The 55837-nt window shown below is 66.6% G+C and carries 54 protein-coding genes (2 of these 54 cut by a window edge); 25 read left to right on the top strand and 29 right to left on the bottom strand.

The features are described from left to right. The 3 genes in view from PV781_RS07065 to PV781_RS07055 are tightly spaced (at most 11 nt apart) and all read right to left on the bottom strand, a layout consistent with a single transcriptional unit that may run on beyond the window. Positions 1–1776 carry the 5' portion of a DUF4159 domain-containing protein gene (locus PV781_RS07065; protein ID WP_274774928.1) on the bottom strand. It extends 1035 nt beyond the left edge of the window, so 1776 of the gene's 2811 nt are visible here — the first part of the coding sequence; its start codon is at positions 1774–1776; its stop codon lies off the left edge, out of view. Beyond that, entirely contained in the window at positions 1773–2702 is a 930-nt protein-coding gene (locus PV781_RS07060) for a DUF58 domain-containing protein (RefSeq protein ID WP_274774927.1), read from the bottom strand. Before PV781_RS07060 ends, PV781_RS07065 begins: the two co-directional genes overlap by 4 nt. 11 nt (positions 2703–2713) lie before the next feature. Next, positions 2714–3715 carry an AAA family ATPase gene (locus tag PV781_RS07055; RefSeq protein WP_274774926.1) on the bottom strand — a complete coding sequence of 334 codons (1002 nt, stop codon included), beginning with the start codon at positions 3713–3715 and terminating at the stop codon, positions 2714–2716. 185 nt (positions 3716–3900) lie between these two features. Between PV781_RS07055 and PV781_RS07050 the strand changes: the two genes are divergently transcribed. From PV781_RS07050 to PV781_RS07035, 4 genes are read left to right on the top strand one after another with little or no spacing between them, the layout of a single operon-like run. Then, the gene (locus tag PV781_RS07050; protein WP_274774925.1) at positions 3901–4521 is read left to right on the top strand and encodes a DUF1285 domain-containing protein; all 621 of its coding nucleotides are present in this window, start codon (positions 3901–3903) and stop codon (positions 4519–4521) included. Continuing rightward, positions 4518–5177 carry a CoA pyrophosphatase gene (locus PV781_RS07045; RefSeq protein WP_274774924.1) on the top strand — a complete coding sequence of 220 codons (660 nt, stop codon included), beginning with the start codon at positions 4518–4520 and terminating at the stop codon, positions 5175–5177. The genes PV781_RS07050 and PV781_RS07045 overlap by 4 nt, the downstream gene beginning before the upstream one ends. Then, positions 5177–5437, top strand: coding sequence for a DUF6111 family protein (locus PV781_RS07040; protein WP_274774923.1), 261 nt, complete (start codon positions 5177–5179; stop codon positions 5435–5437). The genes PV781_RS07045 and PV781_RS07040 overlap by 1 nt, the downstream gene beginning before the upstream one ends. Beyond that, complete coding sequence (locus PV781_RS07035; protein WP_274774922.1) at positions 5434–6663, top strand: CCA tRNA nucleotidyltransferase; 1230 nt, start codon at positions 5434–5436, stop codon at positions 6661–6663. The genes PV781_RS07040 and PV781_RS07035 overlap by 4 nt, the downstream gene beginning before the upstream one ends. A gap of 33 nt (positions 6664–6696) precedes the next feature. Here PV781_RS07035 and PV781_RS07030 read toward each other — a convergent pair whose 3' ends face one another. The 3 genes from PV781_RS07030 to PV781_RS07020 all read right to left on the bottom strand — a co-directional run bounded on the left by PV781_RS07030 (position 6697) and on the right by PV781_RS07020 (position 8508). Then, positions 6697–6918 carry a DUF2158 domain-containing protein gene (locus PV781_RS07030; protein WP_274774921.1) on the bottom strand — a complete coding sequence of 74 codons (222 nt, stop codon included), beginning with the start codon at positions 6916–6918 and terminating at the stop codon, positions 6697–6699. Positions 6919–7035: 117 nt separating this feature from the next. Next, entirely contained in the window at positions 7036–7920 is an 885-nt protein-coding gene (gene hemF, locus PV781_RS07025; protein ID WP_274774920.1) for an oxygen-dependent coproporphyrinogen oxidase, read from the bottom strand. A gap of 114 nt (positions 7921–8034) precedes the next feature. Next, positions 8035–8508, bottom strand: a complete 474-nt coding sequence (locus PV781_RS07020; protein WP_274774919.1) for a tRNA (cytidine(34)-2'-O)-methyltransferase — start codon at positions 8506–8508, stop codon at positions 8035–8037. A gap of 608 nt (positions 8509–9116) precedes the next feature. On the opposite strand from PV781_RS07020, the gene petA reads away from it, so the two are divergent. From petA to PV781_RS07005, 3 genes are read left to right on the top strand one after another with little or no spacing between them, the layout of a single operon-like run. Next, positions 9117–9641, top strand: coding sequence for a ubiquinol-cytochrome c reductase iron-sulfur subunit (petA, locus tag PV781_RS07015; protein ID WP_274774918.1), 525 nt, complete (start codon positions 9117–9119; stop codon positions 9639–9641). A gap of 33 nt (positions 9642–9674) precedes the next feature. Further along, entirely contained in the window at positions 9675–10946 is a 1272-nt protein-coding gene (locus tag PV781_RS07010) for a cytochrome b (protein WP_274774917.1), read from the top strand. Between the two features lie 18 nt (positions 10947–10964). Beyond that, a complete protein-coding gene (locus tag PV781_RS07005) occupies positions 10965–11801 on the top strand; it encodes a cytochrome c1 (protein WP_274774916.1) in 837 nt (278 codons plus the stop codon). Between the two features lie 59 nt (positions 11802–11860). Here the strand turns inward: PV781_RS07005 and PV781_RS07000 are convergent, their stop codons facing one another. Together PV781_RS07000 and PV781_RS06995 are read right to left on the bottom strand one after the other, a co-directional pair. Then, positions 11861–12568, bottom strand: coding sequence for a cytochrome c biogenesis CcdA family protein (locus PV781_RS07000; protein ID WP_274774915.1), 708 nt, complete (start codon positions 12566–12568; stop codon positions 11861–11863). A gap of 9 nt (positions 12569–12577) precedes the next feature. After that, positions 12578–13009 (bottom strand): thioredoxin family protein, encoded by a 432-nt coding sequence (locus PV781_RS06995; protein WP_274774914.1) that lies wholly within the window; start codon positions 13007–13009, stop codon positions 12578–12580. Positions 13010–13282: 273 nt separating this feature from the next. Here PV781_RS06995 and PV781_RS06990 point away from each other — a divergent pair, with 273 nt between their 5' ends. Further along, positions 13283–13828 carry an adenine phosphoribosyltransferase gene (locus tag PV781_RS06990; protein WP_274774913.1) on the top strand — a complete coding sequence of 182 codons (546 nt, stop codon included), beginning with the start codon at positions 13283–13285 and terminating at the stop codon, positions 13826–13828. 72 nt (positions 13829–13900) lie between these two features. On the opposite strand, the gene PV781_RS06985 is transcribed toward PV781_RS06990, so the two are convergent. Then, positions 13901–15571 (bottom strand): electron transfer flavoprotein-ubiquinone oxidoreductase, encoded by a 1671-nt coding sequence (locus tag PV781_RS06985; RefSeq protein WP_274774912.1) that lies wholly within the window; start codon positions 15569–15571, stop codon positions 13901–13903. A gap of 162 nt (positions 15572–15733) precedes the next feature. On the opposite strand from PV781_RS06985, the gene PV781_RS06980 reads away from it, so the two are divergent. Beyond that, positions 15734–16615 (top strand): uracil-DNA glycosylase, encoded by an 882-nt coding sequence (locus PV781_RS06980; RefSeq protein WP_274774911.1) that lies wholly within the window; start codon positions 15734–15736, stop codon positions 16613–16615. A 6-nt stretch (positions 16616–16621) separates the two neighbouring features. On the opposite strand, the gene PV781_RS06975 is transcribed toward PV781_RS06980, so the two are convergent. The 6 genes from PV781_RS06975 to PV781_RS06950 form a co-directional block, all read right to left on the bottom strand. Next, the gene (locus tag PV781_RS06975) at positions 16622–17128 is read right to left on the bottom strand and encodes a CYTH domain-containing protein (RefSeq protein WP_274774910.1); all 507 of its coding nucleotides are present in this window, start codon (positions 17126–17128) and stop codon (positions 16622–16624) included. Between the two features lie 141 nt (positions 17129–17269). Continuing rightward, positions 17270–18727, bottom strand: coding sequence for a pyruvate kinase (gene pyk, locus PV781_RS06970; protein ID WP_274774909.1), 1458 nt, complete (start codon positions 18725–18727; stop codon positions 17270–17272). A 134-nt stretch (positions 18728–18861) separates the two neighbouring features. Then, the gene (locus PV781_RS06965; RefSeq protein ID WP_274774908.1) at positions 18862–19740 is read right to left on the bottom strand and encodes a 2-hydroxy-3-oxopropionate reductase; all 879 of its coding nucleotides are present in this window, start codon (positions 19738–19740) and stop codon (positions 18862–18864) included. A gap of 95 nt (positions 19741–19835) precedes the next feature. Further along, on the bottom strand, positions 19836–20609 hold the full coding sequence (gene hyi / locus PV781_RS06960; RefSeq protein ID WP_274774907.1) for a hydroxypyruvate isomerase: 774 nt from the start codon (positions 20607–20609) through the stop codon (positions 19836–19838). 128 nt (positions 20610–20737) lie between these two features. Next, positions 20738–22513, bottom strand: a complete 1776-nt coding sequence (gene gcl, locus PV781_RS06955) for a glyoxylate carboligase (protein WP_274774906.1) — start codon at positions 22511–22513, stop codon at positions 20738–20740. 149 nt (positions 22514–22662) lie between these two features. After that, positions 22663–24129 (bottom strand): GGDEF domain-containing protein, encoded by a 1467-nt coding sequence (locus tag PV781_RS06950; RefSeq protein WP_274774905.1) that lies wholly within the window; start codon positions 24127–24129, stop codon positions 22663–22665. A gap of 318 nt (positions 24130–24447) precedes the next feature. On the opposite strand from PV781_RS06950, the gene pncB reads away from it, so the two are divergent. Next, the gene (pncB, locus tag PV781_RS06945; RefSeq protein ID WP_274774904.1) at positions 24448–25740 is read left to right on the top strand and encodes a nicotinate phosphoribosyltransferase; all 1293 of its coding nucleotides are present in this window, start codon (positions 24448–24450) and stop codon (positions 25738–25740) included. An 82-nt stretch (positions 25741–25822) separates the two neighbouring features. Here the strand turns inward: pncB and wrbA are convergent, their stop codons facing one another. Then, positions 25823–26422, bottom strand: a complete 600-nt coding sequence (gene wrbA / locus PV781_RS06940) for an NAD(P)H:quinone oxidoreductase (RefSeq protein ID WP_274774903.1) — start codon at positions 26420–26422, stop codon at positions 25823–25825. 321 nt (positions 26423–26743) lie between these two features. Between wrbA and PV781_RS06935 the strand changes: the two genes are divergently transcribed. Continuing rightward, entirely contained in the window at positions 26744–27235 is a 492-nt protein-coding gene (locus PV781_RS06935) for a hypothetical protein (RefSeq protein WP_274774902.1), read from the top strand. 12 nt (positions 27236–27247) lie between these two features. Here the strand turns inward: PV781_RS06935 and PV781_RS06930 are convergent, their stop codons facing one another. Continuing rightward, complete coding sequence (locus tag PV781_RS06930; RefSeq protein ID WP_274774901.1) at positions 27248–27604, bottom strand: hypothetical protein; 357 nt, start codon at positions 27602–27604, stop codon at positions 27248–27250. A 151-nt stretch (positions 27605–27755) separates the two neighbouring features. Here PV781_RS06930 and PV781_RS06925 point away from each other — a divergent pair, with 151 nt between their 5' ends. The 4 genes from PV781_RS06925 to PV781_RS06910 all read left to right on the top strand — a co-directional run bounded on the left by PV781_RS06925 (position 27756) and on the right by PV781_RS06910 (position 31466). Continuing rightward, entirely contained in the window at positions 27756–28574 is an 819-nt protein-coding gene (locus PV781_RS06925; RefSeq protein WP_274774900.1) for a chorismate mutase, read from the top strand. A 135-nt stretch (positions 28575–28709) separates the two neighbouring features. Further along, entirely contained in the window at positions 28710–29459 is a 750-nt protein-coding gene (locus PV781_RS06920) for a transaldolase family protein (RefSeq protein WP_274774899.1), read from the top strand. A 166-nt stretch (positions 29460–29625) separates the two neighbouring features. Beyond that, positions 29626–30744 (top strand): Ppx/GppA phosphatase family protein, encoded by a 1119-nt coding sequence (locus PV781_RS06915; protein WP_274774898.1) that lies wholly within the window; start codon positions 29626–29628, stop codon positions 30742–30744. Further along, the gene (locus PV781_RS06910; RefSeq protein WP_274774897.1) at positions 30741–31466 is read left to right on the top strand and encodes an RlmE family RNA methyltransferase; all 726 of its coding nucleotides are present in this window, start codon (positions 30741–30743) and stop codon (positions 31464–31466) included. Before PV781_RS06915 ends, PV781_RS06910 begins: the two co-directional genes overlap by 4 nt. 51 nt (positions 31467–31517) lie before the next feature. Here PV781_RS06910 and PV781_RS06905 read toward each other — a convergent pair whose 3' ends face one another. Further along, the gene (locus PV781_RS06905) at positions 31518–31961 is read right to left on the bottom strand and encodes a protease inhibitor Inh/omp19 family protein (RefSeq protein WP_247657756.1); all 444 of its coding nucleotides are present in this window, start codon (positions 31959–31961) and stop codon (positions 31518–31520) included. 526 nt (positions 31962–32487) lie between these two features. Between PV781_RS06905 and PV781_RS06900 the strand changes: the two genes are divergently transcribed. The 7 genes from PV781_RS06900 to PV781_RS06870 all read left to right on the top strand — a co-directional run bounded on the left by PV781_RS06900 (position 32488) and on the right by PV781_RS06870 (position 41741). Continuing rightward, positions 32488–33258, top strand: a complete 771-nt coding sequence (locus PV781_RS06900; RefSeq protein WP_274774896.1) for an SDR family NAD(P)-dependent oxidoreductase — start codon at positions 32488–32490, stop codon at positions 33256–33258. A 15-nt stretch (positions 33259–33273) separates the two neighbouring features. Continuing rightward, positions 33274–33804, top strand: a complete 531-nt coding sequence (locus PV781_RS06895; protein ID WP_274774895.1) for a CDP-alcohol phosphatidyltransferase family protein — start codon at positions 33274–33276, stop codon at positions 33802–33804. A gap of 63 nt (positions 33805–33867) precedes the next feature. After that, complete coding sequence (locus PV781_RS06890; RefSeq protein WP_274774894.1) at positions 33868–34950, top strand: AI-2E family transporter; 1083 nt, start codon at positions 33868–33870, stop codon at positions 34948–34950. A 21-nt stretch (positions 34951–34971) separates the two neighbouring features. Next, positions 34972–35664, top strand: a complete 693-nt coding sequence (locus tag PV781_RS06885) for an HdaA/DnaA family protein (RefSeq protein WP_274774893.1) — start codon at positions 34972–34974, stop codon at positions 35662–35664. Between the two features lie 65 nt (positions 35665–35729). Next, complete coding sequence (locus PV781_RS06880) at positions 35730–37925, top strand: RNA degradosome polyphosphate kinase (RefSeq protein ID WP_274774892.1); 2196 nt, start codon at positions 35730–35732, stop codon at positions 37923–37925. Between the two features lie 34 nt (positions 37926–37959). Further along, positions 37960–39450 carry an exopolyphosphatase gene (gene ppx / locus PV781_RS06875; RefSeq protein ID WP_274774891.1) on the top strand — a complete coding sequence of 497 codons (1491 nt, stop codon included), beginning with the start codon at positions 37960–37962 and terminating at the stop codon, positions 39448–39450. Between the two features lie 440 nt (positions 39451–39890). Then, a complete protein-coding gene (locus PV781_RS06870) occupies positions 39891–41741 on the top strand; it encodes a DEAD/DEAH box helicase (protein WP_274774890.1) in 1851 nt (616 codons plus the stop codon). Between the two features lie 177 nt (positions 41742–41918). Here the strand turns inward: PV781_RS06870 and PV781_RS06865 are convergent, their stop codons facing one another. Together PV781_RS06865 and PV781_RS06860 are read right to left on the bottom strand one after the other, a co-directional pair. Next, positions 41919–42902 carry a TerC family protein gene (locus PV781_RS06865; RefSeq protein ID WP_274774889.1) on the bottom strand — a complete coding sequence of 328 codons (984 nt, stop codon included), beginning with the start codon at positions 42900–42902 and terminating at the stop codon, positions 41919–41921. A gap of 190 nt (positions 42903–43092) precedes the next feature. After that, the gene (locus PV781_RS06860; RefSeq protein WP_274774888.1) at positions 43093–43323 is read right to left on the bottom strand and encodes a hypothetical protein; all 231 of its coding nucleotides are present in this window, start codon (positions 43321–43323) and stop codon (positions 43093–43095) included. Positions 43324–43416: 93 nt separating this feature from the next. Between PV781_RS06860 and PV781_RS06855 the strand changes: the two genes are divergently transcribed. Next, complete coding sequence (locus PV781_RS06855) at positions 43417–44337, top strand: hydrogen peroxide-inducible genes activator (protein WP_274774887.1); 921 nt, start codon at positions 43417–43419, stop codon at positions 44335–44337. Positions 44338–44389: 52 nt separating this feature from the next. Here PV781_RS06855 and PV781_RS06850 read toward each other — a convergent pair whose 3' ends face one another. Further along, positions 44390–44800: a winged helix-turn-helix transcriptional regulator gene (locus PV781_RS06850; RefSeq protein WP_274774886.1), complete on the bottom strand. Its 411-nt coding sequence runs from the start codon at positions 44798–44800 to the stop codon at positions 44390–44392. Positions 44801–44890: 90 nt separating this feature from the next. Here PV781_RS06850 and PV781_RS06845 point away from each other — a divergent pair, with 90 nt between their 5' ends. After that, complete coding sequence (locus PV781_RS06845; protein ID WP_274774885.1) at positions 44891–45625, top strand: SDR family NAD(P)-dependent oxidoreductase; 735 nt, start codon at positions 44891–44893, stop codon at positions 45623–45625. An 18-nt stretch (positions 45626–45643) separates the two neighbouring features. Here PV781_RS06845 and PV781_RS06840 read toward each other — a convergent pair whose 3' ends face one another. The 7 genes from PV781_RS06840 to PV781_RS06810 all read right to left on the bottom strand — a co-directional run bounded on the left by PV781_RS06840 (position 45644) and on the right by PV781_RS06810 (position 54610). After that, positions 45644–46036, bottom strand: coding sequence for a Na+/H+ antiporter subunit G (locus tag PV781_RS06840; RefSeq protein WP_274774884.1), 393 nt, complete (start codon positions 46034–46036; stop codon positions 45644–45646). Positions 46037–46045: 9 nt separating this feature from the next. Continuing rightward, complete coding sequence (locus PV781_RS06835) at positions 46046–46315, bottom strand: K+/H+ antiporter subunit F (RefSeq protein WP_274774883.1); 270 nt, start codon at positions 46313–46315, stop codon at positions 46046–46048. Then, positions 46312–46803 (bottom strand): Na+/H+ antiporter subunit E, encoded by a 492-nt coding sequence (locus PV781_RS06830; protein ID WP_274774882.1) that lies wholly within the window; start codon positions 46801–46803, stop codon positions 46312–46314. Before PV781_RS06830 ends, PV781_RS06835 begins: the two co-directional genes overlap by 4 nt. Before the next feature lies 1 nt (position 46804). Beyond that, entirely contained in the window at positions 46805–48325 is a 1521-nt protein-coding gene (locus tag PV781_RS06825) for a monovalent cation/H+ antiporter subunit D (protein ID WP_274775176.1), read from the bottom strand. A 20-nt stretch (positions 48326–48345) separates the two neighbouring features. After that, complete coding sequence (locus PV781_RS06820; RefSeq protein WP_274774881.1) at positions 48346–48696, bottom strand: Na+/H+ antiporter subunit C; 351 nt, start codon at positions 48694–48696, stop codon at positions 48346–48348. 3 nt (positions 48697–48699) lie between these two features. Continuing rightward, entirely contained in the window at positions 48700–51549 is a 2850-nt protein-coding gene (locus PV781_RS06815) for a monovalent cation/H+ antiporter subunit A (protein WP_274774880.1), read from the bottom strand. Positions 51550–52018: 469 nt separating this feature from the next. Beyond that, on the bottom strand, positions 52019–54610 hold the full coding sequence (locus PV781_RS06810; protein ID WP_274774879.1) for a response regulator: 2592 nt from the start codon (positions 54608–54610) through the stop codon (positions 52019–52021). Positions 54611–55124: 514 nt separating this feature from the next. On the opposite strand from PV781_RS06810, the gene PV781_RS06805 reads away from it, so the two are divergent. After that, positions 55125–55796, top strand: coding sequence for a VIT1/CCC1 transporter family protein (locus PV781_RS06805; protein ID WP_274774878.1), 672 nt, complete (start codon positions 55125–55127; stop codon positions 55794–55796). A gap of 19 nt (positions 55797–55815) precedes the next feature. Here PV781_RS06805 and PV781_RS06800 read toward each other — a convergent pair whose 3' ends face one another. Next, positions 55816–55837, bottom strand: partial view of a hypothetical protein gene (locus PV781_RS06800; RefSeq protein WP_274774877.1) — the end only. Its footprint extends 185 nt past the window's final position; only the last 22 of its 207 coding nucleotides appear in the window; the start codon falls outside the window, past its right edge; the stop codon is at positions 55816–55818.

The following is a 55837-nucleotide window of genomic DNA, read 5'->3' as shown; positions in this document are numbered from 1 at the left end:
CACAAGGCCGTCGGACGGGCCATAGAAGCCGGGCGGATGTTCGGCGCTGGCGCGGCCGGTGAACGAAGCGGGAAGCGGACGCACCAGCGGGCCGGGGGGCTGGAAGGCGCCGAATCCGTCCAGCACGCGGCCCGGCCGGATGGAGGCCGGCGCGGCGCGTGTGAGCGGGCTGGCGGCCGGTGCCTCCTCGGCGACGGCCGACGTGTCGGCGAGAGCGATCACGTGGCGCAACATCTCTACGAATGTGCCCGACAAAGGCAGGTTGGACCAGGACGTATCCGCGGTCACATGGAAGAGGACCAAGGTGCCCTTGCCCCGGCGCACGCCAGTGACCAGGGGGGTCCCGTCCTTCAAGCTCGCCCAGGTGCGCTCGCCCAGAGCGCCGTCCGGCTCGGCCAGGACCTGGCGGGTAACCGTGACATCATTGGGCAAGGGCAGATCGCGGAAGGGGCCGTCCGGCGTCAGGTTGCCCAGCGCCTGAGGCGTTTCCCAGGACAGGGAGCCGCCCAGCACGCGCCCGCCGCGCCGCAGGCGGACGGGCAGAAGGTCGTCCTGCGCATTGGCAAGGCGCGGCCCCGCAAAGCGCACCAAGACGCCGCCATCCTCCACGAAGCGCAGGAGGCGCGTGCGGGTCGCGGGGGGAATGGTACCCACGTCCGTCAGCACCAGCACCGGGACGCGCTGGTCGAGGAGGCGATTGATGGCTTCTGCAGGCGCGCCGGCATCGGCGATGCGCACATCGGCGAAGGGCCCAAGCGCGCGAGAGAGGTAGTAGGTCGGTGCCAGCAGGGGCTGGCCGGTATCGGAACTGGCGCCTGACACCACGCCAACGGTTCGGCGGCGCCAACGCTTATCCAGCAATTGCACCGCCCCGGCGGAATGCTCGCCGACAATTTCAAGCCGGGCGATATCGTTGCGCACTTCCACCGGAATGTCGAAACGGGCTTCCGCTTCCTTGGCGTCCGCGGCGAAGGAGAAGGGGGCTTCGCCGAGGCTGAGGCCCTTTTGGTCCTTGGCCTCCACCCGCCCCGCGCGAGCGGCGCCAGCCTCTGCCCGCAGCACCTTTACGCTGAGCGCACCAGCCGCGTTTTCCGGTGCCGCCAGGGCGAGAGGGGCGGAAAGGCCGCCGCTGATGACCAAGGCGGGCTGGGCGAGCTTCATCTGCGGAATGACCGTGCCCTCCGCCTCCCTCTGGAGCTCCACCCCGTCGGAAATGAAGACAAGACCCGCCTGAGGCTCGGCGGCCACATGGCGTGCGGCGAGAGCGAAGGCGTCCTTGCGGTCCGCCAGATAGGGAACGGGCGCCAGCGAGCGTAGCTTTTCTCGCGCCTGCACGGGCAGAAGAAGCGACACCTCCTTCGGCACCTCGGCGGTCGGAATGAGCGCAATGCCGCGCCCTTCCGCTTCGGCCTGGTCGATGAGGCCGGACGCCGTCGCGATCCGCTGGTCCCAGGTCGGCGCCGAGGGCCAGCCCTGGTCGAGGACGAGGATCATCGGTCCGGCGGCGCTTGGGGTTGCTGCGGGCGGATTCCAGATCGGTCCCGCCGCGGCAATGATGACGAGGGCCGCCAGCAACAGGCGCAGCGCCGTCAGCCACCAGGGGGTGCGGGCAGGGGTCTCTTCCTTCGGCTTGATTTCCAGCAGCAGGCGGGTGGGGGGAAAGACCAGTTCGCGCGGCTTGGGAGGCACCACACGCAGCAGGAACCAGAGGAGGGGCAAGGCGACAAAGGCAGCCAGAACCAGCGGTGTCGCGAAGGCGAGCGGCAATCCCATCATGCGGGCGCATCCTCCTGCCGCATGTCCGGAACGCCGGCTCCCGGAGCAGTGGCACCGGCTCCCATGCGAGCGTGCAACGCCAGGAGGAGTTCGCTGGCAGGGCGATCGGTGCGGTGAACCACAAAGCCCCAGCCAAGCCGCAGGCAGGTGTCGCGCAGGGCCGCGCGGTGGGCGGCAAGCCTTGCCTCATAATCCGGGCGCCACGTCTCGGCGCGGCCCACCGTCAGGCTCTCGCCGCCCTCTGGGGCATGAAAGGCGATGCGGCCGGAAAACGGAAAGGTCTCCTCCGAGGGATCGACAATCTGCACCACATGGCCGTGAGCACCACTGCCGGCCAGTTGCTCGATGCGCGTGCAAACGGTCTGCGTGGGGCTCCAGAAGTCGCCCAGCAGCACCAGTTCCGCGAGCGGGGACGGCCCGAAGGCGGGCGGCAAGGCAGGCCCGGTGCCCGCATGCAAGACCGCCTCGGCCATGCGCTCCACGATGCGGCGGCTGGCGGAGGGGCGCAGAAGATCCGGCACACCCACCCGCTCGCCGCCCTTCACCAGAAGGTCGGCCAGGGCGAAAGCGATGACGAGCGCCCGGTCGCGCTTGGGCGCGAGGCGGGCGGAGGCATAGATCATGGAGGGGGAGAGGTTCGGCCAGATCCACACCGTGTGGGCTGCCTCCCATTCCCTTTCGCGCACATAAAGATGGTCGTCGCGTGCCGAGCGGCGCCAGTCCACGCGCGCAGCCGGCTCCCCGTCGAGAAAGCGGCGATACTGCCAGAAATTCTCGCCGCTCCCCGGCCGCCGCCGCCCGTGCAGGCCATGCTGAACGGAGGACGCAATACGGCGGGCCTCCAGAACGAGGCGGGGCATGGAAGCGGACAGGGCCGAGGAGGCTTCCTTGGCCTGGTCGACGGACGCTTGGATCTCGGCCGTCACGGAGCGCTCCTTCACCCGAGCCGCTCAGTCAGCCGGCGCACGATGCCTGTCACCGATTGCCCGTCGGCGCGGGCGGCGAAAGTGAGGGCCATCCGGTGCTTCAGGACCGGCTCGGCGAGGGCTGCCACATCGTCCACCGACGGCGCGAAGCGCCCGTCCAGGAGGGCGCGGGCGCGCACGGCCAGCATCAAGGCCTGGCTGGCGCGGGGACCCGGGCCCCAGGCGATGTATTTGGCTTCCGGCCCCTCGGCGCCGGGACGAGCGGAGCGTACCAGAGTCAGGATGGCCTCCACCACCGATTCGCCCACGGGCAGGCGGCGCACCAGGCGCTGGGCGGAGAGGAGGTCTTCCACCGCCATGGCCGCACGTGGCTTGGTGTCTTCGGCACCCGTGGTGTCGAACAGGATGCGCCGCTCGGCATCGCGGTCGGGATAGTCGACGTCGATTTCCATCAGGAAACGGTCGAGCTGAGCTTCGGGCAGGGGATAGGTGCCCTCCTGCTCCAGCGGGTTCTGGGTGGCAAGCACGTGGAACGGCTTTGGCAGGTCGTGGCGCTCGCCGGCGACCGTGACGTGGTATTCCTGCATGGCCTGGAGCAAAGCGGACTGGGTGCGGGGGCTGGCGCGGTTGATCTCGTCTGCCATCAGCAACTGGGCGAAGATCGGCCCGCGGATGAAGCGGAACGCCCGCTTGCCGCCCATGCCCTCTTCCAGAACCTCGGCGCCGAGAATGTCCGATGGCATGAGGTCGGGCGTGAATTGCACGCGCCGGGCATCGAGGCCCAGCACCGTGCCCATTGTTTCCACCAGCTTGGTCTTGGCCAGGCCCGGTACGCCCACGAGCAAGGCATGGCCGCCCGCGAGAATGGTGATGAGTGCCCGGTCGATGACCGCTTCCTGGCCGAAGATGACGGAGGCAATGGCGGTGCGGGCGGCCCGCACGCTGGCGGCGGCCGTCTCCGCGTTGCGGATGATCATCTGGTCCAGGTCGAAGGTCTCGCTCGGTGCCGACATGCCATCACTCCCGTTCGCCGGCCATCCTCTCGCCGAAAGTAGGCGAGAGAAAGCCCGATCCGCTCCCGGCGAAATGATCCGATCGCGGAGGGCAGAAGGGCGAGCTTACGATAAGTTGGGGCCACGTCGACACGCCGCATTGCTCGTTCCACGCATGCGGCCCTCAACTCCTTGAGAGGTGTTCCATGGGAGAACCTGCCGGCGGCCCGCCGCCGTCTCATTCCAGGGCCTCGCGCCTCGATGGCCTGATCGCCGCCGCGTCCGCGGCCGGAGGGCGGGGACCGGCGCCAGTCGAGATGTGGAACCCGCCCGATTGCGGCGACATGGACATGCGAATCGCAGCCGACGGCACCTGGTTCTATGCCGGTACGCCCATCGGCAGGCCGGCCCTGGTGCGTCTGTTCGCGTCTGTGCTCACCCGGGAGGGGGAGCGCTTCGTCCTGAAGACGCCGGCCGAAAAGATCGGCCTGACCGTTGAAGACGCGCCTTTCCTGGCGGTGGATGTGGCGCGGGAGGAAACCGGTGCGGGCCGGGTGCTGGTCTTCCGCACCAATCTCGACGATATCGTCCGGTGCGGGGAGGGGCACGATTTGCGCTTCGTGCCCGGCGCCGAGGATGGGGAGTTGCGTCCCTATGTGCATGTGCGGCGAGGACTGGAGGCGCGCCTGACGCGGTCCGTCTTCATCGAGCTTGTGGAGATGGGAGAGGTGCGCGAAGTGGAAGGTGTGGCCATGTTCGGCGTCGCTTCGGGCGGGCGCTTCTATCCCATGATGGCGGCAGCCGATCTCGACCGGGCCTCCGCATGAGCGAGGTCTCGCTCGATCCGCTGGAGGATTTCCTCGCGCGCGCCCGTCATCGCCTTCTGCCAGCGCCACCCCCGCCTATGGCCGAGGGCGTGCAAGTGAATGGCACGCAAGTGAATGGCGACCATTCCCTGTCCGATGATCCCAGCCTTCACATGCCACAGCGCGCGCTTCGGCATGCGGCGGTGCTGGTGCCCGTGGTGGCCCGGCCCGAGCCCACCGTGCTCCTGACCTTGCGCTCGGAGAAACTGTCGCACCATCCCGGCCAAATCGCCTTTCCCGGCGGCCGCATCGATCCCGGCGACCGGGACGAGGTGGCGGCCGCGCTCCGGGAGGCGTGGGAAGAGGTGGGCCTGGAGGCCGGCTTCATCACACCGCTCGGTTTCCTTGACGGCTATCTCTCCAGCACTGGATTCTGGATCGTGCCGGTGGTGGCGCGGGTCGCGCCGGACTATCATCTGAAGATCAATCCGGCAGAAGTGCAGGACGCGTTCGAGGTGCCGCTCGCCTTCCTGATGGCGCCATCCAACCACCAGCGCCAATCGGGCCTGCGCAATGGCGTGCTGCGTCATTTCTATGCCATGCCCTACCAGGATCATTTCATCTGGGGAGCGACCGCCGGGATGCTGAGAAACCTCTACGAACGGGTCTATGCCTGATGCTGCGCGCGTTGCTGATCGAAGGAAGCCTGTTCCTCCTGCCGTTCGCCGCCTATGCGGCGTTCATGTATTTCTCCCACCGGACCTTGATCCTGGCGCATTGGACGCCCAAGGCGATCATGCTGCTTTCCCTCGTGGCCCTGGTGCTGGTGGCGGGGGGGCTGCTGGTGTTCGAGCAGGAGCGCGGCGCTCGCCCCGGGGCGCACTATACGCCCGCGCAGGTAGAGGACGGCGTCTTCAAGCCGGGCCAGTTGAAGTGACGGTTCGGACCCTCGCCGGTTCACCATGGCTGGACAGCGCTCCGCTGCGACGGGTGCTGGCGGTGCTGGATGGCGAGGGGGAGGAGGTGCGGCTCGTGGGCGGGGCCGTGCGGGATGCGCTCCTTGGCCGTCCGGCCGGGGAAGTGGATCTGGCGACGACTGCGCTACCGTCCGAAGTGATGCGACGAGCGCAGGCCGCCGGGCTGAAGGCCGTTCCGACGGGCATCGACCATGGCACCGTGACCGTGGTCAGCGAAGGCATCGGCTTCGAGGTCACGACGCTGCGCGAGGACGTGGAGACGGACGGGCGCCATGCGGTGGTGCGGTTCGGGCGCGACTGGCTGGCGGATGCGCTGAGGCGCGACTTTACCATGAACGCCCTCTATGCGCGACCCGACGGGCAGGTGATCGATCTCATCGGCGGCATTGCGGACCTGGAAGCGGGGCGGGTGCGCTTCATCGGCGACGCCGAGACCCGTATCCGCGAGGACCATCTGCGCATTCTGCGCCTGTTCCGCTTCCATGCGGGCTATGGCCGGGGGCCCGTGGATCCCGAGGCGTTGCACGCGGCCCTGCGCCAGCGGGAGGGCATCGAGCGATTGTCTCGGGAACGGGTCGGGCGCGAAACCATCAAGCTGCTCAAGGCCTTGGGAGCCGCGGAGACAGTTGCGCTGATGAGCGAGACCGGTTTCCTCGGCCGGGTGCTGGGGAGCATCGGCCATCTCGGGGCACTGGAGCGACTGGTGACTCTTGAAGCGCACCTCCAGCGGCAGGCTTGCGCGATCCGACGGCTTGCCGCTCTGGCGGTGCGCATTGTCGAGGATGCGGAGCGGCTGCGGGAACGCCTGCGCCTGTCCAACACCGAATATCGCCGGTTGGTCACGTGCGCGGGCGCCTGCCCCGTCCCGCTGTCTCCACGAGATGTGCGCCGACTCATCTATGATCGAGGAGAGCAGGGGGCCGAGGATCTGATCTTCCACGCGGCCGCGCGAGACGCAGCCACCTTGCCGGAAGTGGAGGCAGCCCTGGCGGTGGTCGGCGCGTGGCCGGTGCCCCGGTCGCCTTTCTCGGCAGCTGACCTTCAGGCCCGAGGTCTTTCTTCAGGCCCTCGCCTGGGCGCGGCCTTGCGGCGCGCCGAGCAGTTGTGGCGTGAGGCGGATTTCCCGGACAGCAAGGAAACGGCGGAGAGCATCCTCTCCACCGTAGTGGCCCTCAGCGAGCACTGACTTTGCCAGAGGGTCGCGGCAAGCGGCCCGCCGTCAATCGTTGTCGGATTCGTCTTCCTCGTCTTCTTCTTCGTCGAGCTCGAATTCTTCGACCTCGAGTTCGTCCAGGGCGACGAGCGGAAGCGTCTGGGACCGGAACTCGCCGGTCTCTTCCGAGAACCACACCACGTCGACCTTATCCCCATCGACCGCCACAACGGTCAGGGCCGGGCTGCCGGACTTCAACTGGACGATTTCACCGGGGGCGATGGCCATGGAAGCAACTCCGCTAAGATAACGATGGGATAGCGGGCTTCCATGACAGTGCGATCACATCGCCCCGGCACGGCGGACGGAGGCGACGAAACCCTCATCAGGGCGCTATCCGAACGCTCAGGGCCACTTCACCACGGGCGGCATTGAGGAGAGGATGGAAGCGATGTTACCGCCGGTCTTGAGGCCGAAAATGGTGCCTCGATCATAAAGCAGGTTGAATTCCACATAGCGTCCGCGGCGAACCAATTGCTCCTCGCGATCCGCCTCGGTCCAGGGGGTCGCGAAATTCGCGCGGACCAGGGTGGGGTATATGTCGAGGAAGGCGCGGCCCACGTCCTGCGTGAAGGCAAAATCGGCGTCGAACGACCCGCTGTCGAGCCAATCGTAGAAAATGCCGCCAATGCCGCGCGGCTCGTTGCGATGCTTGAGGAAGAAATACTCGTCGCACCATGCCTTGAGCCGCTGATAGTCGGCGACCTCATGGCTGGCACAGGCGCCCTCCAGAGCCGCGTGAAACGCCTTCGTATCCGGATCGTCTTGCGTCCGGCGGCGGTCCAGCACGGGGGTGAGGTCTGCTCCACCGCCGAACCAGCACTTCGTGGTCGCCACGAAACGGGTGTTCATGTGCACGGCAGGCACGTGGGGATTGGTCATGTGAGCAATGAGCGAGATGCCGGAGGCCCAAAAGCGGGGATCCTCCGACGCGCCGGGAATCTGCGCCCGGAACTCCGGGGCAAATTCGCCATGAACCGTGGAAGTATGCACGCCCACTTTCTCGAACAGCCGCCCATGCATCATCGCCATGGTGCCGCCGCCTCCGGGGGCGCCCGTATGGTCCGTGCGCGACCAGGGGGTGCGCACGAAGGCGGAGGGGGCCTCGGGGTAAAGCGTCGCGGGCGCCTCATGTTCCAGAGTCTCGAAGGCCGCGATGATCCGGCCTTGAAGCTCCTCGAACCAGGCGCGGGCACGGGCTTTGCGATCTTCGATGTCGGGCGGCAGCATGGGGCGTCCTGGTGGGTTCGGTCTTAAGGCAATGGGCGGTGCCGCGTGGGCAAGCTCCCGCATGTGTGGCGGCTTTCGGACACGCCGGCAATCATCGTCAAGGTTCGGGCCGGCTCACGACGACACAGGCAAGGCTGGGAGCTGCCCCGTCTGGCGCAGCCCTTCGGACAGCGCGATCCCGGCTGAGACCGCGACGTTCAGCGAGCGAAGGCCGGGACGCAGGGGAATCACCAGGCGGGCGTCGGCGCACGCATGCACCTCATCGGGAACGCCCGCCGACTCGCGGCCGAACAGCAGCACATCGCCCGGCCGGTAGGTGAAGCCGGCATAGGAGGAGGCGCCACGGGTGGTGAACAGAAGAAGACGCCGCCCTTCGCTCCGTCGCCAAGCCTCGAAGGCCGCGAAGGAGGCGTGGCGCACCCATTCCACCGCATCCACATAATCCATGCCGGCACGCCGGAAGGCGGCATTGCCAACGGGAAAGCCGGCTGGCTCGATGATGTGGACGGGCACGCCGAGGCAGGCCCCCGTGCGCAGGCACGTGCCGGCATTCTGGGCGATGTCCGGGCAATAGAGGGCGAGGATCAAAGGACTGTCTTCCCGTGCAGGATCGTGGGAACGGTCAACACCGACCGGGCGGGGCGGACGGCCAGTGGCGAGGCCGCGGAACGCATATGCGTGGCACCGTCCGTCACAGGCCAGGGTGGGGCATGAAAATCAAGCCCTCAGACGCCCCGACTCGCGGACCCAAATTCGGGCTCTGGGCCACTTCTGCGGCCTCTGGCAGGCGATGAGCGACGGTTGGGAGCGAACCGACGGGGCAATCGGCGCTGCGGCGATCGCGCACATGGGTGTTCTCCCAAAGAGGGCTAGATTTGATCCTCTCTCCTCCCGCGCGGACGGTGCGGATGGCGTGACGGAATGGCCCTGGATGCTTGTGTGCGGCGCACCATTGTCGCCCCTGCGTCAAAGCCGCGCATTTGCTGGCGCCGGACGGGACGGCGTGCCGCACAGTCCTGATCTGGACAAGGAAAAAAGAGGGTGCAATTAGAGACTCTCGAAGGTGGCGCTCGGCGTCATGCGGAGCTGTTGCACTCGGCCTCGCCGCGCGCTGAACCGGGGCATTCGGCGCAAGCTGGCCCCCAAGATGAGCTGCGCCGGCAGGGTCCGAGGGTCGGACAGGGAGGACAAGCACCGTGGCACATACGGAGACGACGGGAACCAACCGCCGGGACTTCCTCTACATCGCGACCGGCGCCGTGGGCGCCGTCGGTGTGGCGGGAATGGCCTGGCCTTTCATCGCCCAGCTCCAGCCCGACCGTTCGGTGCTCGCCCTTTCGACCACGGAAGTCGATCTTTCCCCCATCACTGAAGGCCAGATCGTGACCGTTCAGTGGCGCGGCAAGCCGATCTTCATCTTCAACCGCGCCCCCAAAGACGTGGAACTGGCGCGCGCCGTGCCGCTGAGCCAGCTCATCGATCCCCAGACCGACCAGGACCGGGTGAAGTCGGGCCACGACAATTGGCTGGTGGTGGTGGGCATCTGCACCCACCTTGGCTGCGTGCCGCTGGGCCACCAGGGCAATTATGACGGCTGGTTCTGCCCCTGCCATGGCTCCCAATATGACTCGTCCGGCCGCGTGCGCGTCGGGCCGGCGCCGCTCAACCTGCCGGTTCCGCCCTATCAGTTCCTCTCCGACACCAAGATCGTGATCGGCTGACGCCGCGTCGCCCCCAACAAAGGTTGGCTCCCCATGGAAGGACATTCCACCTACCAGCCCAAGGGCAAGGTGGCGCGCTGGTTTGAAAGCCGCCTGCCGCTCATCGGGCTCGCCCATTCCTCCGCCGTCGCCTACCCGACCCCCAAGAACCTCAATTACATGTGGACGTTCGGAGCGATCCTGACGTTCATGCTGATCTGCCAGATCGTGTCCGGCGTGGTGCTGGCCATGCACTACACGGCCTATGCGCCGATCTCGTTCGCCCGGGTCGAGCACATCATGCGCGACGTGGACTACGGATGGCTCATCCGCTACATTCACGCCAACGGCGCCTCCATGTTCTTCGTCGCCGTCTACATCCACATCTTCCGCGGCCTTTATTACGGCTCCTACAAGGCGCCCCGCGAAGTGCTGTGGATCCTCGGCGTGATCATCTACCTGCTGATGATGGCGACCGCCTTCATGGGCTACGTGCTGCCGTGGGGCCAGATGTCCTATTGGGGCGCCACCGTCATCACCAACCTCTTCTCTGCCATTCCGTGGGTCGGCGAGACCATCGTCCAGTGGCTGTGGGGCGGATACTCGGTGGGCGACCCCACCCTCAACCGCTTCTTTGCGCTGCACTATCTGCTGCCCTTCATGATTGCCGGCGTCGTCGGCCTGCACATCTGGGCGCTGCACCATGTGGGCCAGAACAATCCGGCCGGCGTTGACGTGAAGAGCGTCGCCAAGGACACGGTGCCCTTCACCCCCTATGCGACGGTCAAGGACATCTTCGCCACGGTGGTGTTCCTGATCTTCTTCGCCTGGTTCATCTTCTACATCCCGAACTATCTCGGCCATTCGGACAACTACATCCCGGCCAATCCGCTCTCGACCCCTGCGCACATCGTCCCGGAATGGTACTTCCTGCCCTTCTACGCGATCCTGCGCTCGGTGCCGGACAAGCTGGGCGGCGTGCTGGCCATGTTCGGCGCCATCGCGGTGCTGGCCTTCCTGCCCTGGCTGGATACGTCCAAGGTGCGCTCGGCCCGCTATCGTCCGCTGTTCCGCCAGTTCTTCTGGATCTTCCTGGTGGTGTCGGTGGGCCTGGGCTATCTCGGCTCCCAGCCGGCCGAAGGCGGCTACGTGATCGCCTCGCGTATTCTCACCGTCTACTATTTCGTCCACTTCCTGGTGATCCTCCCGCTGCTCGGCTTGTTCGAGAAGCCGAAGCCGCTGCCGGCCTCCATTGCCGATGCGGTTCTCGCCAAGGGTGGGGCGACCGTCGTGGCCGGGGCCTCCGCCCCCCACACCAAGGGCTGATCGGGAGCGCACAGAGCAATGATCAAGCGCAGCATTCTCTTCGGCGCGGTCGCGGCGGCCCTCGTGTTCGGATCGCCCGCCCGGGCGGCCGAAGGGGGTCATGATGACCGCCCCCACCGCGAATCCTGGTCGTTCGCTGGCCCGTTCGGCCTTTACGACACGGCCCAGCTCCAGCGTGGCTTCAAGGTGTTCCGCGAAGTGTGCGCGGCGTGCCACTCGGCCAACTATCTCTATTTCCGCAACCTCGCCCAGCCGGGTGGACCCTCCTTCTCGGAGGCGCAGGCCAAGGCGGTGGCCGCGGAGTATCAGATCACCGATGGTCCCAACGAACAGGGCGACATGTTCCAGCGCCCTGGGCGCCTGTCCGACCATTGGCCGGCTCCCTTCCCCAATGACCAGGCCGCCCGCGCCTCCAACGGGGGCGCCTTGCCACCGGACTTCTCGGTGCTGGCCAAGGCCCGCTCCTACCATGTGGGCTTTCCCGGCTTCGTCACCGATGCCTTTATTCAGTACCAGGAGCATGGCGTGGACTATATCCACGCGCTCCTGATGGGCTATGTGGACCCTCCGGAAGGCACCACTGTCCAGCCGGGCTTGCACTACAACAAGTATTTCCCCGGTCATCAGATCGCCATGCCCAAGCCGCTGAGCGATGGGCAGGTGGAATACACGGACGGCACGCCGCAGACGGTGGACCAGTATTCCCGCGATGTGTCGGCCTTCATGATGTGGATGGCTGAGCCCCATCTCGACACGCGCAAGCGCATGGGCTTCCAGGTCATGATCTTCCTGGTCGTCCTGGCGGGACTGCTCTATTTCACCAAGAAGAAGATCTGGAAGGACGTGGCGCACTGAGCCACGCCGCCTCGACGATCAGACAGGCCCCCTCGCGGGGCCTGTTTTCGTTTGGAGTCTCACACGCGGGTGGCCAAGGTGACGAACCAGTCGGGCAGGTTCTGAACAACTAAGCCTTCCAGCACCTTGTCCCAGCCGGTGAGGATGAGGATGGCGACCAACGTGAGCGCCAGGCCGAACAGGCGTCGGGAGGTGGACGAAACGCCCGCCATGCGCGACCGTCCGGCCCCTGTTAGCCGCCGCATCCCATAGCCGGCCGCCAGCAGGGAGAGCCCGGCCCCCAGCCCGAACACCGCCATGGAAAAAGCCGCTGCCGCGCGTGTGCCCTCCGCGGCAGCCAGCACGAAGGCGGCCCCCAGGGTCGGCCCGATGCAGGGCGCCCAGGCGAGGCCGAGCAGGGCGCCGGTGCAGAACTGCCCGGCCAGGCCCGGGGGAATACGGCTGGAAAGCCCGCCAGCGAGCCGCGCCGCCGGTTCTGCCAGCGCCGTGAGCCGCGCCCCGAAGGCGGGTACCAGCAGAGCCAGCCCCGCGCCCAACAGGAGCAGCGCGGCAGCAGCACGCAGCGGCCACCATTCCCCGAACTCGATTCCGGCGCTGGCGAGAGCCGTGCCGCTGATGGCAAAGCTCAGCGCCAGCCCCAGCGCCAAGGCGGCGGGGCCCAGGCGGCTCGAGGCCGCCGCGCCTGCGATGAGGACAGGCACGAGGGGAAGCACGCAGGGGTTGAGGATGGTGAGGAGTCCCGCCAGAAAGCTGAGGGCGATGAACATGGGCTGGCCTCAGGCGGCCGTGTCCAGCACCTTGACCACCGCATCCTGCGTCACGCCCCAGGACATGCGGCCGGTTTCCCGGCCGGCTTTATAGGCGATGAGGGTGGATCGGGGCACGTCGAGCTTAGCCACCACGTCCTTCTGCTGGTCGTAGGCGACCCGGAAGAACGTGGCGCCGGCATATTTGGGGTCGGTCATCAGCCGCTCCAGGATCGCCTCTTGCGCCCGGCATTGCAGGCACCAGGGCGCATAGACATGCACGAAAACCGGTCCGCCGGCCTTGGCGGCGGCCGCGAAAGCGGCGGGCGTGTAGGGCTGGAATGTCGCCGCCGCGAATGCCGGCACAGTGGCCGCCAGCGCGAGGGGCGCAGCAAGCAAGGTGAGCGCAAAGGTGCGGCGGGTGAGGGGGCTGCGGGTGAGGGCCGTGCGGGTGAGGGCCATGATCGTCTCCGGTCTTGCCGAGGAGGGGCGGCCTGATTTCGCATGCCGCATCACTTCTGTTACGCCCGAGGGCGAATCGCGGATCAGGGGCGCCTGTCAGGCGTCCCGGCCAAGCTCGTCGGGCAGGAGACACGCGCGCACGGAATCGCCGTCCAACACATTGAAAGAAGAGGCGTGCGCCGCGCATAGTGCAGTGCTCCCGCGATTCAAGGCATGCGGACCGGCGCTCGGCCCGACGGGGAGCACCTTGCGCCACGATCACGAGACCGGCCCATGAGCGATTTCCAGAGCTTCGACCTTTCCGCCGCCATCCGCACCATTCCGGACTATCCCAAGCCCGGCATCCTGTTCCGGGACATCACCACGCTGCTCGGGGATGCGCGGGCCTTCCGGCGGGCCATCGACGAACTGGTCCAGCCCTGGGCGGGAGCCAAGATCGACAAGGTCGCCGGCATCGAGGCTCGAGGCTTCATCATTGGCGGGGCGGTGGCGCATCAGCTTTCCGCCGGCTTTGTGCCGATCCGCAAGAAGGGCAAGCTGCCCCACGAAACCGTGCGCATGGCCTATGCTCTGGAATATGGCCAGGACGAGATGGAGATGCACGTGGACGCCGTGGCGCCTGGCGAGCGCGTGATCCTGGTGGACGACCTCATCGCCACCGGCGGCACGGCGGAAGGGGCGGTGAAGCTGCTGCGGTCCATCGGAGCGAAGGTGGAGGCCGCCTGTTTCATGGTGGACCTGCCCGATCTCGGCGGAGCGGACCGCTTGCGCGCCATGGGGGTTCCGGTGCGGGCCCTTTTGGCCTTTCCGGGCCACTGAGCAGGCCACCTAGAAACGAAAATGGCCGGGGAAAACCCGGCCATTCGCAAATGTCACCGATGTGGCGCAGCCTCACATATTGGGATAGTTCGGCCCGCCGCCGCCTTCCGGGGCGGTCCAGACGATGTTCTGATTGGGGTCCTTGATGTCGCACGTCTTGCAGTGCACGCAATTCTGGGCGTTGATCTGGAAGCGGGGGCCGGACGGCTCCTCCACCCATTCATAGACGCCCGCCGGGCAATAGCGGTTGGACGGCCCGGCGAACACGTCGTGCTCGGACGCCTTCTGCAGCGCCATGTCCTTCACCTTGAGATGGACCGGCTGGTCCTCCTCATGATTGGTGTTGGAGATGAACACCGAGGACAGCTTGTCGAAGGTCAGTACGCCATCGGGCTTGGGATAGGCGATGGGCTTGCATTCGGAGGCCGGCTTCAGGGACGCCGCATCGGTCTTGCCATGTCCGAGCGTGCCGAACAGCGAGAATCCCAGCGTGTTGGTCCACATGTCGACGGCGCCGAGGCCGATGCCGATGAAGGTGCCGTACTTGGACCAGAGCGGCTTCACGTTGCGCACTTTGCGCAGGTCTTCGCCGATGGCCGAATGGCGCCAGGCCCCCTCGAAGCTCGCCAATTCGTCGTGCCCGCGCCCTTCGGCGAGCGCAGTCACCAGATGCTCGGCCGCGAGCGCGCCGGAGAGCACCGCATTGTGGCTGCCCTTGATGCGCGGCACATTCACCAAGCCTGCGGCGCAGCCCACCAGCACGCCGCCGGGGAAGGACAGCTTCGGCACGCTTTGGTAGCCGCCTTCCGTGATGGCGCGGGCGCCATAAGAGATGCGTTTGGCGCCTTCGAACGTATCGGCGAAGAAGGGGTGGGTCTTGAAGCGCTGGAACTCGTCGAAAGGCGAGAGATAGGGGTTCTGGTAGTTCAGGTGGACCACGAAGCCCACCATCACCTGCTCGTCCTCCATGTGATAGAGGAAGGCGCCGCCGCCGGTCTTGTGGTCCAGCGGCCAGCCGAAGGCGTGCTGCACCAGCCCGGGGTGGTGCTTCTCCTTCTTCACCTTCCACAACTCTTTGAGGCCGATGCCGAACTTGCCCGGCTCGCGTCCGGCATCCAGGCTGTACTTGGCGATGAGCTGCTTGGTGAGGTGTCCGCGCGCACCCTCGGCGAACACCGTGTAGCGGCCGCGCAATTCCATGCCGCGGGTGAATTCGGGCTTGGGCTCGCCTTCGCGGCCGACGCCCATGTCGCCGGTGGCGATGCCAGCGACCGCGCCCTTGTCGTCATAAAGGATCTCTGAGGCGGCAAAGCCAGGATAGATCTCCACCCCCAGGGCCTCGGCCTTCTGGGCGAGCCAGCGGCACACATTGCCGAGCGAGCCAATGTAATTGCCGTGATTGTTCATCAGCGGCGGCATGAGGAAGTTGGGCAGGCGGATGCCACCACCCGCGCCCAGCAGATAGAAGCGATCGTCCACCACTTGCGTGACGAGAGGGGCGTCGCCTTCGGTGCGCCAGTCGGGGAAAAGCATGTCGAGCCCTGAGGGGTCGATCACGGCGCCCGACAGGATGTGGGCCCCCACCTCCGAGCCCTTCTCCACGACGACGACGGACACATCCTCTCCCCGCTCGCCCGCGAGCTGCTTCAGGCGGATGGCAGTGGCGAGGCCAGCGGGGCCTGCGCCCACCACCACCACGTCATAATCCATTCCCTCGCGTTCCGGCAGCTCAGCTTCGCTCATCACCGCTTCCCTAGACCCGTGTTCTTCGTCTTTTGACTTTTTCCACGCTTGGACCGGGATGACAATTCGATTGACGCACTGCGATTGAATTTGACGCTGCGCAACGCGGTCGCGGGGGCGCCCTGGATGGGCTATCCTGGCAGCCCATTTCACAGCGGCGCCATGACTGATTTTTCTCCAGAAGATCTTGCCGACCTGCTCGCCTTCCATCTGGAAGCCGGCGTGGATGTGGCCATTGGAGAGGAGCCGGTCGATCGCTTCGCCGAGAGCGCGGCAGCCGCGCAGGCCCGTGCGGCGGCCTTCGCCGCGGGCGCAGAACGGGGACCCGGCGCGGCCGCGCGGCCGTCCGCTCAGGCTGCGAGACCGGCTCCCCGCACAACAACGCCCGTTGCGGCTGGCGGGATGATGGCGGCGCAGCCGCCGGATGTGGCCGAGATGGCTGCGCGGGAGGCGGCGCGTTCCGCGGAAACCCTCGACGCGCTCAAGATGATTCTGGAAGGCTTCGACGGCTGCCCCTTGAAGCGCACGGCCACGCGCCTTGTCTTCGCCGATGGCAACCCGCAGGCCCGCATCATGTTCGTGGGCGAGGCGCCGGGCCGCGACGAGGACGTGCAGGGCCTGCCCTTCGTTGGACGCTCCGGGCGGCTCTTGGACTTGATGATGGCCGCCATCGGCCTGGACCGCACCAGCGCCTATATTGCCAATGTCATTCCCTGGCGCCCGCCGGGAAATCGCACGCCCACCCCGCAGGAAACCGCCGTCTGCCTGCCCTTCATCCGCCGGCAGATCGAGTTGGCGGATCCGGACATTCTGGTGTGCCTGGGCGGGCCCTCCGCCCAGACGCTTCTGGGCACCAAGGAAGGCATCACCAAGATGCGGGGGCAGGTGGTCCCCTACGACACGGGACGGCGGGCCATTTCGGCACTCGCCACCTTCCATCCCGCCTATCTGCTGCGCACGCCGCTGGGCAAGCGACTGGTGTGGCGCGATCTTCTGGCCATAGAAGCCTTGCTGGAGAAGGGGGCAGGCGGACAGGGGGCCTGATCAGCCCTATGTCCCTGACCCGCAACATCCCCCGCCGCGAGGTGGGGCTTCTTCCCCATTCATTGGGGCGCTCACCAATGCGGAGTTGCGATAGCGCGGGTCGTCGGTGACCTCCTCGCCCACCCAAGGAGGGAGGGGCACCTGCTCCTGCGCATGCTCCAGTTCGACCTCGGCGACCACGAGGCCCTGATTTGCCGCAGCGAACACGTCCACCGTCCAGGTCTTGCCCTGGTAATCCAGGGTGAAGCGCTCTTTTTCGATCAGCGGCTTGGCGCAATGGTCGCGCAGCATGGCCTCGGCATCAGGCCCGGGGATCTCATATTCGAACTCGGCGCGGGACATGCCCTCCGTGGAGCCCTTCACGGTGATGTAGCCAACGCGTCCTGCAAGACGAATGCGCACGGTGGCGTCCGCCGAGATGCACAAATAGCCCTGGCAATAGCGCTCCCCGCTCGCTCCTTCTCGCCAACGATCATCCCGGACCAGAAACTTGCGTTCGATCTCGATGGGCATGAGGCCTTCCCGATGGGTGCGGCGCCATAATCCCTTAAACCGCGGGGCTGTGCCACCTCCCATGGTTGCACGGTGGGCGTTCGCCCTGCCCGGCGGAGGAAAAAGGCCTTCCGTGCGGCGGGGTGCCGCAGGGGGGCACCATCAGGCGTCGTATTTGCTCGGTGGGTCGGTGTCGCCAATGGTTGTGACGCGCAGGATGTTGGTGGTGCCCTGCTGGGCGAAGGGCACGCCCGCAGTGATGGTCAGCCGGTCGCCCGGCTTGCCCATGGTTTCGCGCACGGCGATGCGCACCGCCGTGTCCACCATCTCGCCGAAGGAGTGGATGTCCCCCGGCGCGTGCACGGCATGGACGGCGTAGCAGAGCGCCAGGCGACGGGCGGTCTCAATGCGGCTGGTGATGCCGAGGATCGGCTGGGCCGGGCGCTCGCGGGCGGCGCGCAAGCCTGTGGTGCCGGAGGAGGTATAGGCCACGATCGCCTTGGCGCTCACGGCCGTGGCCGTCTGGGTGGCGGCGCGGATCACTGCATCGCCGATGCCGTCGCCGGCGGGGGCGGGCATGGCGTCGAGCACTTGCCGATAGCCGGGATCGCCTTCCACATGGCGAATGATGTCGTCCATGAAGGCCACGGCCTCCCGGGGGTATTGCCCCGCTGCGCTTTCCGCGGACAGCATCACCGCATCCGCGCCCTCATAGACGGCGGTTGCCACATCCGACACCTCAGCGCGGGTGGGGACGGGGGCGGTGATCATGCTCTCCAGCATCTGGGTGGCGACGATGACCGGCCGGCCGAAGCGCCGGGATTCGGCGATCATGCGCTTCTGGATGGCCGGCACCTCCGGCAGCGACAGCTCAACGCCGAGATCCCCGCGCGCCACCATGATGGCGTCCGACAGGCGCACCAGTTCGGTGAGGTGTTCCACCGCCGAAGGCTTTTCCATCTTGAGCATGATGGCGGCCTTGTCGCCCACCAAAGCGCGGGCCTCGTGGATGTCCTCCGGACGCTGCACGAAGGACAGCGCGATCCATTCCACGCCCTTGGAGAGGGCGAAGGCGAGGTCAGACCGGTCCTTTTCCGTCAGCGGTGAGAGCGGCAGCACCACGTCGGGAATGTTGAAGCCCTTGTTGTTGGACAGGCGCGTCCCACTGATGACTTGCGCATCCAGCCAGCCGGGGCCCTTGCCCACCACTTTCAGGCGCACCTTGCCGTCGTCGCACAGGACGGTGGCGCCGAGGGTGAGGGCCTCGATGATGTCGGGATGAGGAATGGGAACCCTGTTTTCGTCGCCCAGCGTTTCCACGTCCGCATCGAAGCGCAGGATCTTGCCGGGCGCGAAGGTGATGGAATTGTCCGTGAAGCGGCCGAGGCGAAGCTTGGGGCCCTGGAGATCGGCGATCACGCCGATGGGGCGGCCCGCCTCTGCCTCAAGGGCACGAATGCGGGCCAGCACCGCGCCATGGTCCTCTTGCGTGCCATGGCTGAAGTTCAGGCGAAACACGTCGACCCCCGCCTCGAACAGGGCCTTCAGCATCTCCGGGCTGTTGGAGGCTGGACCGACCGTCGCGACGATCTTGGTGGAGCGGGTGCGTCTCGTGACCATGGCGTCTTCCCCTGAAGTCATTCTGCCGGGCCGTTGCGGCCGGTGTTTGCAGCGTCGCGGGCGACGCCGGTGCCGGGTCCCGCCATTTGGCGCTGGCGGGACCCGGCCTCATGCATAGAGCATGAGATGCGCTGTCACGCCACGTCGTGGCCGGCCATCAGCTCCAGCGCCTTCACCAGGGCGGAATGGTCGAGCTTGGCGCCACCATGGGCGGAGACCGCGTTGAAGAGTTCCTGCGCCGTGGCCGTGTTGGGCAGCGACACACCAAGCGCCCGGGCCGACGACAAAGCCAGGTTCAGGTCCTTCTGGTGCAACTCGATCCGGAAGCCGGGATCGAAGGTGCGCTTGATCATGCGCTCGCCATGCACCTCCAGGATCCGGGAAGTGGCAAGGCCGCCCATGAGCGCCTGACGCACCTTGGCCGGGTCCGCCCCCGCCTTGGCGGCAAAGACCAGGCCCTCGGCCACCGCCTCGATGGTGAGCGCGACGATGATCTGGTTGGCCACCTTGGCGGTCTGGCCGGCGCCGACGCCACCCACCAGGGTGATGTTCTTGCCCATCTTCTCGAACAGGGGCTTCACCGCCTCGAAGCCGGCATCGCTGCCGCCCACCATGATGGTCAGCGAGGCCGCCTTGGCGCCGACTTCGCCGCCCGAGACCGGTGCGTCCAGATAGTCGGCGCCCAGCGCCGCAACCTTGGCCGCAAATTCCTTGGTGGCGACGGGAGAGATGGAGCTCATGTCCACCACGATCTTGCCGGCGGAGAGGCCCTCGGCGACCCCATCCTTGCCGAACAGCACCTTCTCCACGTCGGGCGTGTCCGGGACCATGGTGATGATGATGTCCGCCTTGCGGGCCACTTCGGCCGGCGAGCCGGCATCCACCGCGCCCTTGTCCAGGAGGTCCTGGGCGGGCTTGGAGCGGTTATGGACGAAGAGGGTGTGGCCGGCATCTATGAGATGCCCGGCCATGGGCCGGCCCATGATGCCGAGGCCGATGAAACCGACGTTCATGTGAAATCACTCCCTGAAATCTATGGGCGCGCCGCGCCCTGCGCGTCGCGGCTTTGCTTGGCGGTGGAGAACGGGGGCATTCGCCCCCGCCAGTCTCAATAGGCCTTGAGCCAGCCGAGGCCTTCGTCCGTGGTGGTCTTGGGCTTGTATTCGCAGCCCACCCAGCCGGTATAGCCGGCCTCGTCCAGCGCCTTGAGCACGAAGGGGTAGTTGATCTCGCCCGTGCCCGGCTCATGGCGGCCGGGATTATCCGCCAGCTGCACATGCTTGATACGCGGCAGCTGGGCGCGGATGGTCGTGACGAGATCTCCTTCCATGATCTGCATGTGATAGATGTCGTACTGGAAGAAGATGTCGTCCGCGCCCACCTCGTCGAACAGGGCCATGGCCTGCTTGGTGTTGGTGAGGTGGAAGCCTGGCATGTCGCGGGTGTTGATCGCCTCGGCGACAAAGGGGATGCCGGCCTTCTTCAGCTCCGCCGCGGCGAACTTCAGATTGGCCACCAAAGTCTCGTGGACCTTCTCAGGCGCCACGTCCTTGGGGGTGAGGCCGCAGAGCACGTTGAGCGTCTTGGTGCCCAGCACCTTCGCATATTCAATGGCGGTGCCGACACTGTCCTGGAACTCGCCAACGCGGTCCGGCAGCACGGCGATGCCCCGCTCGCCCTTGCCCCAGTCGCCCGCCGGCAGGTTGTGCAAGGCCTGGGTGAGGCCGAATTTGTGGAGCCGCTCGGCCACCTGCTCCGCCGGATAGGCATAGGGGAAGAGATATTCCACGCCCTTGAAGCCGGCTTGTGCGGCTTTGTCGAAACGGTCGAGAAAATCGATCTCGTTCCAGAGCATGGTCAGATTGGCTGCGAACTGGGGCATTCACCTCTCCGCTGGCTGAGCCTTTGATATTGCTTGGTTTCGGTCCGCCCCCGACGGCGCGGCCGCAAAGAGCCCTCCGGCGCGACGTGCGCCGGAGGGTCAAGTCTACCCAAAGTCCGGAGGGGAGGTCACTCCGCCGGTTCGGGCTGACGAACCTTCTCGACAGGAAGATCGAGGATGTCCTCGAACTCGGTCACCTTGTCGATCTCGACACCCATGGCGATGTTGGTCACCCGCTCCAGGATGAATTCCACCACCACCGGCACCTGGTGCTCCTGCATCAGGGCCTCGGCGCGGGCGAAGGCATCCTTGAATTCGTTGGGCGTGCGCACCCGGATGGCCTTGCAGCCGAGGCCCTCGGCCACCGCCACATGGTCGACGCCATAGGCGCCAGCCTCTTCCGAATTGATATTGTCGAAGGACAGTGACACCTCGAAGTCCATCTCGAACCCGCGCTGGGCCTGGCGGATGAGGCCGAGATAGGAATTGTTTACCACCACATGGAGATAGGGCAGCTTGTGCTGGGCGCCCACCGCCAGTTCCTCGATCAGGAACTGGAAGTCATAGTCACCCGATAGCGCCACGATCTTGGCATCGGGACGCGCCGCCCGAACGCCCAGCGCCGCCGGCAAGGTCCAGCCGAGCGGGCCCGCCTGACCGCAATTGATCCAGTGGCGGGGCTCATAGACGTGCAGGAACTGGGCGCCGGCAATCTGGGAGAGGCCGATGGTGGTGACATAGGTCACGTCGCGGCCGAAGGCCTCCACCATCTCCTCATAGACGCGCTGGGGCTTCAGCGGCACGTTATCAAAGTGAGACTTGCGCAGCATGGTGCGCTTGCGGCCAAGGCATTCCTGCGCCCAGGCAGAATAGTCCGGCAACAGGCCCTTCGCCTTCCAGTCCCGCGCCACCTCGAGGAAGAGATCGAGCGCCGCGCCGGCGTCCGAGACAACGCCGAAGTCCGGGCCGAACACGCGGCCGATCTGGGTCGGCTCGATGTCCACATGCACGAACTTGCGCCCCTTGGTGTAGACCTCCACCGAGCCCGTGTGCCGGTTTGCCCAGCGATTGCCGATGCCGAGCACGAAGTCGGACGCCAGCATGTTGGCATTGCCGTAGCGGTGCGAGGTCTGGAGCCCGCACATGCCGGCCATCAGCGGATGGTCGTCGGGAATGGTGCCCCAGCCCATAAGGGTGGGGATGACCGGCACGCCGGTCAGTTCGGCGAACTGCACGAGCTGGGCCGAGGCATCCGCATTGATGATGCCGCCACCGGCGACGATCAGCGGGCGCTCGCTGTCGAGCAGGAAGGACAGTGCCTTCTCCGCCTGGGCGCGGGTTGCCTTGGGCTTATAGACAGGAAGAGGCGCGTAGGTTTCCTCGTCGAACTCAATCTCGGCGAGCTGCACGTCCAGGGGCAGGTCGATGAGCACCGGCCCCGGACGGCCCGAGCGCATGACGTGAAAGGCCTGCTGGAACACCATCGGCACCAGGGCCGGCTCGCGCACGGTGACCGCCCACTTGGTGACCGGCTTGGCGATGGATTCGATGTCCACCGCCTGGAAATCTTCCTTGTAGAGCCGGGCGCGGGGGGCCTGGCCGGTGATGCACAGGATCGGAATGGAATCGGCCGAGGCGGAGTAGAGCCCGGTAATCATGTCCGTGCCGGCCGGCCCCGAGGTGCCGATGCACAGGCCGATATTGCCGGCCACCGCACGGGTATAGCCCTCGGCCATGTGGGAGGCGCCCTCCACGTGGCGCGCCAGGACGTGGCGGATGGAGCCGCGGGCCTTGAGGGCAGAATAGAACGGATTGATCGCTGCGCCCGGAACGCCGAAGGCGCAGGAAATGCCTTCCTTTTCCAGAACGCGGACAGCGGCGTCGACAGCACGCATGCGAGCCATGGCGTTTCCCCTTCTTTGACTTTCGTCGAGGATGCCGTGCCCGCCGCTTCGCTTCTATGGGAAGAAATGGCATCACATTGATGCCCTGGCGGCAATAATCTTGCTGCCTGTCCTCCCGGCGCTGAGTGCTCCCCAGACGTGTGGATGCCTCAGGCCACCTCCACCCGGTTCCGCCCCAAATTCTTGGCCCGGTAGAGCGCGGCATCAGCTTTCGAGATGGGCTGATCTCCCGAGGCCGCTTCCTCGGCTGGCTCGAACACATGGATGCCCGCGCTGATGGTCAGGAGGGCGAGCAGTCCAGTGGCGGCTTCGGTGCGGGTCCGGATGCGTTCGGCGATCGCCCGCGCCGTCGCCTCGTCGGCGCCCGGGAGCAACACCAGGAATTCCTCGCCCCCGAAACGGCCGATGGTGTCCGAGGCGCGGGTGCCGTCGCGCAGGATGTCCGCGATGGCCTTGAGGGCATGGTCGCCCTCCAAATGGCCGAAGCGATCATTATAGGCCTTGAAGTGATCCACATCGAACATCACGAACGCGAGCGGCGTCTTGGAGGCCTGGGCGGCGGCCAATTCCTGGTCGATACGCTGTCGCAGGGCCCGGCGGTTGAGAATGCCGGTGAGAGGATCCACGGTTGCGAGTTCGGTGAGCTTGCGGTTGACCTGCTGCAATTCCTCGCTGCGCTGGTTGAGCTGCTCGAGCAGATGCGTCTGTGGGCCGATGTCCTGGATCTGCGAGACATAGCAGCGCGGGCTGCCATCCTCATTGCGCACCAGCGTCACATCAAGCTGCGCCTGAAGGATGCTGCCATCGCTCCTCACATAGCGCTTCTCAAGGCGATATCCCTGGATCTCCCCGGCGCGAAGCCGGCGCAGATCCTCAAGGTCCGCTTCCAGATCGGCCGCGACCGTGATCGCCTGGAAGGTCAGGGCCCGCAATTGCAGTTCCGAATAGCCAAAGAGCTGGCAGGCAGCCGCGTTGACGTCCAGGAACTGGCCATCCAGGCCCACCAGGGCCATGCCGATGGGCGCATTGTCGAAGGCTGCCGTGAACAGGCGCATGGCATCCTGCCGCTCCACCTCCGCCGCCCGGCGCCGGATGTCCAGGCGGTGCCGCTCTATGGCGCGCCCGAGCATGTTGGCCAGCAGTTCGAGAAACGCCTGCTCCTCCGACGTGAACGGAATGACGCGCGGCTTGCTGCCCAGAAGACTCAAGGTGCCAATGATGGCCTCGCCGATGCGGATGGGCGCGCCCACATAGGTCTCAAAGCCGGCGTCACGATGCAGCGGATGGGACTTGAAGCGTTCTTCCTCCGACAGGTGCCAGATCAGGCGGGTCTCGCCAGTGCGCACCACTTCGGACGCGAAGGTGGAATCCAGCGGCCAGCGATCGCCAGACTGAAAGGGCACCGGCCGCACCGATTGCACGCACAAGAAGACGAACTGGTCGTCCTTGACGCTGCTGATAACACCCGCATCCATGCCGAACAGCGCGCGCGCCCGATCCAGATAGCTCTCATAGAGCACGGAGAGATCGTCTTCGCCCATGTTCAAGAGATGCTGGAGGGCGTGCAGGGCCTCTACGGAACGACGCGGCTTATGGGCCGCGGAGGCGGCTTCCATAGGGGCGACGTCGCTCTCCTGTTCAGGGCGCGACGGAGGGCACGGTTGCAAGGGATCGGGAAACATCAAGCGGCGCCTCGTCGCCAAGCTCAAGCTTAACCTTACGCAAGACTACGTATCTCTACGTAGGTCTGATCGCCAGATTTTTCAGGCGATCCAGTGTCGCATGGCGAGCCGCGGCACGCCCCCCTGCGCCGGGCTGAAAGAGGGTGGAATTCCTCCAATTGCATAAATGCGCTCGGGGACTTGGCCCGGCCTTGCCCCCCGGTGCTATAAGTCCGAAGACCAATCACAAGCGCGCTGGCCGCGGGGGGAGCCATGACGGACATAGCGACGCGCGTCTACAATCATACGTGGAAGATCGATCCCATCGTTCGCTCGGTGCTGGATACGGACTTCTACAAGCTCCTGATGGGGCAAACGATTTTCCGCCGGCACCCGGCGGTGCGCGTCACCTTCGGCATCCACAACCGCTCGACCCATGTGCGGCTCGCGGACATCATCGACATCGGCGAGTTGCGCGAGCAGTTGGACCATGTGCGCTCTTTGTCGCTCACGCGCGGAGAATCCACCTGGCTGCGCGGCAACATGTTCTACGGCAAGCGGCAGATGTTCTCGCCGGACTATGTGGCTTGGCTGGAGCGCTTCCGCTTTCCCGCTTACCACCTGGAAAAGCGGGACGGCCAGTATGAGCTGACCTTCGAGGGGCCGTGGGTCGAGACCACCATGTGGGAGATCCCGGCGCTTGCCATAATCAACGAGCTGCGCTCCCGGGCGGTGCTGCGCAGCCTCGGCAAGTTCGAGCTGCAGATCCTCTATGCCCGCGCCATGACGCGGGTGTGGGAAAAGATCGAGTTCCTGAAGTCCCTGGGGCGGGTGAACCTCGCCGATTTCGGCACCCGACGGCGGCACGGTTTCCTGTGGCAGGACTGGTGCGTCCAGGCGCTTATCGAGGGCATGGGCGATACCTTCCTCGGCACCTCCAACTGCCTCATCGCCATGCGGCGCGAGGTGGAGGCGGCGGGCACCAATGCCCACGAACTGCCCATGGTCTATGGCGCACTCGCCCGCAACGATGCGGAGCTGGCCTGGGCGCCTTACCAGGTGCTGGCGGACTGGCAGGAGGATTACGAAGGCAACCTGCGGATCATGCTGCCGGACACCTATGGCACCTCCGGCTTCCTTGCCCATGCCCCCGACTGGCTCGCCGGCTGGACTGGCATCCGCATCGACAGCAAGGAGCCCATTGCAGGCGGCGAGGAGGCCATCGCCTGGTGGCGCGCGCGCGGGCAGGATCCCACCGAGAAGCTCGCCATCTTCTCGGACGGGCTCGACATCGGCGAGATCGAACGCATCTACAAGGTCTTCAACGGCCGAATGCGGCTCGGCTTCGGCTGGGGCACGCTGCTCACCAACGACTTCCGGGGGCTGGCGCCCGGCGGGGTGCTCGATCCCATCTCCATCGTGTGCAAGGTCATCTCGGCCAACGGACACGCCGCAGTGAAGCTCTCGGACAATCCCACCAAGGCCATGGGGCCGACGGAGGAGATCGAGCGCTACAAGCGCGTCTTCAATGTGGGACCCCAGCAGGCGCGGCGCACCGTCGTTTGAGCTGATCCTCACAACAGGAAAGGGCCGGGACGCCTGTGCGCCCCGGCCCTTTTTCGTATCTCCGCCGGCGACCGGCGAGGGATCAGCCGAACAGCTTGGCGGCGGTCTTGGCGATCAGCTCGCCCTGGTGGCGGGCGCCGGCCAGCTCGATCTCGGAGGGCTGGCGGGAGCCGTCACCGGCGGCAATGGTGGTGGCGCCATAGGGCGCGCCGCCCACCACTTCCGAAACCGTCATCTGGCCCTGGTGGCTGTAGGGCAGGCCCACGATCACCATGCCGAAGTGCAGGAGGTTGGTGATGATGGAAAAGAGGGTGGTTTCCTGGCCACCATGCTGGGTGGCGGTGGACACGAACGCGCCGCCCACCTTGCCGTTCAGCGCGCCACGCGCCCACAGGCCGCCGGCCTGATCGAGGAAGGCGGCGAGCTGGGATGACATGCGGCCGAAACGCGTGCCGGTGCCGACGATGATGGCGTCATAGTGCTCGAGGTCGGCCACGGTGGCGACGGGCGCCTTCTGGTCGAGCTTGAAGTGGGCGTTCTTGGCGATCTCCTCGGGGACGGTCTCGGGGATGCGCTTGATGTCCACCTGGGCGCCGGTGCCGCGGGCGCCTTCCGCCACGGCTTCCGCCATGGTCTCAACGTGGCCGTAGGACGAATAATAGAGCACCAGGACCTTAGCCATTTTCATCTCCTCTGCAGGATGTTCAAAAGCGCCTCGGCGCTTGCACATGGATATGCCCCGAGCCCCTGTTGCGGCGCAAGGCGTGCATCATTGCAATGGAGGTGAAGTCCGTTTGGGACTTTGCAAGCAAGCTGGGCTGGCGCACACTGACGTCGCGTGCAGGGCGCCTTGGCCCCTTGCGTATGGCCAATGGGCCCGTGCGTGCCGCGTATCGCTGCCTGGATCGGTGGGGGCCGACAGGCTGGCACTTTGCATATGGATGCTTGCCTGAGCGGGGCCGCGTGGCGCGATGCCGGCGCCTGCTCGCGCCTGGAGGATGCCATGACCTACCTTTCGGTGATCACTGCGGTGCATACCTTCATCAGCCTCGTTGCCATCGTGGCGGGGGTCTTCGCGGTGGCGGACCTGTTCCGTCCGGGGGCGCGGGGCACGGCCATGCGGCTGTTTCTGTGGACGGCCTTTTTGACCAGCGCCACCGGCTTCCTGTTCCCGGGCCTGGCGCTGACGCCGGCGGTCATTGTCGGCATCGTCGCTTTGCTCGTGCTGGCGGTCGTGGCCTGGGCGGCGCGGCGCCTCCATCGGGTGGGGCCGTATCAGGCCGTGTTTGCGGCCGGCGTGGTGGCGAGCCTCTACCTGCTGGTGTTCGTGGGCATCGCCCAGGCCTTCCAGAAAGTGCCTATCCTCCACGCCTTCGCACCCACCAGCGCTGAACCGCCCTTCGCGGTGGCGCAGGGGATCAATGTGTTGCTGTTCATCATCCTCGGTGTCGCGGCCGCACGCCGCGGACGGATGCCTGGCATGCGCACGGCATGAGCGTGGGGCCGCTCAGGACGCAGGATGGCGGGCCCGACTCACCAAGGGCTGAGCCGCCACGGAGAGCAGCGAGCGGTAGCGGCGGCGGGCATCGGTGGAGGTCCCGCTATCGCTGATGGCCGCTTCCTGGAGCTCGGCGAGCGCATAAGGGCTGGGCTCGGAGGGCAGCGCCACCACTTCGGGGACGGCATCCAAAAGGTCGAGCACGTCCCGCGCGGTGAGCGCGGCCAGGGCATGCGCCATGAGGCGGCACTGGTAGGCTCGCCGCTCCGGGGTCAGTCGGTCCCACGGCTCCAGCAGCGGGTAGCGCTCGCGGGCGGCCGCGTGGGCTTCCTTGGCCATCCGTTCCAGCAGGTCAACCGATACCATCACGTCCTCTGCAACCGTGCGCTCCCGGGGAGCGAGGGGCGGGTGCACGGGCGGCGTCGGTCGGGAAATCCCTCGACGCGCTCCCGCGCACTTGCCAGCATGGCGGTAGCCTATTTCCGAAGCCTTTCCACTGCGCTCCGAGGTCCAGAACGTGCCATCTTGGTTAACGCCCCCTTACCGTATTGCCCTCGGCGCGGCGATTGGCTGCGTTTTCCTCATTCCGATGGCGGTGTCGCTGGGTGGCGGGGAGGCCTCGGCGCAATCGTCCCCCCGTCCTCTCCCGGTGCTGCGCCAGGAGATTGATCGCATCGACGGCGAGATCCTGAAACTGCTGGGGGAACGTACCGCCGTCGTGGCGGAAGTGGGGGCCACAAAGACGGTGGCCGGTGGGCCGGTGTTTCGCCCCGGCCGGCAGGCCTCGTTGATCCGGGTTCTGATCGCACGCAGCGGGGGCGCGCCTACGCCGCAGGCCATCGCCTCCATCTGGACCAACATCATCGCGGCCTCGATTCGGACGCAGAAGCCAGACTTCTCGGTCCTGGTGACGCAAGGCACCGGCACCGCCGGCTTCGGTGTCGCCAAGGATTTCTTCGGGGCCGCGATTCCCGTCTCCGTCTCCCCGGATGCAACGTCTGCCTTCGCCGCCCTTGCGGAGGGGCACGCGGACGCGGTGGCGCTTCCTCCGGCGGGGGAGTGGTGGCGCGCGGTGCCGCAGGGCCTCGCCATCGTGGCGTCCGCGCCTTTGCTGCGCGATGCGCTTGCACCGGATCTCTTGATCCTCGCCCGCCAGGCCACGGACGTGTCCGGCGCCGACATGGTGCTGGCGGTGCTCCCGGAAGGCGCGACCCCCGGCACGGTCCTGGCGCGTGGGGCAGGGGAGATGCTGGTGGCGTTCGGCCCGGATGTGCCGGTTCCGGCCGTCGCCCGCGAACTGGGCCGGGTGGCTCTTCCCATCCCGCCCGGAAAATAACCCAGCAAAAATACTGGAAAGACATGCGCTCCGGCGCCATATGGGCGTCGGCTGCTCGGCAGTTTCATCCGCGCGCCGCAATCGCGCGGCATAGGAAAGAAGCGGCGCGCGCCGCGGCAAGGGAAGGACCGGAAGATGTCCGTGACGCTCGAAGCGTTGAAGGTGAAGCTTTTCACGGATGGTGCCGACAAGGCCCAGATCGTCGACATGGCGCGCCACGCCCACATTGCGGGCTTCACCACCAACCCATCCTTGCTTCGCAAGGCCGGCGTCTCGGACTATGAGGCCTATGCCCGCGACCTTGTCGCGGCGGTGCCGGACCGGCACATCTCCTTCGAGGTCTTCTCTGACGACATCCCCGAAATGCGCGCCCAGGCCCGCGTCATCGCCACCTGGGGCGAGAACGTGCATGTGAAGCTGCCGGTGTCCACGACACGCGGCGAGACGCTCTACGAATTGGTGCGCGACCTGACCCAGGACGGGGTGAAGGTGAACCTCACCGCCATCTTCGCCACCGAGCAGGTGGAAGCGGGCGTCGCGGCGCTCGCCGGTGGGGCGCCCTCCTGCATTTCCGTCTTTGCCGGCCGCCTCGCGGACCTTGGCATCGACTATGTGCCGGCTGTTTCCAAGGCGGTGGAGCTCTCCCGCCAGACCGCCAATGTGGAAGTCATCTGGGCCTCCACCCGCGAGGTGTGGAACGTGATCGAGGCGGACCGCATGGGCTGCCACATCATCACCGCCCCCGCCGACGTGCTGAAGAAGCTGCCGTCGCTCGGCTCCAAGACCGCCATGGAACTGTCGCTCGACGCAGTGAAGGCGTTCCGGGTGGATGCGCTCGCCGCCGGACTGACGCTCGACCTCGCCGGACGGGCTGCCGCCGAATAGGCCGGTCCCACCCCTCATTCCGCATTTTCGCCTCGAACCGGCGTCTCCTGGCGCCGGCTCGATTGCGCTTGGCATCCGCGCTGCTTACATTTCTTTCAACGTGATGGCTAAGCAGCCGGGGAAGCCTGCTTGAGAGCGGGCGTCCGAACGGCGCAAGGGGACGAAAATGAGGGACGAGACGCACGGGCCCGCAGAGGGTTCGGCGCTGTCTGTCCAGGAACGCAATGGCGCTCCTTGGGACGCACGCGGCGGGGCCGGCCTTGGGCCGGGCGCGCGGAGCGATCGCGTCTATGCCGCCCTCGACCTCGGCACCAACAATTGCCGTCTCCTCATTGCCCGCCCGACACCACGGAATTTCCGCGTGGTGGATGCGTTCTCCCGAATCGTCCGGCTCGGCGAGGGCGTGGCCTCCTCCGGGCGTCTGTGCGATGCGGCCATGGACCGGGCCGTGGCGGCTCTTGAGGTGTGCGCCGCCAAGATCGAGGCGCGTGGCGTTTCCCGCGCACGTATCATCGCCACCGAAGCCTGCCGTGCGGCGGCCAACGGTCCGGATTTCTGCGCCCGGGTCACCGAGCGGACGGGGCTGGTGCTGGATGTGGTTGACCGCCGCACCGAGGCCGGCCTTGCTGCCGCCGGCTGCGCCCCGTTGGTGGACCCGACCTGCGAGGGTGCGATCCTGTTCGACATCGGGGGCGGTTCGACGGAAGTGGTGTGGCTCGGCCGCCGCGCCTCCGGCGATGACGGCCCCCCGCGGGCGCGAATCCGCTCCTGGGTGTCCCTGCCGGTGGGCGTCGTCTCGCTGGCCGAGCGCCATGGCGGCGTGAAGGTGTCCCGCGAATTGTTCGAGGCCATGGTGGGCGAAGTGGCCGCCATGCTGGACGGCGTGCGCCAGAGTTGGGGTGTGCGCCCGCCGGGGCGCATGCACCTGCTCGGCACCTCCGGCACCGTCACCACGGTGGCAGGCATTCACCTGGGACTGGCCCGCTATGACCGCACCCGGGTTGACGGCGCCTGGCTCCACGCGCAGGACATCAACTGCGTGGTGGATCGGCTCATGGGCATGTCGTTCGAGGAGCGCGTCTCCAATCCCTGCATCGGCGCCCAGCGCGCTGATCTGGTTTTGGCGGGATGCGCGATCATGGAAGCGATACGCGAGACCTTCCCCACCGATCGGCTTCGCGTGGCCGATCGCGGTCTCAGGGAGGGTATGCTGGTGCAATTGATGCGGGCTGACGGCGCGTGGCGCCGTCACAGGGCCGACTGCGCGCGGGAGCCCCAGGCGTGACATCTGCTCCCAAGGGGCCGGACGGGCGCCCGCTGAAGGTGCGCGTGAAGACTGCGCGCGGCCGCACCACCTCGTCCCAGAAATGGCTGCAGCGCCAGCTGAACGACCCCTACGTGGCCCGCGCCAAGCGGGAGGGCTGGCGCTCGCGCGCCGCCTACAAGCTCATCGAGATGGACGAAAAGGTCCACTTCCTGAAGCGCGGCATGCGTGTGGTGGATCTGGGCGCGGCGCCCGGCGGCTGGAGCCAGGTGGCCGCGCGCAAGATCGGTCTCGCCGAAGGGCAGGGTAAGGTGGTGGCCATCGACCTGCTGGAAATGGAATCCATTCCCGGCGTCCAGTTCGCGCAACTCGACTTCCTGACCCCGGAGGCCCCCGAGCGCCTTCTGGAGATGCTGGGCGGGCCAGCGGATCTCGTCATGTCCGACATGGCGGCCAATGCCACCGGCCACAAGCAGACCGATCATCTGAAGATCGTGGGCCTGGTGGAACTGGCGGCCGACTTCGCCCGCCAGGTGCTTGCGCCAGGCGGTGTGTTCGTGGCCAAGGTTCTGCAGGGTGGCACGGAAGGGGTGCTGCTGGCGGACCTGAAGCGGGACTTTTCCCAGGTGCGCCACATCAAGCCGCCCGCGAGCCGCGCCGATTCGGCGGAACTCTACGTGCTGGCCACCGGCTTTCGCGGCAAGGCGGCCCTCGTGGGTCATGAGGAAGACGGGGACGACTGAAGAGCGTCCCGGTTCGCGGGCCGGTGCAGCGTACCGTGCTGCAGCGCCTGATCAGCGGGTGAGGGCGATCTGCTGGTTGTTGTCCAGGATGGTGCCGACATAGCGATTGGCGCCGTCGGGCTGGAGGCGAGCAGTCACCTTGCCCACATGGTTCTGGAGCACCAGATCCGAGCCCATCACGTCCCAGCCTTTGGTCATGAAGATTTCGCTCGGGCAGGAAATGTCCGCTTGCGCCGCAAGGCCGCTGGCGCCGCGCGCAGTGGACAGGGTGAGTGGACAGGTGCGCCGGCCTTCGTCCCACGCGAAAGTCCAGGCGCCGGAGAGCTGTTCCTGCGCATTGCTGGCCGCATAGGCCACACCGCCCGGGTTGGTGGGCGGGGGTGTTAGGGGAACGTTGGAGGCGGTGGTGGTGGGCGTCACGGCGGCGCCTGCGGTGGCAGCTGCGGCTCCGGTGGTGGGGCGGGCAATGGACGCCGTGGAATTGGGCGCGGGCATGGGCGCCGTCTCAACCGAGGCGGTCGGCGCCGAAAGAGGCGGAGGTGAATCCATTGCAGTGGGTTTGGTGCCGAAGCCGCCCAACTCCGTGCTGCACCCGGCAAGTGCCAAGGCCGATACCAACACCGCTGCCGCGGGAACTGCCTTCATCCAAATGTCTCCGCACGCACCGCGACACGCGCGATACCAATTTCAAAGCCTAACCTGATCCGCCGACCGGCTCACCCCGCAACGTGCAACAGCCTTAACGGCAACTTCAGATTCCCTGGCCCGATCGCCCCCCACAGGAGACCGTGAGCCGGAACACTTTCCGGCAGAACATGGCAGGAGAATGACCCCCACATCCTCTGCGACACAATAGCCGCAGTGGATCACACTTGAAGTCCGGTTGCCTCCCATAACACAATCACACAACGTGAGAGGGCCAAGCCTGCCGACCCGTTGCCAAAAAATGCCGTGAGCATGTGTTCAAAGGGGCCACTCTTCCTCTATTCCTGCCGGCGAAGAAATCCTGTGGAGCGCAGCCATGTATCAGATGCTGGATCCGAAGACCTTGACCGTGCTCATCACCGGCGCGACCTCCGGCATCGGCGCGGCCGCTGCGCGGCGCTATGCGGGCGCCGGCGCGCGTGTGGTGCTGGCGGGGCGCAGGGCCGACAGACTGGCCGCGATGGCCGCGGAACTGGGCGACCATGTGCACTGCCTGGAATTGGACGTGCGCGATTATGAAGCCACCACCGCCGCCCTCGCCGGGCTGCCCGAGGCTTTCGCGGGCATCAATGTGGTGTGCGCCAATGCGGGTCTGGCGCTTGGCCTGGAGCCGGCCCAGGAGGCGCATCTCTCCGATTGGGAAGAGATGGTCGACACCAATGTGAAGGGCCTGCTCTACACCGTGCGGGCCGCGCTGCCGGGCATGGTGGCCCGCAAGGAAGGCCATGTGGTGCTCACGGGCTCGGTGGCTGGCGACTATCCCTATCCGGGCGGCAACACCTATGGGGCCACCAAGGCCTTCGTGAAGCAGTTCGCGCTCAATCTGTGGGCGGATGTGGTGGGCACCGGCGTGCGCGTCACCAACGTGGAACCCGGCCTCACCGAGACGGAATTCTCCGTGGTGCGCTTCAAGGGCGACGAGGGGCGCGCCGGCAAGGTCTATGAGGGCGTCGCCCCCATGACCGGCGAGGATATTGCCGAGCAGATCTTCTTCTGCACCACCTTGCCGCGCCACGTGAACATCACCCGCATCCAGGCCATGGCGAGTCACCAGAGCTTCGGGCCGTTCGCCATCAAGCGGTCCTGAGGCGGGGAGCACCCCGTGAGCCTGCCGAACCTCATCACGCTGGGCCGCATCCTGCTGGTGCCCATCGTGGTGTGGGCCATTGCCTCCGGGGAGGTGCAGCTTGCCTTCTGGCTGTTCCTCCTCGCCGGGGTGTCGGATGCTATTGACGGGTTTCTGGCCAAGAATTTCGGCATGCAGACCGAGCTTGGCGCCTATCTCGACCCCCTGGCCGACAAGGCATTGCTGGTCTCCATCTATGTGACGCTGGCCATTTCCGGCCTGATCCCACGCTGGGTCGCCATCGCCGTGGTGGCGCGGGACGTAATGATCATCGGCGCCATCATGCTCTCCGCCCTCATGGCGCGGCCGGTGACGATCCGACCGCTGGTGGTCTCGAAGGTCAACACCACCGCTCAGATCGCCTTCGCCGCCATGGTGCTGGCGGCCGAGGGTTTCGGTGTTTCGCTGGGCTACGCCTTCCAACTCGGCCTTCTGGCGGTGGGCCTCTTGACGGCCCTTTCCGCAGCGGCCTATCTCGCCGAGTGGATGCGCCACGCGGCCGGCTGACGGCCAGGGGTGCGCCGGCCTCGCAGGCCCTCGTCCTGCCCTGCATGCTCGAAGGGAGGCGCGATGGCGCTTCAGCTGCAATTGCGGTTCTGGATCGGGGCCCTGGTGGCGCTCATTTGCGCCCTATGGCTCCTGCGCGGCATCCTGCTGCCCTTCGTGGTTGGCATCGCCATTGCCTATTTCCTCAACCCGCTGGTGGAGCGGATGGCGCGCCTGGGGCTGGCGCGCACACCCGCGGCGCTGGCGATTGTGGGCCTCCTGGTGCTGGTGGTGGTGATCCTCCTTCTGGTGGTGCTGCCGCTCCTGTCCAGCCAGCTGTTCGAGTTCATCCAGAACATGCCCGGCTACGTGACGCGCCTGCAGCGGCTGGTCACGCAGGAGAACCGGGAATGGATCGACCATTTCTTCGGCGACCGGCTGCCGGACATCCAGCGCTCCCTGTCCGACCTCATGTCCCAGGGCGTCACCTACATGCTCGGCTTCCTGACCTCCTTGTGGTCCGGCGGGCAGGCGCTGATCTCGGTGTTCGCGCTGATGGTGGTGACGCCGGTGGTGGTCTTCTATGTGCTGTGCGACTGGCCGGCCATGCTGCATGCGGTAGACAGCTGGATCCCCGTGCATCAGCGGCCGGTGGTGCGACGCCTGGGGCGTGAGATGGACATGGCGGTTGCGGGCTTCATCCGCGGCCAGGCCCTTGTCTGCCTGCTGCTGGGCACCTTCTATGCGGTGGCCCTGACCATGGCCGGCCTTAATTTCGGCCTGCTCATTGGCATTGTGTCGGGGCTCATTACTTTTATCCCATATGTGGGCTCCATGACCGGCCTGGTGCTCGCCATGGGGATCGCCATCGTGCAGTTCTTTCCCGACTGGGCCATGATCGGAACCATCCTCGCCATCTTCCTCGCCGGCCAGACGGTGGAGGGCTACATCCTCTCGCCCAAGCTGGTGGGCGACAGCATCGGCGTGCATCCGGTGTGGCTCATGTTCGCCCTGTTCGCCTTCGGCTATCTGTTCGGCTTTGTCGGCCTGCTGCTGGCCGTGCCGCTGACCGCGGCGGTTGGCGTGCTCGTGCGCTTCGCGTTCCGGCAATATTTCCAGAGCCCGCTTTATACCGGCGGCGACGGACCGACCGCGGACATGCGCTGACCCATGGCCAGCCGAGGACAGATGAGCCGCCAATTGCCACTGGACTTGCCGCCGACTGCCGCCTTGCTGCGCGAGGATTTCCTCGCCGCGCCCGGCAATGCGGCGGCTTTGGCGCTGATTGATTCCTATCCCGACTGGCCAGGACCGGTGGTCGGGCTGGTGGGCCCCGCCGGTGCCGGCAAGAGCCATCTGGCTGCCATCTTCGCGCGCGAGGCCGGTGCACGGACGGTGCAAGCGGCAGCACTCGACAAGCCGGGTGTACCGGCGGCGCTCGAGACGGGCGCCCTCGTGGTCGAGGACCTGACCTCGGGCCGCCTGGACGAGCCCGCGCTGTTTCACCTTCTCAATCTCGCCCGCGAGCAGGGTGCCCATGTGCTGATGACCGCGCGCACACCGCTCGCCGCTCTGCCTCTGGTCACGCCCGATCTGGTCTCGCGCCTGCGCGCCATTCCGGTGGTGGAGATCGTGCCCGCCGACGACAGCCTGCTCGCCGCCGTGCTGGTGAAGCTTTTCTCTGACCGCCAGATTCAGGTGGACGAGGCGACGGTCCAATATCTTCTGCGACGCATGCCCCGGTCCGTCGATGGCGCCCAGACCCTGGTGGCCGCCATCGACCGCGCTGCGCTGGCCGCCAGGCGTCCCGTGACGCGCGCGCTGGCAGCCGAGGTCTTGCGTGCGGAGATGGATGCGCCCGAAGATGATGACGCGCCCTGACACGGGACTGTCATAGAGCGGTCATGCAAGATCGCCATGGTCCGGGCGAATTTGGGGGATTGCACATGAGCGCGAACGAGACAGCAGCCCTTTCCGTGGTGGAGGACGCTGCTCCCGCACCCCAGGAGAGCCCCGTCAGCGACCTGCGCCATTCGCCGGACCGCTTCATCAATCGCGAGATTTCCTGGCTGCACTTCAATCGTCGGGTGCTGGAGGAGGCCTCCAACTCCACACACCCGCTGCTGGAGCAACTGCGCTTCCTGTCCATCTCGGCCAACAACCTGGACGAGTTCTTCATGGTCCGCGTCGCCGGCCTGAAGGAACAGATCAGCGAAGGCGTCACGACGCCGAGCCCGGACGGCCTCAGCCCGACCGACCAGCTTGCCAAGATCATGAACGAGGCGGGCAAGCTGATCTTCGACCAGCAGGCCCGCTGGCGCGAGCTGCGCGTGGAACTGGCCGCCACCGGCATTCGCCTGGTGGATGGCGCCGAAATCACCGCCAGCGACCTTGCTGCCCTGGAAAAGCACTTCCTGCACCATGTCTTCCCGGTGCTGACCCCGCTCGCCATCGATCCGGCCCATCCCTTCCCCTTCATTCCCAATCTGGGTTTCTCGCTGGCCCTGCAACTGGTGCGGCAGACCGACGGGCGGGGCATGAACGCGCTCATCCGCGTGCCGGCCAAGGTGGAACGCTTCATCCGCCTGCCGGACCTGAATGACCAGGGCATGCGCTTCATTGCCCTCGAGCAGATGATCGGCCTGTTCATCGCTCGCCTCTTCCCAGGCTATGTCGTGAAGGGCCAGGGGGTGTTCCGCGTCATCCGCGACAGCGACCTGGAAATCGAGGAGGAGGCCGAGGATCTCGTCCGCCTGTTCGAAACCGCGCTGAAGCAGCGCCGCTACGGCTCGGTTATCCGCATGGAGGCGGATGCCGGCATGCCGGACGAATTGCGCAACTTTGTCGCCCGCGAGCTGGACGTAAAGGACGAGGAGATCTTCGTCGTCAACGGCGTGCTGGCGCTGAACGAGTTCTCGCAGCTGGTGTCGGTGGATCGGCCGGACCTGAAGTTTCAGCCTTACAACGCTCGCTTTCCCGAGCGCATTCGCGACCATGGTGGCGACTGCTTTCTGGCCATTCGCGAGAAGGATATTCTGGTTCACCACCCTTATGAATCCTTCGATGTGGTGGTTCAGTTTCTCCGTCAGGCTGCTCGCGATCCCAATGTCGTCGCCATCAAGCAGACCCTCTACCGCACCTCCTCCGACAGCCCCATCGTGAAGGCGCTGGCCGAGGCAGCGGAGGCGGGCAAGTCCGTCACCGCCTTGGTGGAGCTGAAGGCCCGCTTCGACGAGGAAGCCAATATCCGCTGGGCGCGTGACCTGGAGCGCGCCGGCGTGCAGGTGGTGTTCGGCTTCATCGACCTGAAGACCCACGGCAAGTTGTCCATGGTGGTGCGCCGCGAGGGCGGGGCGCTCTCCACCTATTGCCATGTGGGCACGGGCAATTATCACCCCATCACCGCGCGCATCTACACCGATCTGTCCTTCTTCACCGCCGACCCTGTGATCGCCCAGGACGTGGCACGGATCTTCAACTTCATCACCGGCTATGCCACGCCCGGCGAGCTGGATGTGATGGCGGTGTCGCCCACCACCCTGAAGCCGCGCATCCTTGAGAACATCGCGCAAGAGATCGCCCATGCCCGCGCCGGCCGTCCGGCGGCGATCTGGCTGAAGTGCAACTCGCTGGTCGACCCCATGGTCATCGACGCGCTCTATGATGCGAGCGCGGCCGGGGTGCAGGTAGAATGCGTGGTGCGCGGCATCTGCTGCCTGCGGCCCGGCATCGCAGGCTTGTCCGAAAATATCCGCGTCAAGTCCATCGTCGGACGCTTCCTTGAACACAGCCGCATCTATTGCTTCGGCGGCGGCCATGGATTGCCCCATCCCAAGGCAATCGTTTACATTTCGTCCGCCGACCTGATGACGCGCAACCTGGACCGTCGCGTTGAGACCTTGTGCCCGATCACCAATCCGACGGTGCACGAGCAGGTCCTCGACCAGATCATGGTTGCCAATCTTATCGACAACGAACAGAGCTGGCGGGTGTTGCCGGATGGGTCTTCGGAACGCATAGTCCCGGCCCCGGGCGCGGAATCATTCAACGCCCATCGTTATTTCATGACCAATCCGAGCTTGTCCGGCCGTGGAAAGTCTCTCAAAAATTCTGCGCCGCGGAGCCTTCTCGTCCGGCGGTGAAACCCGTGGGCAAGGTGAGCGCACAACGGACCAGATGGCCGTGACGCAGCCGATCGCGGTCATCGATATCGGGTCCAATTCCGTGCGCCTCGTGGTCTACGAGGCGCTGACGCGGGCGCCGACACCGATCTTCAACGAGAAAGCCCTGTGCGGCCTCGGCCGGGAAGTGCTCTCCACCGGGCGCCTCGCGCAGGATGCGGTGGAGAAGGCGCTGTCCGCGCTACGGCGCTTCCGGGCTCTGTGCGACGCCATGCAGGTGGGCGCGCTCTATGCGCTCGCCACCGCCGCCTCGCGGGACGCGGAGAACGGCCCCGCCTTCATCGCCGAGTGCGAGGCGGTGTGCCGCGTGCGCGTCGAAATCCTGTCCGGCCGTCGCGAGGCGGAACTGGCCGCCTACGGCATCGTCTCGGGCATGCACGACCCGGACGGCCTTGCCGGCGACCTCGGCGGCGGCTCGCTGGAACTGGTGGACATCAAGGGCACGCGGGTGGGGGAGGGAATCACCTTGCCCCTCGGCAGTCTTGCCTTGCAGGACCGCTCGTCCAAGTCCCTGCGCAAGGCCGAGAAGATCGTCCGCGACGCGGTGGAAGACGCGCCCCTTCTGTCTGATCTTGCTGGCCGCACCTTCTATGCGGTGGGCGGAACCTGGCGCGCGCTTGCCCGCCTGCACATGTTCCAGAAGGGTTATCCGCTGCATGTGATGCACGGCTACACCTTGCCCGCCAAGGAGGTGCTGGACTTCACCCGCACGGTCCATCGGGGCGACATCACGGCCCTGCCGCGCATCGAATCTGTCTCCCCCGCCCGCCGTCCACTTTTGGCCTATGGCGCGCTGGTGTTGGAGAATGTGGTGCGCCAGGGGCGCCCGGCCTTTGTGGAAATTTCGGCGCTGGGCGTGCGCGAGGGGCTGCTTTATTCGCTTTTGGACGAGGAGCAGCGCGCCCACGATCCTCTGCTCATTTCCGCTCAGGAATTCAACGTCCTGCGTTCCCGCTCGCCCGTGCACCAGGAGGAACTGGTGCGTTGGACGGATGCCTTCTTCGGCTCCACCTCGGCGCTGGAGGAAGACCGGGACGAGCGGCGGCTGCGGCAAGCGGCTTGCCTGCTGGCGGACGTGAGCTGGCGCGCCCATCCCGATTATCGCGGCGAGCAAAGCCTCAACATGATCGCCCATGCGGCCTTCGTGGGGCTCGACCATGCCGGCCGCGCCGCCATGGCCCTGGCCGTCTATTATCGCCACATGGGCCTTGGCGAGGAAGAGAGTGCGCCCCGTATTCTGGAACTGGTCTCCACCGGCCAGCTGGACCGCGCCCGCATCCTGGGCGCCGCCATGCGGGTGGCCTATCTCCTGTCCGCCGCCATGCCCGGTATCCTTCCCCGCACCCCCATGCTGGCGCGCGGCGACAGCGTGGTCCTCACCGTGCCCCGTGAGCTGGCGGACCTGGTGAATGAGCGCGTCCATTCCCGCCTCCGCCAGCTGTGCCGCCTCATCGGGCGCGATCCGGTGGTGGAGTTTACGGCGTAAGGCCGTCGCCTCAGCCATGGCGTGAACGGGCCGGCGCAGGCGCGCCATCCTGTCGGCGGCCTATGTGGTGGGCGGCTCCGCCACCTCGCGCCGAGGTGGCGCGCCTTCCCGTCTCTGGTTTCGACAACAGCGCCGCCGGCGATGCCGGAGCGGGGGGGAAGACCCTCGTCTTCTGAGCGATGGAGCATCCGGCCGCAGGGTGTGCTCCGTCCCGGCTTTGAAGCGGTGCTGCGTCGAGATGCGCCATGTCCACTTCCATAGGGAGTTATGAGGTGGGAAGGCGCTGCTCGATGAACTGCGGCGTCGGAGGTTTGGCGCTGTCCTCCCGGCGGCTGTGGCATCTGGACACAGAGCCCATTAAGAAGGCGCTTCATCTCCCTTCCGACGGCCTTTCGACGCCTGACGAGACTGCAAGATAGGCGGACCCAGCCGTGCCCTTCATGACCACCAACCCCGCGCTCGCCCGCGCATTGGCCGAGCGGGAGTATGACACCCCGACGCCGGTTCAGCTTGCCGTATTGGCGCCGGACGCGGCTGGCCGCGACCTCCTCGTGTCCGCGCAGACCGGCTCGGGCAAGACGGTGGCCTATGGCTTGGCCATGGCCGAGACGCTGCTTGACACACGTGAGCGCTTTGCGCCCGCATCCGTGCCACAGGCGCTGGTGGTGGCACCGACGCGCGAGCTGGCGCTGCAGGTTCAGCGCGAGTTCGCCTGGCTTTACGGGGCGACCGGCGCCCGCATCGTTTCCTGCGTCGGCGGCATGGATCCGCGCCAGGAGCAGCGGCAGCTGAACCAGGGCGCCCACATCGTGGTGGGCACGCCGGGCCGCCTGCGCGACCATCTGGAACGCGGGCGGCTGGATCTGTCGGCGCTGCAACTGGTCGTGCTGGACGAGGCCGACGAGATGCTGGATCTCGGCTTCCGGGAAGACCTTGAATTCATTCTCGACGCCACACCGCCTGAGCGGCGGAGTCTGCTGTTCTCCGCCACCATGCCCCGCGGCATTACCACGCTGGCCAAGCGCTACCAGCGCGACGCGCTGCGCATCGAGGTGGCCAGCGCGGAAGGCGGACACGCCGACATCGAGTACCGCACCATGCGCGTGGCCCCCACCGAGGTCGGGCATGCGGTGGTCAATGTGCTGCGCTATTACGACACTCCCAGCGCCATTGTTTTCTGCAACACGCGCGAGGCCGTGCGGCGCTTGCATGCCATGCTCCAGGAGCGCCAGTTCTCGGCGGTGGCGCTCTCCGGCGAACTGAGCCAGAACGAACGCAACCATGCCTTGCAGGCCCTGCGCGACGGGCGGGCGCGGGTGTGTGTCGCCACCGATGTGGCGGCGCGCGGCATCGACCTGCCCAATCTCGGCCTCGTCATCCATGCCGAGCTGCCGAACGATGCCGAGAGCCTCCAGCACCGCAGCGGCCGTACCGGGCGGGCGGGACGCAAGGGGGTCAGCGTCCTTCTGGTGCCGCCGTTTCGCCGGCGCCGCACGGAGGACCTGCTGCGCGGTCTGGGCATCCAGCCCGCATGGTCGGCGCCGCCAACCTCCGAGGACATCCGCAAGCTCGACCATGAGCGCATGCTGCAGGATGCCCTCATCACCGAGGAACCGAATGAAGAGGATGCCAGCGCAGGCCTTGCGCTGCTGGCAGCGCATTCGCCCGAACATCTGGCTGCCGCGCTGGTGCGCCTCTATCGCGCCGGCCTGCCGGCTCCCGAAGAGGTCGCCGACCCAGGCGAGCCGCGCGGTGCGCGAGATCGGGCGGCCGGTCGCGACTTCGGGGAGGCTGCAGGGGCCGGCGGGGCCTGGTTCCGCCTGAATGTGGGGCGGCGCAACAATGCCGATCCCAAATGGCTGCTGCCCATGATCTGCCGCCGTGGGAACGTGACCCGAAAGGACATCGGCGTCATCCGCATCCTGGATGAGGAGACCGCCTTCGAGGTGAGCCGTGCCGCCGCAGACCGCTTCGCGAAGGTGGCCGGGAAGGCGGACGACGACGACATCGTCATCGAGCCCTTGTCCGGTCCGCCCGCGGGCCGGTCGAAGCCCCCGGCCCGGGGAAAGCCCGTGCATGCCCACCAGCCCTCCGAGAAGCCTGCCCGCAAACGGTTCCGCGAGGGGCCGGCCCCGGGAAAGTCTGCCGATGGCAGAGGCGACCACGGCAAGGTTGGGTTCGAAAAGCCGCGTGAGGTGAAGCCCTGGGGACAGGCCAAGAGCGGCTCGCCGAAAGGTCGGCGTTCGAACGCGGACGGAAAGCCCAAGGGAAAGCCGTCGCGTCGCTCGTGAGAGAGGACGCTTTGGCGCAAAGGCGCCAATTGTAGAGGACGGAGCCAGCCAAGCGCCTTGAGCGCCCAAGGGGCGATGCGGGCTTTGAGGGGCTTCGTCATGCAAAGGGCCGGCCTGATGGGGCCGGCCCTTGTCATTGGGAAGGATGGCCGCGGCGCAGGCCGCGGGCCATCGGGGTTAGTGCGCCCCGGCAGCGCGCCGGGTTTTCCAGAGCGAGTAGACGATGCCGCCGGCGATCATGGCCAGGGTGACGCCCAGCGAGATGGCCGGGTCCAACTTGCCGTAGAAGTAGTTCCAGAAGATCTTGCCGCCGATGAAGACGAGCACGAGCGCCAGGGCGTACTTCAGATACTCGAAGCGATGGACCATGGCGGCCAGCGCGAAGTAGAGGGCGCGCAGGCCGAGGATGGCCATGATGTTGGCGGTGAAGACGATATAGGTGTCGGTGGTGATGGCGAAGATGGCCGGCACCGAGTCCACCGCGAACACCAGGTCGGCGATGTTGATCACCACCAGCGCCAGGAACAGAGGCGTCACCCAGAGCACCAGCTTGCCGGTCGCGGGATGAGGCTGGCGGACGAAGAAACGCTCGCCATGGAGTTGGGGTGTCACGCGCAGATGGCGCGAGAGCAGGCGGATCACCGGGTTGCGCGAGACATCGGCTTCGCCTTCCTTCACCACCAGCATCTTGATGCCGGTGCCGACAAGGAACGCGCCGAACAGCAGCAGCACCCAGTCATATTCCTGCACCAGGGCCGCGCCGACGCCGATCATGATGCCACGCAGGACAAGCACGGCGATGATGCCCCACACCAGCGCGCGATACTGATAGACGCGGGGAATTGCGAAGTAGCTGAAGATCAGCGAGATGACGAAGACATTGTCGATCGAGAGGGCCTTCTCGATGGCATAGCCGGTGAAGTACTGCATGCTGGCCACGGGGCCCATGGAGTACCAGATCCAGCCACCGAACAGGACCGCGACCAGGATGTAGAAGGCGGACAGCTTCAGGCTTTCGGCGATGCCGAGTTCCTTGTTGCCCTTGTTGAGCACGCCAAGATCAAAGGCGAGCAGCACGAAGACGATGCCGAGGAAGCTCAGCCAGAGCCACGCCGGCTTGCCCACCATTTCGGCGGTGAAGAGGGAGATCAGGGTGTCCATGGGATCCTCGGTTCAAGTCTCCGGCGATGGACGCGCATGAAAGGTCCGCAGCGCGGGGGCACGCGCTGCGGACCGCCTGCGGCGACATCCGCCCGGAGTGGTCGGTGGGTGGGGAGGACCGACATGGCGGCTGGCGCCGTCAGAGGGGCCCGGACCTCGGCTCGGGATGGGCGAGGGGAGGACTGCGCGGTTAGCGCAGCAGCTTGAGGTCCGTGAAGCGGCGGCGCTTGCGCACCACCATGACATCGGCGATCTGGCGGCCTTCGCGGCGGATATAGGCGATTTGCGTGCCGATCTGGTGCTTCATCCGGCGCAGCGCGAGAAGGCGCTCGCCATTGGGCTCCTCTCTTTCCCGTTCGGCCTGCATCTCGGCATCCAGCATGGAGCGACGGGCGGTCAGGGACTTCAGGAACGTGTCCACTTCAATCTCCTTTCGACCCCCTAAGGATGGAGTGGACGCGGCCATAGCTCCAATGCATAGTTTCAATATCTCTGATTGACTAAGGCTATCGCCGTGCCTGCCCGGCCCACCCATCGCCAGCTGGAATATGCGGTCGCTCTCGCCGAGACCGGCCATTTCGGCGCGGCGGCGCGCCGCTGCCATGTCTCCCAACCCACCCTTTCCGTGCAGATCGCCCAGCTCGAAGCGCAGCTCGGCGCTCCTCTGTTCGACCGGACGCCCGGCCAGGTCCAGCCGACGCCGGTGGGTGCGCGCGTGGTTGAAGCGGCGCGGCGCGTTCTCCTCACGCTGGACGACATCGTGGCCATGGCGGCCAGCGGCACCCGAAACCTGGGCGGGCTCATCCGGCTGGGCGTTGCTCCGACCTTCGGCCCGTACTTCCTGCCCAACCTGCTGCCGACGCTGCACGCCCGTTATCCCGCGCTCCAGATCTACATCAAGGAGGAGCGCCCCTCCGTGATCCTGCGGGACGTGGTCAGCGGGGCGCTGGATTGCGGTCTGGGCCCGACGCCGGAAACCGCGCATGCCGTCACCTTCCGGCGGCTGTGCCGGGAGACCATCTTTCTCGGTGTGCCGAAGGACCATCCCTTGGCCAGCGTGGGACATGTGGACCCGCAGGCCTTGCGGGGTGAGAGGTTGCTCACCCTGGGGCGCGGCCATCACCTGTTCGAACGGGGGCGCGAACTGGCCGATGCCTGCGGAGCGGAATTGCGCGAGGATTATGAAGGCACGAGCCTCGATGCCCTGCGCCAGATGGTGCTGATGGGCATGGGCATGTCCCTGTTTCCCGAACTCTATGCCCGCTCGGAATTCCGGGTAGAAGACCACATCGCCCTGCTCACCCTCGACGGCTGGCCGGCGCGCCGCGACATGGGCTATTTCTGGCGGGCCGGCAGCGGGCGCGCCGCCCAATATGAGGAGCTCGCCCGCGAGAGCGAGGCCACCTGCCTGGCACTGGGGCTGCCGCTGGCCTGAGCTCTGGGGGGCGCGGTGCCGTGGGCCGGACGTTTGAGCGCCGATCCCGTTTTTAGGCCTCCCCGCTCCGCCAGGCCGCGCGCTCGGCGAAGATCCGCGTGACCTCCTCCATGTTCTCGGTGCCCCACGCGCACAGTGGCACGAGGGCCTGGGCGAGGCTCTGGCCGCGCGGCGTGAGGCTGTAGTCAACCCGCGGAGGCACCTCCTTGTGGTCGGTCCGCTTCACGAGGCCGTCCGCCTCCAGCTCCTTGAGCTGCTGGATCAGCATCTTGTCGCTCACATGGCGGATCGACCGGCGCAATTCGCCATAGCGGGTGGGGCCACCCTGGGCGACGAAATAGAGGATCAGCGGCTTCCATTTGCCGGCAATGACCCGCAGCGTCGCATCGAGCCCGCAGGTGAATCCAGGCAGTGTCGCTGTGCAGCTCTCGACGGCCGCGGGGGCAGGGGAGGTGGGGTTCATCGTCATTCTCGGGTACTTACCAAAAGGTGCATACTTGATGAAAAGTATGTTCAGGGCCAGCTATGTGCAACCTCATTCACGGAGCACATCATGAGACGGCTGGAAAACAAGACGGCGGTCATTACCGGCGGCGGCAGTGGCATCGGCCTGGGCGCGGCCAAGCGCTTCATCGAAGAAGGCGCTTTCGTCTACATATTCGGGCGGCGACAGGAGGTGCTGGACGCCGCTCTCGCAGAGCTCGGCCCCTCCGCGCGGGCCGTGCGCGGATCGGTCACCGACATGTCCGATCTGGACCGCCTCTATGACAGCGTGAAAGCGGAGCGGGGCGGCCTTGACGTGGTCTTTGCCAATGCCGGGACGGGGCTGTTCGCGCCTCTCGGCCAGATCCCGCAAGAGCATTATCACCAGATCTTCGACGTCAACGTGAAGGGGGTCATATTCACGGTCCAGAAGGCGCTGCCCCTGATGAAGGAGGGCGGCTCCATCATCCTGACCGGCTCCAGCACAGGCGTGATGGGAACCCCGGAATTCAGCATCTACAGCGCCTCCAAGGCCGCGATCCGCAACCTCGCCCGTACCTGGGCGCTGGATCTGAAGGGCACGGGAATCCGCGTGAACGTGCTCTCGCCCGGGCCAACCTTGACCGAACTGGCGATGGAAGTCGTCGGTGCAGATGCATTGGATGCCCTCGGGCGCACCACGCCCATCGGCCGCATGGGCCAGCCCTCGGAGACCGGCGCGGTGGCGGCCTTCCTGGCCTCCTCCGACAGCAGCTTCATGACCGGCGGCGAAGTCTTCGCCGACGGAGGTCTCGCCCAGGTCTGAGCGTCCGCGACCGCCGGCTCACCCCGTCGGCGTTCGCCCCGCTTGCTCTTGGGGTTCGTCGTCGCTGAGCGTCGCCCAGCCCACGGGGCGGCCCGTGGCGGGAAGGCGGACCTGCTCCTGGCGGTCGCGCAGAATATGGGCCTTGGCTAGCATCTGCGCGCTCACCGGCGCGGTGAGGAACAGGAAGAGCGTGATCAGCAGCTCATGCACCGAGAAGCGGCCGGTGAGGCTGGTGAAATGGATCATGGAGGCGATGAGCAGAGAGCCAATGCCCAGCGTCGTCGCCTTCGTCGGACCGTGCAGGCGCCCCATCATGCCCGGCAAACGCGCCAGGCCGAGGGCCCCCACCACCAGGAAGAAGGCGCCGACGATGATGAGGAGGGCGACCAGCGCCTCCAAGATGACAGCCACCGGCGCCTCCTATTCGATCACGTTGCCACGCAGCAGATACTTGCAGAACGCCACGGTGGTCACGAAGCCCACCATGGCGAACAGAAGCGCCGCCTCGAAATACATGCCGGTGCCATAAGCGATGCCGATCAGCACGATGAGCGCGATGGTCTCGATCACCAGCGTGTCGAGCGCCAGAACCCGGTCGGTGGCGTCGGGCCCCACCGCCAGGCGATAGAGGGTGAGGAGGAGGGCGAGGCAGATGGCCCCCGCCGCGATGGCGATGGCGATGGCGATCATTCGAAGATCCTCTTCAAACGGCTCTCATAGCGCGCCTTCATGGTGGCCACGGCGCCCTCGGGGTCGCCCGCATCCAGGCAATGGACCAGCAGCGCCTTGCCGTCGGCGCTGAGATCCGCGCTGACCGTTCCCGGGGTCATGGTGATGGTACCGGCCAGGACGGCGATGGCCTCCGGCGTGACGAGGTCGAGGGGCACGGTCACATAGCGCGTGCGCAGGCGCTCGGAGGGGCGGAACAGGATGAGCTGGGCCACCTCGATGTTGGACACCACGATGTCCCATAGGACGATCACCAGGTAGCTCAGGATGGTCAGCGGTGCCTTCAGCTTCGGCCGGCCGGGCCAGAAGGGCGCCGTGATGAGCGGGATCACGAAGCCGAGGACGAGGCCGAGCACCACGACGCCGGGCGTCGCCTCGTTCATCAGGAATACGAAGACGAGGGCGATGAGCAGGGTGAGCAGAGGGTGAGGTACGAGGCGCGCACGCATGTCACTGCTCCCTTGCGAATTGGCGGCTAGGGGGCATCACGGAATTGATATAGGCGTCCCGGTCCAGTGCCTGCTGCGCGGTGAGGGTAAGCGCACTCGTCGCCGGGCCGGCGGCCAGCGTCCAGCCCACCGTCGCGGCGAGGAGGAGGAGGACGGCGGCAAGGCCGGGCAAGGCCGGCAGGGGCTTTGGGTCGGCGACCGGGCCACTGCTCCAGAACAGCACGGAGCCCGCCCGCGCGAAGCCAAAGGTCATCAGCAGGCTGGCGCCCAGAATGGCCGCCCAGATCCACGGCCAGATCGCCGAGGCCCGCACCGCCTCCAGGATCATCACCTTGCCGAGGAAACCCGACAGCGGGGGCAAGCCCACAAGAGCGATGGCGGTCAGAAAGAAGAGACCGGCCAGCAGCGTTTCCCCGCCCATGGCCGGGGCCGGGATCAGCCGGTCGCTGGCGGCGCCGCGCTGCTCCAGAACCGTGCCGGCGATGAGGAACAGGGAGGCGCCCGCCAGCGTCGAATGGACGAGATAGTACAGGCCGGCCGACAGCCCCGCCTCGTCGAACAGGCCGATCGAGACGAGCAGCGTGCCCATGGAAGCAATGACGGCGAAGGCGCTGAGGTCGCGCAAGGTGCGGCTGCCCACGAGGCCGATGGTGCCGAGCACCAGGGTGGCGAGTGCGGCGGGAATGATGAAGGGCGCCGCAGCCAGCGCCACCGGCCCCGCGCCGGCACCGAACACCAGCCCATAGACGCGGATGATCGCGTAGGCCCCCACCTTGGTCATGATCATGAACAGGGCGGCCGAGGGGGCCGATGTGCCGGCATAGGTGGCGGGCAGCCACCAGTGGAGGGGCACGAAGGCCGCCTTGGTGGCAAAGACAAGAAAGAGCAGCAGCGCCCCTGTCTTCAGGATCGCCACGTCCGACGCCGGCACCTGGGGCACCTTCAATGCGAGGTCCGCCATGCTGAGCGTGCCGGTGACCGCATAGATGAGTCCCACCGCGACCAGGAAGACGGCGGAGGCAAGGAGGTTGATGGCCACATATTGAAAGCCCGCTTTCAGGCGGGCCGGGCCTCCGCCATGCAGCATCAGGCCATACGAGGCGATGAGCATCACCTCGAAGAAGACAAACAGGTTGAACACGTCGCCGGTGAGAAAGGCGCCGTTGATCCCCATGAGCTGGAACTGGAAGAGCGGATGGAAATGCCGTCCCCGTCCATCCACTCCACCCGCCGCATAGATGCCAACGCACGCGGCAAGGAAGGCCGTCAGCAGCAGCATGGTCGCCGACAGGCGATCCAGCACCAGCGTAATGCCGAACGGTGCGGGCCAGTTGCCCAGCTGGTAGGCCCGCACTGTGCCGTCGGAGGCCAACGTGTACAGCACGATCGCAAGACCGAGCAGCAGGAAGGTAGCCGCCAGCGAGGCGACGCGCTGGCGCCGGAGATGGTGGCGAAGCGCCAGCACGAGGAAGGCGGCGGTGAGGGCCGGTAGGAGCACCGGCAGGATGATGGCGTGGTTCAGCGCGGGGAGGGCGGCAGGGGTCACGAGGCCTCTCCCTTGTCGCCACGGGGCGCATCAAGGCGGGAGCTGTCGGAGCCGGTCTCCAGGAAGCCGCGCAAGGCCAGCACCACGATGAGCGCCGTCATGCCGAAGGAGATTACGATGGCCGTGAGCACCAGGGCCTGGGGCAGGGGATCGGTATAGGCGGCCGCATCCGGCACGATCACCGGCGGTCGATCGATGGTGAGCCGCCCCATGGCGAACAGGAACACGTTCACCGCATAAGACAGGAAGGTCAGGCCGAGGATCACCGGGAAGGTCTGGGCGCGCAGCACCAGATAGAACCCGACCGTGGTGAGGATGCCGATGCCGGCGGCGACGAGCAGCTCCATGGCTCAGCCCTCCCGCGCGCGGGCGGCCGCGGGTTCGAGCTTCACGTCCATGGGCTCGCTGCTGTCGGGGGACGGATCGATCCGCCGCGACACACGGGACAGCTGCGCCAGGGACAGCACCATCACGCCCACCACGGTGAGGAAGACGCCGAGGTCGAACGCCATGGCGGAGGCCACCTCGAACTTACCCACCACGGGCCAGTTCAGATAGCCGAAGGTGGAGGTGAGAAAGGGCCGGCCAAACAGGAAGGCCGCAACGCCCGTCAGGCCGGCAATGGCCACGCCCGCCCCGATATAGGATTGCGCGTCCACCCGCATGCGGTCGGCCGCCCAGCCATAGCCGGAGGCGATGTATTGCATGATGATGGCGATGGCGACCACGAGCCCGGCGACAAAGCCGCCGCCCGGCTCGTTGTGCCCGCGCAGGAAGATGTAGGTGCCCACCACCAGAGACAAGGGCAGCAGCACGCGGGTCGCCACCACCAGGAGCAGGGGATGGGCGTCGCGCGCCTCTTCCTTCGGGAGCAGGGCCTTGATGCGGCGCACGGCGGCTCCCTTCAGGGTGGGGTCCAGCAGGGCATAGATGGCAAGCGCGGCAATGCCGAGCACGATGATTTCGGCGAAGGTGTCGTAGCCGCGGAAATCCACCAGGATGACATTGACCACATTGGTGCCGCCGCCGCCGGGCTTCGACTGAGCAAGGTAATAGTCGGAGATGGACGTGCCGTCGCGCGTCATCACCGCATAGGCGAGGCCGGCGACGCCAAGGCCAGCAAGGCCGGCAAACAGGCCGTCGCGCCAGCGCACGGCGCGGCTTTCTTCCGGCGGGGAGGTCTTGGGCAGGAGGTTCAGGGCCAGCAGCATCAGGATGGTGGTCACCACGTCCACGGAAATCTGGGTCAGGGCGAGGTCGGGGGCGGAGAATTGGATGAAGGTGAGCGCCACGATCACGCCGACCACGCCGGTGAGGATGAGCGAGGTCAGCCGGTCCGCCTGTCGGGCCATCACCATGGCGCTCGCCAGCAGAAGGCACAGGAAGGCCATGGCCGCCGACACGCTGACTGGCAGAAGAGGCCGCATACCCGCGCCATGGGTGGCGCTCCAGAAGGCATAGCCGCCCACCGCCAGGAGCGTGGAGAGGATGACGCCGGTATAGCGCGGCAGCGCGCCGTCATGCAGGCCGCCAATGGTGCGCCGGCAGGCCACCACCAGGCTCGCGGTGACGGTCTCGAAGAGGGCTCGCGCGTCCGGGTGTGGCAGGCGCGCCCGGACCGCTTCCGCCTGGCGGAAGCCGAGGACGAGCACGGCGCCGCCGGCAAAGGCGATGAGGCTCATGAAGAGCGCGGGCGTGAGGCCGTGCCAGAGGGCGAGGTGATAGTCGGGCAGCGGCCCCCCGATCACCGCGCCGGCGGTGAGGGCCACCAGGGGACCGGCCACCCATTCCGGCGCGACGCCGATGGCAAGCACCGGCACCACCAGCACCGCCACCGGAAGCCACATGCCGGCGGGCGGATCGTGGGGAGCGTGGGGATAATCATGGCGGGTCTTGCCGAGGAAGGTCGCCACGGCAAAGCGCGCCGAATAGGCGACCGAGAACAGCGCGGCCAGCGTCGCCAGCACCGGAAACAGAAGGCCGAGGCCGAGATAGGAGGTGTGGGCGGCCTCCTCCAGCATCATCTCCTTGGACAGGAAGCCGTTGAACAGCGGCACGCCGGCCATGGAGGCGGAGGCGATGAGCGCCAGCGTGCCGGTGATGGGCATCAGCCAAAGAAGCCCGCCGAGGCGGCGGATGTCGCGGGTGCCGGCCTCATGGTCGACGATGCCGGCGCTCATGAAGAGGGCGGCCTTGAAAGTGGCGTGGTTGATGATGTGAAACACCGCGACCACCGCCGCCATGGGCGTGCCCAGTCCCAGCAGCATGGTCATAAGGCCGAGATGGCTCACGGTGGAATAGGCCAGCAGCGCCTTCAGGTCGTCCTTGAACAGGGCGATCACGGCGCCGATCAGCATGGTGGCGAGGCCGACGGGCGCCACGATCAGGAACCAGGTCTCGGTGCCGGCCAGGACCGGCCAGAAGCGCGCCAGCAGGAAGACGCCAGCCTTCACCATGGTGGCGGAATGCAGATAAGCCGACACCGGCGTCGGCGCCGCCATGGCGTGCGGCAGCCAGAAGTGGAAGGGGAACTGCGCCGACTTGGTGAAGGCACCGAGGAGCACCAGCAGCAGCGCCGGCAGATAGAGCGGCGAGGCGCGCACCATGTCGCCGCGCGTGAGGATCTCGGACAGCTGGTAGGACCCGGCCGCCTCCGCCACCAGAAGCACGCCGGCAATGAGAGCCAGGCCACCGCCACCCGTCACCACCAGGGCCATGCGGGCGCCCTGCCGCGCATCGGCCCGCTTGCGCCAGAAGCCGATGAGCAGGAAGGAGGTGAGGCTCGTCATCTCCCAGAAGGTCAGGAGTGCAATGACATTGTCCGACAGGACCACGCCCACCATCGCGCCCTGGAACAGCAGCAGATAGGTGAAGAAGCGCCCCATGGGGTCTTCGCGGGACAGGTAGAAGCGCGCGTAGATGATCACGAGCAGGCCGATGACCAGGATCATGGCAGCGAAGAAGAAGCCCAGCCCGTCAGCGAACACGGAGAGCGACAGGCCCATGGCGGGCACCCAGGGCACGTTCACCTTCGGCACTTCGCCTGAAAACACCGCCGGCGCGTGAAAAAGCAGCAGGGCAAGGGCGAGAAGCGTCACGCACCCGGTGACCATGGCGCAGGTGTTGCGCCCCGAACGGATGACCAGCGGTGGAAGAAGTGCGCCCAGGAAGGGAATGAGGACAACCAGCAGCAAGGTCATAAGGGGCGCGCCTTCCCTACGGACGATGAAAGGACCGCGTCGCAGTCCCCAGTGAGCCTCCACGCCAGGGTGGCGGCACCGGGAGCCGGGGGGAAGCCTTTTTCTACCCGTTCAGGGGCGGAACGCTCTGAAATCATGAGATGGCGGAGGATCCTCGGGCAGGTGGGGCGGCGGCACGCATTGCGCTGCCCTTGTGGGGAAGCATTACCTTACGTCAATGCGACCGAACCATGGCGCCGCGGTCGCACTGTCGGCCTTTCAAGGCCAGAAGGCCCGCCCCAGGAGTGAGCCAAGGCGCAAACGGAGGCTGTGCGGCACACGCATTTCTCGGCTTGGGCGCATCGGAGCTCGGCAGGCGCCCGCCCCAAGGCGCGCCGCAGCGTCCGGTCTCTAGCCCATCGCGGTCACGCAGCGGGACGGACATGGCGGTGCTCTGTCCCCCACATGACATTTCTCGAGAGGCGAGGTCTCAAGAGGCCAAGGCGGCATCCACCACCGCCTTGAGATCCTTGAAGATATAGGGCTTGCGCAGAAGCAGGGCGTCGCCCGCATCGCTGACTGTGGCCTCGCCGGTGGCGAAGATGATGCGCATGTCCGGATGGGCCTGTCGGACCTTCAGAGCCAGGTCGCGGCCGCTCATGCCGGGCAGGTTCAGGTCGGTCATCAGCACGTCGGCGCTGGCGCGCTGGAGAAGGGTCAGGGCCTCCTCGGCATTGTGCGCCTCCAGCACCTGGTAGCCGGCATCCTTGAGCATTTCGCTCGCGGAGAGGCGGATCAGCGGGTCATCTTCCACCAGCAGCACTGTGCGGGCTTGGGTCGAGAGGGGGGCAAGAGAGACGGAGGCAGAAGCAGGAGACGTGGCAGTGGCAGGCACCGTATGATCCTCGCGGGTGGAGAGCGCCGTGGCCATGGTCTGCATGGCAAAGCGCTGGCGCTCATTGGCGAGGACATGGCGGATCTTTCGCGCCAGCGCCTCGCGTGTATAGGGCTTGGAGAGCAGCTCGACGCCCGCATCCAGCCGTCCGCCATGGACGATGGAGTTTTCCGTGTAGCCGGAGGTGAACAGCACCGCGATCTGGGGCAGGCGTTCCTTGGCCTTGCGGGCAAGCTCGGTGCTCTTGATCGGACCGGGCATGACCACATCGGTAAACAGGAGGTCGATGGGAATGCCGCTTTCCACGACGCTCAGGCCGGACTGAGCATCCACTGCCTTCAACACGTTGTAGCCGAGCTCGGTGAGCATCTCGACCACGGTGTTGCGCACCTCCTCGTCATCCTCGACCACCAGGATGGTCTCCGAGCCGCCGGAGACATTCGCGGCGGTGGGCACCACCTCCACATCCTCGCTCTCGATGGCCCGGGGCAGATAGAGGCGGATCGTGGTGCCTTCGCCCACCTCCGAATAGATCTTCACATGGCCGCCGGACTGCTTGACGAAACCATAGACCATGGACAACCCGAGCCCCGAACCCTTGCCCTCAGGCTTGGTCGAGAAGAAGGGATCGAACACCTTTTCCAAAAGTTCGGGAGGAATGCCGCAGCCGGTGTCGCTGACCGCGAGCATCACATACTGGCCGGGATTCACCTCCGCATGGGAGCGTGCATAATCGTCGTCGAGGGTGGCATTGCCGAGCTCGATGGTCAGCTTGCCCTGGCCGTCCATGGCATCGCGCGCATTGATGGCGAGGTTCAGGAGGGCGTTCTCGATCTGGGTGGGATCGATGAAGGTGTTCCAGAGGCCGCCGGAGGCAATGGTCTCGATCTCGATGCCCTCGCCGATGGCCCGACGCAGCATCTCGTCCATGCCGCGCACGAAGCGCGTCACGTTCACCACCTTGGGCTCCAGGGCCTGACGCCGGCCGAAGGCGAGGAGCTGGGAGGCGAGCTTGGCCCCGCGCGAGACGCCGGCCGAAGCGTTGGCGATCCGCCGCTCCGCCTTCTCATTGCCGGCCACATCGCGGGCCAGCAATTGCAGGTTGCCGGAAATCACCTGGAGCAGATTGTTGAAGTCGTGGGCCACGCCGCCGGTCAGCTTGCCCACGGTCTCCATCTTCTGGGCCTGGGCAAGTGCGAGCTCGGCCTGGCGGCGCTCCTCGATGGCTGCGGCCACCCGGCATTCCAGCGTCTCGTTGAGCGCCCGCAACTGCTCCTCCGCCCGCTCGCGGTGGCGGACCTGTCGTTCCAGCTCCTGGGCATGGTCGCGCAGGCGCTGCTCGGCCGCCCGCTGCTCGGTGATGTCCGTATGGACGCCGACCCATTCATAGATTTCGCCGGTGTCATCCAGCACGGGAATGGCGCGGATGGAGAAGGTGCGCCAGACACCATCATGGCGGCACACGCGGTGCTCGAAGATGAAGATGGAGCGGCTGTCCACCGCCTTGCGCCAGGCGATGATGGAGGGCTCGATGTCGTCGGGATGGACCGCTTTCGACCAGCCATAGCCCTGATAGTCCTCAAAGCTCTGGCCTGTAAGGGCGGCCCAGCCGGGCTGCTCGCCCACCATTTCTCCGTCGGCCGAATTGGTCCACAGCACGCCGCTGACCGCCGCCACCGCCCCCCGGAAACGTCGGTTGCTGGCGCGCAGGTCCCGCTCGGCCTTCACGCGCTGGGTGGTCTCCAGCACGGTGCAGAGCACCCCGCCAATGTTCCCGCGTTCGGTCAGGATGGGCGTATAGAAAAGGTCGAAATAGACCTGCTCGGGCACACCATGGCGCAGCAGGGTCATGGGTTGGTCGGTGAAGGACTGAACCTCCCCCCGCATGCCCACCTCAATGACGCGGCGGTTGAAGTCCCAGATCTCCGCCCAGATCTTGTCCACCGCCCCGCCCAGGGCTTCCGGGTGGTTGCCGCCCGCGATCACCGCATAGGCGTCGTTATAGATCATGATGTGGTCGGGTCCCCACATGAGGACCTTCGGCACGGGCGAGTTGACGATGGTGGAAACGGTGGAGCGGAAATGCTCTGACCACGTCTCGATGGGCCCCAGAGAGGTCTTGGACCAGTCACGGGAGGCGATGAGGGCGCCGCATTCGCCGCCAAGGGACAACCAGGAAAGAGGCATGGGAAAAAACGCGTTCACCGAGGTTCAATCCAGGACCCACTATGGGGGAGTTTGGAAGGCGAGGCGATAGGGTGCCGAAGGCCCGATGAGGGAGAGAGGAGCGGCTCGTGCGCCAGTCCCATGCGAGGGGGCAAAAGGGGGGCGAATTCTGTGAAAGGGGAGGGCTCGCGGAGGCTGCACCACCGCCTTCTGCCGGGGTGCCGCTCACATGCGCGGCGCGTGCCTTGCATAGCGACGGTCTCCCGGTATTGGTGATCCGCCCGCACGCGCCCCCCGCAGGTGCGTCTAGCCAGGTTCATGCTTCCCCCTCCAGCCTGCTCCCGACCGCGGCATGAACGCCCGGCCGGGAAAATTGTTCCGCGTCGATCCCAGAAAAAATTCATGGTGTCCGCGTCAACGCTTTCGGGCGAGGGTTGCCTCCGCGCAGCTTTCGTTCTCCACCGCCTCTTCTATGCTGTGCGGGCGAGGCCCGGGGCCGGGCCCCATGGCCGGGGGGTGCTCGCCGGGGCGGGTCATGACGGGTCTTGCGCGTTTAAAAGCCTCTTTGAAGGCCTCCATCGGCGATGTGGTCTTCGGCATGGAGGACGGCACAGTCTCCATCTTTGGGCTGGTTTTCGGCGTGGCGATGACCACCAACGATCCACGTACGGTGCTCATTGCCGGCGCGACCGGCGCGGCGGCGGCGGCGGTCTCCATGATGGCCGGCAGCTATCTGGATGCGGAATCGGTCCGCGATGCCCGGCGCGCCCGGCGCACCGCTGCGGTCTCAGCGGAAGCGGCGGCGGCGGAGGCGGCCAGTATCGCAGCCGCACTCAAGGCCGGCGGCATGGCGGCGGCGGATGTGGAGGCGGTGTCCGCCGCCCTTGGCCGCGCGCCGCGTGCCACCGCCAATTTGCGCGCGGAGCTGGCGGATGCCGAAGACGGCGCCAGCCCCACCTCACATGCCTTCTGGATGTTCGTGTCGGACCTTTTCGCCGGCTTCACCCCGGTGCTTCCCTTCGCCTTCCTGCCCATGGAGAGCGCACGGGTGGTCTGCCTCGTGCTCACCACCCTTCTGCTGGTGGCGCTGGGCGTGGGGCGGGGCCTTGTGGGCAAGCGCTCCCTCGTCCGTGCGACTCTGGAGACGCTTGGCATCGCCGCCTCCGCTGCCGTAGCCGGCGTCCTGATGGGGCGGCTGCTGTCGTGACCCGATCCGGCTCAGTGGCTCAGCCGTCATTCGAGGCGTTG

Source organism: Aquabacter sediminis, from assembly GCF_028863665.1.
GTDB lineage: Bacteria > Pseudomonadota > Alphaproteobacteria > Rhizobiales > Xanthobacteraceae > L1I39.
This window is presented reverse-complemented; position numbering and strand designations above follow the sequence as displayed.

What these genes read in the sequence shown, in the direction of transcription:
- PV781_RS07055 (WP_274774926.1), bottom strand. Translation starts at nt 3,715, where the DNA reads ATGTCGGCACCGAGCGAGACCTTCGACCTGGACCAGATGATCATCCGC.
- PV781_RS07050 (WP_274774925.1), top strand. Translation starts at nt 3,901, where the DNA reads ATGGGAGAACCTGCCGGCGGCCCGCCGCCGTCTCATTCCAGGGCCTCG.
- PV781_RS07045 (WP_274774924.1), top strand. Translation starts at nt 4,518, where the DNA reads ATGAGCGAGGTCTCGCTCGATCCGCTGGAGGATTTCCTCGCGCGCGCC.
- PV781_RS07040 (WP_274774923.1), top strand. Translation starts at nt 5,177, where the DNA reads ATGCTGCGCGCGTTGCTGATCGAAGGAAGCCTGTTCCTCCTGCCGTTC.
- PV781_RS07030 (WP_274774921.1), bottom strand. Translation starts at nt 6,918, where the DNA reads ATGGCCATCGCCCCCGGTGAAATCGTCCAGTTGAAGTCCGGCAGCCCG.
- hemF (WP_274774920.1), bottom strand. Translation starts at nt 7,920, where the DNA reads ATGCTGCCGCCCGACATCGAAGATCGCAAAGCCCGTGCCCGCGCCTGG.
- PV781_RS07010 (WP_274774917.1), top strand. Translation starts at nt 9,675, where the DNA reads ATGGAAGGACATTCCACCTACCAGCCCAAGGGCAAGGTGGCGCGCTGG.
- PV781_RS07005 (WP_274774916.1), top strand. Translation starts at nt 10,965, where the DNA reads ATGATCAAGCGCAGCATTCTCTTCGGCGCGGTCGCGGCGGCCCTCGTG.
- PV781_RS07000 (WP_274774915.1), bottom strand. Translation starts at nt 12,568, where the DNA reads ATGTTCATCGCCCTCAGCTTTCTGGCGGGACTCCTCACCATCCTCAAC.
- PV781_RS06995 (WP_274774914.1), bottom strand. Translation starts at nt 13,009, where the DNA reads ATGGCCCTCACCCGCACGGCCCTCACCCGCAGCCCCCTCACCCGCCGC.
- PV781_RS06990 (WP_274774913.1), top strand. Translation starts at nt 13,283, where the DNA reads ATGAGCGATTTCCAGAGCTTCGACCTTTCCGCCGCCATCCGCACCATT.
- PV781_RS06985 (WP_274774912.1), bottom strand. Translation starts at nt 15,571, where the DNA reads ATGAGCGAAGCTGAGCTGCCGGAACGCGAGGGAATGGATTATGACGTG.
- PV781_RS06980 (WP_274774911.1), top strand. Translation starts at nt 15,734, where the DNA reads ATGACTGATTTTTCTCCAGAAGATCTTGCCGACCTGCTCGCCTTCCAT.
- PV781_RS06975 (WP_274774910.1), bottom strand. Translation starts at nt 17,128, where the DNA reads ATGCCCATCGAGATCGAACGCAAGTTTCTGGTCCGGGATGATCGTTGG.
- pyk (WP_274774909.1), bottom strand. Translation starts at nt 18,727, where the DNA reads ATGGTCACGAGACGCACCCGCTCCACCAAGATCGTCGCGACGGTCGGT.
- PV781_RS06965 (WP_274774908.1), bottom strand. Translation starts at nt 19,740, where the DNA reads ATGAACGTCGGTTTCATCGGCCTCGGCATCATGGGCCGGCCCATGGCC.
- hyi (WP_274774907.1), bottom strand. Translation starts at nt 20,609, where the DNA reads ATGCCCCAGTTCGCAGCCAATCTGACCATGCTCTGGAACGAGATCGAT.
- gcl (WP_274774906.1), bottom strand. Translation starts at nt 22,513, where the DNA reads ATGGCTCGCATGCGTGCTGTCGACGCCGCTGTCCGCGTTCTGGAAAAG.
- PV781_RS06950 (WP_274774905.1), bottom strand. Translation starts at nt 24,129, where the DNA reads ATGGAAGCCGCCTCCGCGGCCCATAAGCCGCGTCGTTCCGTAGAGGCC.
- pncB (WP_274774904.1), top strand. Translation starts at nt 24,448, where the DNA reads ATGACGGACATAGCGACGCGCGTCTACAATCATACGTGGAAGATCGAT.
- wrbA (WP_274774903.1), bottom strand. Translation starts at nt 26,422, where the DNA reads ATGGCTAAGGTCCTGGTGCTCTATTATTCGTCCTACGGCCACGTTGAG.
- PV781_RS06935 (WP_274774902.1), top strand. Translation starts at nt 26,744, where the DNA reads ATGACCTACCTTTCGGTGATCACTGCGGTGCATACCTTCATCAGCCTC.
- PV781_RS06930 (WP_274774901.1), bottom strand. Translation starts at nt 27,604, where the DNA reads ATGGTATCGGTTGACCTGCTGGAACGGATGGCCAAGGAAGCCCACGCG.
- PV781_RS06920 (WP_274774899.1), top strand. Translation starts at nt 28,710, where the DNA reads ATGTCCGTGACGCTCGAAGCGTTGAAGGTGAAGCTTTTCACGGATGGT.
- PV781_RS06915 (WP_274774898.1), top strand. Translation starts at nt 29,626, where the DNA reads ATGAGGGACGAGACGCACGGGCCCGCAGAGGGTTCGGCGCTGTCTGTC.
- PV781_RS06905 (WP_247657756.1), bottom strand. Translation starts at nt 31,961, where the DNA reads ATGCCCGCGCCCAATTCCACGGCGTCCATTGCCCGCCCCACCACCGGA.
- PV781_RS06900 (WP_274774896.1), top strand. Translation starts at nt 32,488, where the DNA reads ATGTATCAGATGCTGGATCCGAAGACCTTGACCGTGCTCATCACCGGC.
- PV781_RS06890 (WP_274774894.1), top strand. Translation starts at nt 33,868, where the DNA reads ATGGCGCTTCAGCTGCAATTGCGGTTCTGGATCGGGGCCCTGGTGGCG.
- PV781_RS06885 (WP_274774893.1), top strand. Translation starts at nt 34,972, where the DNA reads ATGAGCCGCCAATTGCCACTGGACTTGCCGCCGACTGCCGCCTTGCTG.
- PV781_RS06880 (WP_274774892.1), top strand. Translation starts at nt 35,730, where the DNA reads ATGAGCGCGAACGAGACAGCAGCCCTTTCCGTGGTGGAGGACGCTGCT.
- ppx (WP_274774891.1), top strand. Translation starts at nt 37,960, where the DNA reads ATGGCCGTGACGCAGCCGATCGCGGTCATCGATATCGGGTCCAATTCC.
- PV781_RS06870 (WP_274774890.1), top strand. Translation starts at nt 39,891, where the DNA reads ATGACCACCAACCCCGCGCTCGCCCGCGCATTGGCCGAGCGGGAGTAT.
- PV781_RS06865 (WP_274774889.1), bottom strand. Translation starts at nt 42,902, where the DNA reads ATGGACACCCTGATCTCCCTCTTCACCGCCGAAATGGTGGGCAAGCCG.
- PV781_RS06850 (WP_274774886.1), bottom strand. Translation starts at nt 44,800, where the DNA reads ATGAACCCCACCTCCCCTGCCCCCGCGGCCGTCGAGAGCTGCACAGCG.
- PV781_RS06845 (WP_274774885.1), top strand. Translation starts at nt 44,891, where the DNA reads ATGAGACGGCTGGAAAACAAGACGGCGGTCATTACCGGCGGCGGCAGT.
- PV781_RS06835 (WP_274774883.1), bottom strand. Translation starts at nt 46,315, where the DNA reads ATGATCGCCATCGCCATCGCCATCGCGGCGGGGGCCATCTGCCTCGCC.
- PV781_RS06830 (WP_274774882.1), bottom strand. Translation starts at nt 46,803, where the DNA reads ATGCGTGCGCGCCTCGTACCTCACCCTCTGCTCACCCTGCTCATCGCC.
- PV781_RS06820 (WP_274774881.1), bottom strand. Translation starts at nt 48,696, where the DNA reads ATGGAGCTGCTCGTCGCCGCCGGCATCGGCATCCTCACCACGGTCGGG.
- PV781_RS06815 (WP_274774880.1), bottom strand. Translation starts at nt 51,549, where the DNA reads ATGACCTTGCTGCTGGTTGTCCTCATTCCCTTCCTGGGCGCACTTCTT.
- PV781_RS06810 (WP_274774879.1), bottom strand. Translation starts at nt 54,610, where the DNA reads ATGCCTCTTTCCTGGTTGTCCCTTGGCGGCGAATGCGGCGCCCTCATC.
- PV781_RS06805 (WP_274774878.1), top strand. Translation starts at nt 55,125, where the DNA reads ATGACGGGTCTTGCGCGTTTAAAAGCCTCTTTGAAGGCCTCCATCGGC.